Origin of the sequence: Tenggerimyces flavus (assembly GCF_016907715.1) — a bacterium.
Taxonomy (GTDB): Bacteria; Actinomycetota; Actinomycetes; order Propionibacteriales; family Actinopolymorphaceae; genus Tenggerimyces; species Tenggerimyces flavus.
In genome coordinates this window covers 1,301,110-1,358,780 of the sequence record NZ_JAFBCM010000001.1, presented here as the reverse complement: position 1 = coordinate 1,358,780, position 57,671 = coordinate 1,301,110, and the positions used below count along the sequence as shown (strand labels likewise).

At 69.6% G+C, this 57,671-nt stretch carries 49 protein-coding genes (2 of these 49 only partly in view); 19 read left to right on the top strand and 30 right to left on the bottom strand.

Annotated features, from left to right (window positions below; all coding sequences use genetic code 11):
• Positions 1-540 carry the final stretch of an ABC transporter ATP-binding protein gene (locus JOD67_RS06350; protein ID WP_205116182.1) on the top strand. Its footprint begins 1,194 nt before the window's first position, so 540 of the gene's 1,734 nt are visible here — the last part of the coding sequence; the start codon falls outside the window, past its left edge; its stop codon occupies positions 538-540.
• 164 nt (positions 541-704) lie between these two features.
• The gene (locus tag JOD67_RS06345; RefSeq protein WP_205122887.1) at positions 705-2,606 is read left to right on the top strand and encodes an ABC transporter ATP-binding protein; all 1,902 of its coding nucleotides are present in this window, start codon (positions 705-707) and stop codon (positions 2,604-2,606) included.
• 456 nt (positions 2,607-3,062) lie between these two features.
• On the opposite strand, the gene JOD67_RS41735 is transcribed toward JOD67_RS06345, so the two are convergent.
• Positions 3,063-3,617 (bottom strand): Lrp/AsnC family transcriptional regulator, encoded by a 555-nt coding sequence (locus tag JOD67_RS41735; protein WP_205116181.1) that lies wholly within the window; start codon positions 3,615-3,617, stop codon positions 3,063-3,065.
• 68 nt (positions 3,618-3,685) lie between these two features.
• Between JOD67_RS41735 and JOD67_RS06335 the strand changes: the two genes are divergently transcribed.
• Entirely contained in the window at positions 3,686-4,597 is a 912-nt protein-coding gene (locus JOD67_RS06335) for a threonine ammonia-lyase (protein ID WP_205116180.1), read from the top strand.
• On the opposite strand, the gene JOD67_RS06330 is transcribed toward JOD67_RS06335, so the two are convergent.
• The 5 genes from JOD67_RS06330 to JOD67_RS06310 form a co-directional block, all read right to left on the bottom strand.
• Positions 4,594-6,945: a Tex family protein gene (locus tag JOD67_RS06330; protein WP_205116178.1), complete on the bottom strand. Its 2,352-nt coding sequence runs from the start codon at positions 6,943-6,945 to the stop codon at positions 4,594-4,596. The two genes, JOD67_RS06335 and JOD67_RS06330, sit on opposite strands and share 4 nt — an antisense overlap.
• Positions 6,946-7,021: 76 nt before the next feature.
• The gene (locus JOD67_RS06325) at positions 7,022-7,570 is read right to left on the bottom strand and encodes an AAA family ATPase (RefSeq protein WP_205116177.1); all 549 of its coding nucleotides are present in this window, start codon (positions 7,568-7,570) and stop codon (positions 7,022-7,024) included.
• Positions 7,571-7,800: 230 nt separating this feature from the next.
• Positions 7,801-8,649: an endonuclease/exonuclease/phosphatase family protein gene (locus tag JOD67_RS06320; RefSeq protein WP_307782295.1), complete on the bottom strand. Its 849-nt coding sequence runs from the start codon at positions 8,647-8,649 to the stop codon at positions 7,801-7,803.
• A 114-nt stretch (positions 8,650-8,763) separates the two neighbouring features.
• A complete protein-coding gene (locus tag JOD67_RS06315) occupies positions 8,764-10,137 on the bottom strand; it encodes a hypothetical protein (RefSeq protein ID WP_205116176.1) in 1,374 nt (457 codons plus the stop codon).
• Between the two features lie 71 nt (positions 10,138-10,208).
• Complete coding sequence (locus tag JOD67_RS06310; protein ID WP_205116175.1) at positions 10,209-11,129, bottom strand: phosphotransferase family protein; 921 nt, start codon at positions 11,127-11,129, stop codon at positions 10,209-10,211.
• A 42-nt stretch (positions 11,130-11,171) separates the two neighbouring features.
• On the opposite strand from JOD67_RS06310, the gene JOD67_RS06305 reads away from it, so the two are divergent.
• Together JOD67_RS06305 and JOD67_RS06300 are read left to right on the top strand one after the other, a co-directional pair.
• Complete coding sequence (locus JOD67_RS06305; protein WP_205116174.1) at positions 11,172-12,122, top strand: 1-phosphofructokinase family hexose kinase; 951 nt, start codon at positions 11,172-11,174, stop codon at positions 12,120-12,122.
• A 9-nt stretch (positions 12,123-12,131) separates the two neighbouring features.
• Positions 12,132-13,595, top strand: a complete 1,464-nt coding sequence (locus JOD67_RS06300) for an FGGY-family carbohydrate kinase (protein WP_205116173.1) — start codon at positions 12,132-12,134, stop codon at positions 13,593-13,595.
• Here JOD67_RS06300 and JOD67_RS06295 read toward each other — a convergent pair.
• From JOD67_RS06295 to JOD67_RS06285, 3 genes are read right to left on the bottom strand one after another with little or no spacing between them, the layout of a single operon-like run.
• Positions 13,592-14,455: a carbohydrate ABC transporter permease gene (locus JOD67_RS06295; protein ID WP_205116172.1), complete on the bottom strand. Its 864-nt coding sequence runs from the start codon at positions 14,453-14,455 to the stop codon at positions 13,592-13,594. The genes JOD67_RS06300 and JOD67_RS06295 overlap by 4 nt on opposite strands.
• Entirely contained in the window at positions 14,455-15,387 is a 933-nt protein-coding gene (locus tag JOD67_RS06290; RefSeq protein WP_205116170.1) for a carbohydrate ABC transporter permease, read from the bottom strand. The genes JOD67_RS06295 and JOD67_RS06290 overlap by 1 nt, the downstream gene beginning before the upstream one ends.
• 10 nt (positions 15,388-15,397) lie before the next feature.
• Positions 15,398-16,723 (bottom strand): substrate-binding domain-containing protein, encoded by a 1,326-nt coding sequence (locus tag JOD67_RS06285; RefSeq protein WP_205116169.1) that lies wholly within the window; start codon positions 16,721-16,723, stop codon positions 15,398-15,400.
• A 176-nt stretch (positions 16,724-16,899) separates the two neighbouring features.
• Between JOD67_RS06285 and JOD67_RS06280 the strand changes: the two genes are divergently transcribed.
• Positions 16,900-18,996: a calcium-binding protein gene (locus JOD67_RS06280; RefSeq protein ID WP_205116167.1), complete on the top strand. Its 2,097-nt coding sequence runs from the start codon at positions 16,900-16,902 to the stop codon at positions 18,994-18,996.
• Positions 18,997-19,138: 142 nt separating this feature from the next.
• On the opposite strand, the gene JOD67_RS06275 is transcribed toward JOD67_RS06280, so the two are convergent.
• From JOD67_RS06275 to JOD67_RS06265, 3 genes are read right to left on the bottom strand one after another with little or no spacing between them, the layout of a single operon-like run.
• Positions 19,139-20,374 (bottom strand): hypothetical protein, encoded by a 1,236-nt coding sequence (locus tag JOD67_RS06275; protein ID WP_205116164.1) that lies wholly within the window; start codon positions 20,372-20,374, stop codon positions 19,139-19,141.
• Positions 20,375-20,412: 38 nt separating this feature from the next.
• Positions 20,413-21,030 carry a hypothetical protein gene (locus JOD67_RS06270; RefSeq protein WP_205116162.1) on the bottom strand — a complete coding sequence of 206 codons (618 nt, stop codon included), beginning with the start codon at positions 21,028-21,030 and terminating at the stop codon, positions 20,413-20,415.
• An 18-nt stretch (positions 21,031-21,048) separates the two neighbouring features.
• Positions 21,049-21,714, bottom strand: coding sequence for a FadR/GntR family transcriptional regulator (locus tag JOD67_RS06265; RefSeq protein WP_205116160.1), 666 nt, complete (start codon positions 21,712-21,714; stop codon positions 21,049-21,051).
• Between the two features lie 32 nt (positions 21,715-21,746).
• Between JOD67_RS06265 and JOD67_RS06260 the strand changes: the two genes are divergently transcribed.
• The gene (locus JOD67_RS06260) at positions 21,747-22,967 is read left to right on the top strand and encodes a CynX/NimT family MFS transporter (protein WP_307782294.1); all 1,221 of its coding nucleotides are present in this window, start codon (positions 21,747-21,749) and stop codon (positions 22,965-22,967) included.
• On the opposite strand, the gene JOD67_RS06255 is transcribed toward JOD67_RS06260, so the two are convergent.
• The 4 genes from JOD67_RS06255 to JOD67_RS06240 form a co-directional block, all read right to left on the bottom strand.
• Positions 22,954-24,018, bottom strand: a complete 1,065-nt coding sequence (locus JOD67_RS06255; RefSeq protein WP_239553742.1) for a WD40/YVTN/BNR-like repeat-containing protein — start codon at positions 24,016-24,018, stop codon at positions 22,954-22,956. The two genes, JOD67_RS06260 and JOD67_RS06255, sit on opposite strands and share 14 nt — an antisense overlap.
• 20 nt (positions 24,019-24,038) lie before the next feature.
• Entirely contained in the window at positions 24,039-24,911 is an 873-nt protein-coding gene (locus tag JOD67_RS06250; RefSeq protein WP_205116156.1) for an alpha/beta fold hydrolase, read from the bottom strand.
• 13 nt (positions 24,912-24,924) lie between these two features.
• Entirely contained in the window at positions 24,925-25,563 is a 639-nt protein-coding gene (locus JOD67_RS41730) for a TetR/AcrR family transcriptional regulator (RefSeq protein ID WP_205116155.1), read from the bottom strand.
• Between the two features lie 180 nt (positions 25,564-25,743).
• Positions 25,744-27,165, bottom strand: coding sequence for an ApeA N-terminal domain 1-containing protein (locus JOD67_RS06240; RefSeq protein WP_205116154.1), 1,422 nt, complete (start codon positions 27,163-27,165; stop codon positions 25,744-25,746).
• Positions 27,166-27,301: 136 nt separating this feature from the next.
• On the opposite strand from JOD67_RS06240, the gene JOD67_RS06235 reads away from it, so the two are divergent.
• Positions 27,302-28,267, top strand: coding sequence for a phosphotransferase family protein (locus JOD67_RS06235; RefSeq protein ID WP_205116153.1), 966 nt, complete (start codon positions 27,302-27,304; stop codon positions 28,265-28,267).
• Here the strand turns inward: JOD67_RS06235 and JOD67_RS06230 are convergent.
• Genes JOD67_RS06230 through JOD67_RS06220 form a run of 3 tightly spaced genes read right to left on the bottom strand, consistent with a single transcriptional unit; the run spans position 28,264 to position 31,299 of the window.
• Positions 28,264-29,640 (bottom strand): hypothetical protein, encoded by a 1,377-nt coding sequence (locus JOD67_RS06230; RefSeq protein WP_205116152.1) that lies wholly within the window; start codon positions 29,638-29,640, stop codon positions 28,264-28,266. The two genes, JOD67_RS06235 and JOD67_RS06230, sit on opposite strands and share 4 nt — an antisense overlap.
• A gap of 41 nt (positions 29,641-29,681) precedes the next feature.
• Positions 29,682-30,449 (bottom strand): WecB/TagA/CpsF family glycosyltransferase, encoded by a 768-nt coding sequence (locus tag JOD67_RS06225; protein ID WP_205116151.1) that lies wholly within the window; start codon positions 30,447-30,449, stop codon positions 29,682-29,684.
• Between the two features lie 46 nt (positions 30,450-30,495).
• Positions 30,496-31,299 carry a carbon-nitrogen hydrolase family protein gene (locus tag JOD67_RS06220; protein ID WP_205116150.1) on the bottom strand — a complete coding sequence of 268 codons (804 nt, stop codon included), beginning with the start codon at positions 31,297-31,299 and terminating at the stop codon, positions 30,496-30,498.
• A gap of 37 nt (positions 31,300-31,336) precedes the next feature.
• Between JOD67_RS06220 and JOD67_RS41725 the strand changes: the two genes are divergently transcribed.
• From JOD67_RS41725 to JOD67_RS06190, 6 genes are all read left to right on the top strand, one after another.
• Positions 31,337-32,218: an NTP transferase domain-containing protein gene (locus tag JOD67_RS41725; RefSeq protein ID WP_205116149.1), complete on the top strand. Its 882-nt coding sequence runs from the start codon at positions 31,337-31,339 to the stop codon at positions 32,216-32,218.
• A 13-nt stretch (positions 32,219-32,231) separates the two neighbouring features.
• Positions 32,232-33,329 (top strand): potassium channel family protein, encoded by a 1,098-nt coding sequence (locus tag JOD67_RS06210; RefSeq protein ID WP_239553740.1) that lies wholly within the window; start codon positions 32,232-32,234, stop codon positions 33,327-33,329.
• Positions 33,329-34,306 carry an NAD(P)H-quinone oxidoreductase gene (locus JOD67_RS06205; protein WP_205116147.1) on the top strand — a complete coding sequence of 326 codons (978 nt, stop codon included), beginning with the start codon at positions 33,329-33,331 and terminating at the stop codon, positions 34,304-34,306. The genes JOD67_RS06210 and JOD67_RS06205 overlap by 1 nt, the downstream gene beginning before the upstream one ends.
• A gap of 70 nt (positions 34,307-34,376) precedes the next feature.
• On the top strand, positions 34,377-35,081 hold the full coding sequence (locus tag JOD67_RS06200; protein ID WP_205116146.1) for a hypothetical protein: 705 nt from the start codon (positions 34,377-34,379) through the stop codon (positions 35,079-35,081).
• Positions 35,082-35,425: 344 nt separating this feature from the next.
• Positions 35,426-36,118, top strand: coding sequence for a hypothetical protein (locus JOD67_RS06195; RefSeq protein WP_205116145.1), 693 nt, complete (start codon positions 35,426-35,428; stop codon positions 36,116-36,118).
• A complete protein-coding gene (locus JOD67_RS06190) occupies positions 36,115-36,699 on the top strand; it encodes a hypothetical protein (RefSeq protein ID WP_205116144.1) in 585 nt (194 codons plus the stop codon). Before JOD67_RS06195 ends, JOD67_RS06190 begins: the two co-directional genes overlap by 4 nt.
• On the opposite strand, the gene JOD67_RS06185 is transcribed toward JOD67_RS06190, so the two are convergent.
• Both JOD67_RS06185 and JOD67_RS06180 read right to left on the bottom strand, forming a co-directional pair.
• Positions 36,696-37,316 carry a bacterial proteasome activator family protein gene (locus JOD67_RS06185; protein WP_205116143.1) on the bottom strand — a complete coding sequence of 207 codons (621 nt, stop codon included), beginning with the start codon at positions 37,314-37,316 and terminating at the stop codon, positions 36,696-36,698. The genes JOD67_RS06190 and JOD67_RS06185 overlap by 4 nt on opposite strands.
• Before the next feature lie 832 nt (positions 37,317-38,148).
• Positions 38,149-38,349, bottom strand: a complete 201-nt coding sequence (locus tag JOD67_RS06180) for a hypothetical protein (RefSeq protein ID WP_205116142.1) — start codon at positions 38,347-38,349, stop codon at positions 38,149-38,151.
• A gap of 292 nt (positions 38,350-38,641) precedes the next feature.
• Between JOD67_RS06180 and JOD67_RS06175 the strand changes: the two genes are divergently transcribed.
• A complete protein-coding gene (locus tag JOD67_RS06175) occupies positions 38,642-40,126 on the top strand; it encodes a hypothetical protein (protein ID WP_205116140.1) in 1,485 nt (494 codons plus the stop codon).
• Between the two features lie 213 nt (positions 40,127-40,339).
• Entirely contained in the window at positions 40,340-42,238 is a 1,899-nt protein-coding gene (locus JOD67_RS06170) for a PPC domain-containing protein (protein ID WP_205116138.1), read from the top strand.
• Positions 42,239-42,284: 46 nt separating this feature from the next.
• Here JOD67_RS06170 and JOD67_RS06165 read toward each other — a convergent pair whose 3' ends face one another.
• The 5 genes from JOD67_RS06165 to metG all read right to left on the bottom strand — a co-directional run bounded on the left by JOD67_RS06165 (position 42,285) and on the right by metG (position 47,934).
• Positions 42,285-44,042 carry an ABC transporter ATP-binding protein gene (locus JOD67_RS06165; protein ID WP_205116136.1) on the bottom strand — a complete coding sequence of 586 codons (1,758 nt, stop codon included), beginning with the start codon at positions 44,040-44,042 and terminating at the stop codon, positions 42,285-42,287.
• Positions 44,039-44,614 carry an ArsR/SmtB family transcription factor gene (locus tag JOD67_RS06160; protein ID WP_205116134.1) on the bottom strand — a complete coding sequence of 192 codons (576 nt, stop codon included), beginning with the start codon at positions 44,612-44,614 and terminating at the stop codon, positions 44,039-44,041. Before JOD67_RS06160 ends, JOD67_RS06165 begins: the two co-directional genes overlap by 4 nt.
• A gap of 36 nt (positions 44,615-44,650) precedes the next feature.
• The gene (locus tag JOD67_RS06155; protein WP_205116132.1) at positions 44,651-45,454 is read right to left on the bottom strand and encodes a Cof-type HAD-IIB family hydrolase; all 804 of its coding nucleotides are present in this window, start codon (positions 45,452-45,454) and stop codon (positions 44,651-44,653) included.
• 208 nt (positions 45,455-45,662) lie between these two features.
• Complete coding sequence (locus tag JOD67_RS06150; RefSeq protein ID WP_205116131.1) at positions 45,663-46,364, bottom strand: hypothetical protein; 702 nt, start codon at positions 46,362-46,364, stop codon at positions 45,663-45,665.
• 19 nt (positions 46,365-46,383) lie between these two features.
• Positions 46,384-47,934, bottom strand: a complete 1,551-nt coding sequence (gene metG / locus JOD67_RS06145; protein ID WP_205116130.1) for a methionine--tRNA ligase — start codon at positions 47,932-47,934, stop codon at positions 46,384-46,386.
• Between the two features lie 226 nt (positions 47,935-48,160).
• On the opposite strand from metG, the gene JOD67_RS06140 reads away from it, so the two are divergent.
• Positions 48,161-48,856 (top strand): VOC family protein, encoded by a 696-nt coding sequence (locus tag JOD67_RS06140; protein ID WP_239553739.1) that lies wholly within the window; start codon positions 48,161-48,163, stop codon positions 48,854-48,856.
• Here the strand turns inward: JOD67_RS06140 and JOD67_RS06135 are convergent.
• Entirely contained in the window at positions 48,853-49,668 is an 816-nt protein-coding gene (locus tag JOD67_RS06135) for an HAD family hydrolase (protein WP_307782293.1), read from the bottom strand. The genes JOD67_RS06140 and JOD67_RS06135 overlap by 4 nt on opposite strands.
• Entirely contained in the window at positions 49,665-50,942 is a 1,278-nt protein-coding gene (gene serS / locus JOD67_RS06130; RefSeq protein ID WP_205116129.1) for a serine--tRNA ligase, read from the bottom strand. Before serS ends, JOD67_RS06135 begins: the two co-directional genes overlap by 4 nt.
• A gap of 106 nt (positions 50,943-51,048) precedes the next feature.
• On the opposite strand from serS, the gene JOD67_RS06125 reads away from it, so the two are divergent.
• Positions 51,049-52,647: a bifunctional phosphatase PAP2/diacylglycerol kinase family protein gene (locus JOD67_RS06125; RefSeq protein ID WP_205116128.1), complete on the top strand. Its 1,599-nt coding sequence runs from the start codon at positions 51,049-51,051 to the stop codon at positions 52,645-52,647.
• Positions 52,648-52,782: 135 nt separating this feature from the next.
• On the opposite strand, the gene JOD67_RS06120 is transcribed toward JOD67_RS06125, so the two are convergent.
• Positions 52,783-55,755, bottom strand: a complete 2,973-nt coding sequence (locus JOD67_RS06120; protein ID WP_205116127.1) for a sacsin N-terminal ATP-binding-like domain-containing protein — start codon at positions 55,753-55,755, stop codon at positions 52,783-52,785.
• A 579-nt stretch (positions 55,756-56,334) separates the two neighbouring features.
• On the opposite strand from JOD67_RS06120, the gene JOD67_RS06115 reads away from it, so the two are divergent.
• On the top strand, positions 56,335-57,591 hold the full coding sequence (locus JOD67_RS06115) for an MFS transporter (protein ID WP_205116125.1): 1,257 nt from the start codon (positions 56,335-56,337) through the stop codon (positions 57,589-57,591).
• Here the strand turns inward: JOD67_RS06115 and JOD67_RS06110 are convergent.
• A protein-coding gene (locus tag JOD67_RS06110; RefSeq protein ID WP_205116123.1) for a DUF4446 family protein crosses the window boundary here: on the bottom strand, positions 57,569-57,671 show its 3' portion. Its footprint extends 320 nt past the window's final position; the window shows 103 of its 423 coding nt (coding positions 321-423); the start codon falls outside the window, past its right edge — the gene reads right to left on this strand; the stop codon is at positions 57,569-57,571. The genes JOD67_RS06115 and JOD67_RS06110 overlap by 23 nt on opposite strands.

Here is a 57,671-nt window from a genome sequence, read left to right as displayed (position 1 = left end):
GTCCGCGAGCTCGACCCGGACATGCTGAACCAGGCCGTGGGTCTGGTTCCGCAGCGCCCGTACCTGTTCTCCGGAACGGTGGCGTCCAACCTGCGTTACGGAAACGAGGACGCGACCGAGGAGGAACTCTGGAACGCGCTCGACATCGCGCAGGCGCGCGACTTCGTCGAGCGCATGGAGGGCCAGCTCGAGGCGCCGATCGCGCAGGGCGGCACGAACGTGTCCGGTGGCCAGCGGCAGCGCCTCGCGATCGCGCGGGCGCTGGTACGGCGACCGGAGATCTACCTGTTCGACGACTCGTTCTCCGCGCTGGACTACGCGACGGACGCGGCGCTTCGGGCAGCTCTCACCCGGGAGATCGCGGACGCGACGGTCGTGATCGTCGCGCAGCGCGTGAGCACGATCCGGCACGCCGACCGGATCGTCGTTCTGGATGAGGGACGGGTCGTGGCGACCGGGACACACCGCGAGTTGATGGAATCGGACGAGACGTACCGCGAGATCGTGCTGTCTCAGCTCACCGAGCAGGAGGCGGCGTGAGTACGCAGGAGGGGCAGACGCCCAACGGACAAAGCAAGAACGGCCACGCTCCCGACGGGAGCGGCGAGGCTCCCGCCACGACCGCGGCCGGCGAGCGGGCGACCCCGCAGCGCGGGCCCGGGCCGGCAGCCGGCGGAGGACCGCGCGGTGGCCCGGCGGCGTTCATGGGTGGCCCGTCGATGGAGAAGTCCCTTGATTTCAAGGGCTCCAGCCTGCGGTTGCTCAAGTCTCTCGCACCGGAGCGCATGCTGATCATCGTGACGCTGCTGCTCACCGCGGGCAGCGTCGCGCTGTCGGTGATCGGGCCGAAGGTGCTCGGGCACGCCACCGACCTGATCTTCAACGGCATTCTCGGCAAGCAGATTCCTCCTGGTGTGACGAAGGAAGAGGCGGTCGCGGGGCTTCGGGCGCGCGGCGAGGACACTCTCGCCGACCTGTTCAACTCGGTCGATCTCACGCCAGGTCAGGGCATCGACTTCGACCAGGTCGCCCGGATCCTGACGTTCGTCCTGGTGATCTACGTCGGCGCGTCGTTGCTGATGCTGTTCCAGGGTTGGCTGACGACGACGATCGTGCAGCGAGCGGTCTTCCGGATGCGCGAGGCGGCGGAGCACAAGCTGTCGCGGCTGCCGTTGAAGTACTTCGACCAGCAGCCGAAGGGCGAGGTGCTGAGCCGGGTCACCAACGACATGGACAACCTGGCGCAGACGTTGCAGCAGACGTTGAGCCAGATGGTGACGTCGCTGCTCACGATCGTCGGCGTACTGACCATGATGTTCCTGATCTCGCCGTTGCTGGCGTTGATTGCTCTGGTCACCGTTCCGCTGTCGGTCGTGATCGTGGCGATCATCGGCAAGCGGGCGCAGCCCCAGTTCGTCAAGCAGTGGGCGACGACCGGGCAGCTGAACGCGCACATCGAGGAGATGTACACCGGACACCAGCTGGTGAAGGTGTTCGGCCAGCAGGAGCACGCGGAGAAGACGTTCGCGGAGCACAACGACACGTTGTTCAACGCTTCGTACCGGGCGCAGTTCATCTCCGGGTGCATCCAACCGGCGATGTTCTTCATCGGCAACATCAACTACGTGCTCGTGGCGGTCGTCGGTGCGCTGCGGGTGGCGTCGGGTGCGCTGACGTTGGGTGACGTACAGGCGTTCATCCAGTACTCGCGGCAGTTCAGCCAGCCGCTGACGCAGGTGGCGTCGATGGCCAACCTGCTGCAGTCGGGTGTCGCTTCGGCGGAGCGGATCTTCGCGCTGCTGGACGCCGAGGAGCAGTCGCCGGAGCCTTCGAAGCCGGAGCGGCCGTCGGTCGTTCGCGGACGGGTGGAGTTCCAGAACGTCTCGTTCCGCTACCTCGAGGACAAGCCACTGATCGAGAACCTCTCGCTGGTGGTCGAGCCCGGGCAAACGGTGGCGATCGTCGGTCCGACCGGGGCGGGCAAGACGACGCTGGTCAACCTGCTGATGCGGTTCTACGAGATCGACTCCGGTCGCATCACGCTGGACGGCGTCGACGTGTCGAAGATGACGCGGGAAGAGCTGCGCGACCAGACCGGCATGGTGTTGCAGGACACCTGGCTGTTCGGTGGGTCGATCGCGGACAACATCGCGTACGGCGCCGAGACCGACGTCTCGATGGAACGGATCACCGAGGCCGCGCAGGCCACGCACGTGGACCACTTCGTGCGGACGCTGCCGGACGGGTACGACACCAAGATCGACGAGGAGGGATCGAACGTCAGCGCGGGCGAGAAGCAGCTGATCACGATCGCACGCGCGTTCCTCGCCGAGCCGGCGATCCTCATCCTGGACGAGGCGACGAGCTCGGTCGACACCCGTACCGAGCTGCTGATCCAGCGGGCGATGAACTCGCTGCGAACCGGGCGGACCTCGTTCGTGATCGCGCACCGCCTGTCGACGATCCGCGACGCCGACCTGATCCTGGTGATGGAGAGCGGCCGGATCGTGGAGCAGGGCACGCACGACGCCCTGTTGGCCTCCGACGGCGCGTACGCACGGCTGTACGCGGCCCAATTCGCCCAGGCGGTCGCCGAGGTCGACTGACGCGGCGCTGCTGACCGGACTTGATGAAGGGTCCCTTCATTCGAACCTATTGAATGAAGGGACCCTTCATTCAAACGGCGGGGACGGAAGGCCCGGCTTCATCGAAACCACAAGAAGCAGAGGGCCCACAAGCAACGCAAGCACGGCAACAAACCCACGCAACAAGGAACCTCCCCCGGGACACCTGTTCCGGGGGCCGGGGGCGGCGCGTGAAAAACAGGTGGCCGGTCCGGGGCGAGTCAAGGGCCGCTCCGCGGTCGCGAAGCGACGTCGTTTGCCAAATCTGCGCGAAGCGCCGCCCAAACGACGCCCTTGACGCGCCCCGGACCGGCCACCACCATCGACCGCCGCCACAGACCCCGAGAGCACCAACCCCCGGACAGATCTCATAGGAACACCAAGACAGCACCAACCCAGAAGAGCTTCGACACAAGAGATCCGAGCCCCCGCCCGTGATCATGAAGGCAAACCCGTCGTATACGACCAGTTCGGCTTCATGATCACGTTCATGATCACTGGCGTTGACGGCGCCTGGCGGATGAGCCCCCTTCGATCACCTTTGGCGAGGTCTGGCTGGGTGGTGAACTTCGCGGTCTCGAAGACGATCAGCGTCTCGTACCTGCGGATGTTGTCGTCGTCCTTGAACAGCTCGTCGCCGATTTCCTTGCAGGCGTTGACGGAAGGGGCCGCGAGCATGACGACGTAGTCCCAGCGGCCGGAGACGGCGTAGCACTGCTGGACCTCGCCACGCTTCGTGACGCGTGCCTTGAACGCGCGGTGGTGCTCGCGCGACTCGGCCACCAGCGTGACGAGCACGATCGAGCGGACGATCTCGCGGGACTGGTCGGGCTCGAGGATGCTCACGGTCCGGAGGAGCCCACGCTGCTTGTACTTGGCGATCCGGCGCTGGACCGCGCTCGGCGTGAGCCCGACCTCGTCGCCGAGGTCGCGCAGGGTCCGGTCCGCCTGCTCCTGGAGCAGGTCGAGGAGGAGTACGTCGATCTCGTCCACGCAAGATTGTTGCGCCGGTGCGCAAAATCGTCAATCGCGATGACTGGCTCCCCGACTAGCGTCGAGCCATGAACCTGGACCTGGACGTCACCCAGATCGCGGCCGCGCGAGAGGTCATCGACCCCGTGTTCCTCGACACGCCGCAGTACGAGGACCCGATGCTCAACGCTGCCATCGGGCGGCGCGTCGTGCTGAAGGTCGAGACGTGCAACCCGATCCGCAGCTTCAAGGGCCGCGGCGTGAGCGTCGCGCTCAGCGAGCACACCGACATCGACACCGTGGTGTGCGCGTCGTCCGGGAACTTCGGCCAGGCCGTCGCGTACGTGGGACAGGCCCGCGGGTTGACCGTGCGGGTCTTCGCGCCGAGCTCGATCAATCCGGTCAAGCGGGCTCGGATGGAGGCGTTCGGGGCGACGATCACGTTGGCTGCGGACTACGGGGAGGCGCGGGAGGAGGTTCGGGCCGCCGCGTCCGCACCCGGAACGCTCCTCCTGGAGGACGGCGTGCCACCGGCGATCGCCGTGGGCGCTGGCACGATGGCGGCCGAGCTCGACTCGGTCGGCCCGTTGGATGCCGTCGTGGTGCCGATCGGGGACGGGAGCCTGATCTCGGGCATCGGCTGCTGGGTCCGAGCGCACCGACCGGGCACGCGGGTCGTCGGCGTCAACCCCGAGGCAGCGCCGGCGATGTACGAGAGTTTCCGCGCGGGTCAGCCGGTCCGAGTCGACGCATCGGACACGTTCGCCGAGGGCATCAGCGTTCCCGTTCCGCACGCCGCGTCGCTGGAACGGGTACGCGCGCTGGTCGACGACATCGTGCTGGTGAAGACGGAAGAGATCGCCGCCGCCATGGAGCTCGCCGCCCAGCACGTGGGCATCCGGCTCGAACCCGCCGGCGCCGCGAGTCTGGCCGCGATCGCCCACGGCCGCGTCACCGGCGACCGGATCGCGACCATCCTGACCGGAGCGAATCCCCGTTAGCGCAGGCCGGCGCGGCGGAGGGCTTCGGCCATGGCGCCGGTGGGCTCGGGTTCCTTGCGCTGTGGACGTTGCGGACGCTGGCCCTTGTTGCCGCCGCGATCGGGCTTTCCGCCGCCGGAGCGTTCGCGCGGCTTGGGCTCCGTACGGTCGCCACCCACCTCGTCGTCCAGCCGCAAGGTGAGCCCGATCCGCTGGCGCTTCTCGTCCACCTCGAGCACCTTCACGCGCACGATGTCGCCCGGCTTCACCACGTCGCGCGGGTCCTTGACGAACGTCTTCGACATCGCCGAGATGTGCACGAGCCCGTCCTGGTGGACACCGACATCCACAAACGCGCCAAACGCGGCGACGTTCGTCACCACGCCCTCGAGCACCATGCCCTGCCGCAGGTCGGCGACCTTCTCCACGCCCTCGGCGAACGTCGCGGTCTGGAACGCCGGACGCGGGTCCCGGCCTGGTTTCTCCAACTCAGCAAGGATGTCCGTGACGGTCGGCAGACCGAACGTGTCGTCGACGAACTCGCGCGGGTTGATCGCCCGCAGCGTGGCGGTGTTGCCGATCAGCGTCCCCAGCGAGCTGCCGCCCGTTGCCGAGACCATGCGGCGGACGACCGGGTACGCCTCGGGGTGCACTGACGACTGGTCCAACGGGTCGTCGCCGCCGCGGATCCGCAGGAAGCCGGCGCACTGCTCGAACGCCTTCGGGCCCAACCGCGGAACGCTCTTCAGCGCCGTCCGCGACGTGAACGGACCCGACGCGTCCCGGTGCGCGACGATCGAAGCCGCCAGTCCCTCGCCGATGCCCGACACCCGGGTGAGCAGCGGCGCCGACGCCGTGTTGACGTCCACGCCGACCGCGTTCACGGCGTCCTCGACGACCGCGTCGAGCGACCGGGACAGCTCGACCTGGGAGATGTCGTGCTGGTACTGGCCGACGCCGATCGACTTCGGGTCGATTTTCACCAACTCAGCAAGGGGATCCTGCAGTCGCCGCGCGATCGAGACCGCGCCGCGCAGCGAGACGTCCATGCCGGGCAGCTCGGCGGACGCGTACGCCGAGGCGGAGTAGACCGACGCGCCGGCCTCCGACACGACGATCTTCGTCAGCGACGGCACCAGCTTGATCAGGTCGAGGGCGAGCTTGTCCGTCTCGCGCGACGCCGTACCGTTGCCGATCGACACCAGCTCGACGGAGTGCTTCTTCGCCAGTTGTGCCAACGTGGCAAGGGAGTCCTGCCACTTGTTGTGCGGCTGGTGCGGATAGATGGTGGACGTGTCCACGACCTTGCCGGTGCCGTCGACGACCGCGACCTTCACGCCGGTGCGGAAGCCGGGGTCGAGGCCCATCGTCGCCCGCGCGCCGGCCGGTGCGGCGAGCAGCAGGTCGCGCAGGTTGGCGGCGAACACACGTACCGCCTCCTCCTCCGCGGCCTCGCGCAGTCGCATCCGTACGTCGACGGTGAGGTGTACGAACATCCGCGTCCGCCAGGCCCAGCGCACCGTCTCCAGCAGCCACGAGTCGGCCGCGCGGCGGCGGTCGGCGACGCCGAAGTGCTCCGCGATCATCGCCTCGTACTCGGTCGGCCCGACCTGCATGGCCTCGTCGGCCGCGTCAGGGCGGAACGCGAGCTCGAGCACCTCTTCCTTCTCGCCGCGGAACAGCGCGAGGATCCGGTGCGACGGCAGCGTCGTGAAGCCCTCGGACCAGTCGAAGTAGTCGGAGAACTTCGCGCCGTCGGACTCCTTGCCGGTACGTACGCGAGAGACCAGCACGCCGTGCGTCCAGAGCCGCTCACGCAGCGCGCCGATCAGGTCGGCCGATTCGCCGAACTGCTCGACGAGGATCGAGCGCGCACCGTCCAGGGCTGCCGCGGCGTCGGCCACGCCGCGCTCCGCGTCGACGAACGCCGCGGCCTCCACCTGCGGGGCGCGGGTCGGATCTTGGAGCAGCAGGTCGGCGAGCGGCTGCAGCCCGGCCTCGCGGGCGATCTGCGCCTTGGTGCGGCGTTTCGGCTTGTACGGAAGGTAAATGTCCTCCAGCCGCGCCTTCGAGTCGGCCGCGTCGATCGAGGCCTCGAGCTCGTCGGTCAGCTTGCCCTGTTCGCGGATCGAGTCGAGGATCGCGGCGCGGCGTTCCTCGAGCTCGCGCAGGTAGCGCAGCCGTTCCTCCAACGTCCGCAGCTGCGCGTCGTCGAGCGTGCCGGTGACTTCCTTGCGGTAGCGCGCGATGAACGGGACGGTCGCTCCGCCGTCGAGCAGGTCGATGGCCGAGGTCACCTGCCCCTCGCGTACACCGAGCTCGTCCGCAATGCGCTTGTTGATGGTCTCCGCGGTACTCACCGGAGGCATTGTGTCAGTACCCCTGGCGCAAGGCCCAACCCCTCAGCGAGTGTTGCCGCTAGACCTCGTCTGCGGCAGAGCAGCCTCACGGTCGACCTTGCGCGTCCGCGATCGCCTCGGACATCCGGGCAAGAATCTCGTCGACGGTCTGGTCGGGGGTTTGGTCCGATGTGTCCAACCAGAGCCCGATCCTCGGCGTTTCGGCGCGCAGGTAGTCGTCGAGCTCCTTCACGGTCCAGTCGACGTACCCGCTCTTCGGCCGCTCGTCCTCGCGTCGCGCGACGACCTCGGGCCGCGGGGTGAGCACGACGACGGCGACGGGTCGGCTTGTGGTGAGGTCGACGAACTCCTGGACGCTCGCGCCGAGGACGACGTCCTGGACGACCGCGGTGAACCCGGCGCGTACGTACTCGTCGGCCACCTGCGCCGCGATGCGGTAGCGGAGGCTCAGCTCCTCGTCCATCGCGTCGCCGCCCTCCGGCACGATGTCCACGCCACCGTTGACGATCATGCGCCGGAACGCGTCCCCGCGGACGTGGGCGGAACGTGGCAGCCGCTCGGCCAACAGCTGGGCGACGGTCGACTTGCCGGACGCCATGATCCCGGTGACGAGAACGACCTTCGGCTGCTCCATGCCTCGCAGCCTAGTGTCGTTCTTTCGTCCGGCGGTGGGTTCGACCGGTCCGGCCCGCCCTGGGGCTAATGATCATGTATACATGATCATTAGCCCCATTACGTGGGGTGGGCGCCAGGTAGAGCGGCCACTGGCCGCGTAAGGCGACCACGACGCCTCCCCCACGGAGTGCCATCCCGCTCGGATCACTCGCGACATCGCCATCCCGGGGCGAGAGAGCCGGGCTCGCGTCAGCGGCGGTTGGCGTTGACGGTGAGGTCGGCGGTGAGGGGGAGGTGGTCGGAGGCGTCCGTCGAGGGGACTGCCGCGCGGCGGAAGCGGACGTCGGCGGTGCCGAGGATGTAGTCGATGCGGCTGGTGGGGTTCACGACCGGGATCGTGTAGCCGGGGCCCTCGCCGACCTTGTCCCAGCTGTCGACCAGCACGTTCTTGATCGTGGTGATCTCCGGCGTTCCCGAGACCGCGTTCAGGTCGCCGACCAGGATCGTCGGCTCGGGCACCTCGCCGAGCAGCTCGACGATCTTGGTCGCCTGCTCCTGCCGCTCGAGGTTGTTGTTGTGCTGCAGGTGCGTGGTCGCGAACCGGATCGACTGGCCGCGCACGTTGATCACGGTCTCGAGCAGGCCGCGCTGCTCACCGGCGGGGAACTTCGGCAGCAGGGTGTTCCTGGACCAGGTGATCGGGTAGCGCGACAGCACCGCGGTGCCGTACTGGCGGTTCGGCTCGCCCGGATTGACCGGCGGCAGGTCGAGGTTGGGGGCGTACACGACGTGCATGTTCAGCCGCTCCGCCAGCCAGGCCGGCTGGTCGACGTTGCCCGAGCGCGAGCTCCAGTGCTTGTCGACCTCCTGCAGCCCGATGATGTCGGAGTTGAACGAGTCGAGCACGCGGGCGACGTGCTCGAGGTCCAGCACGTCGTCGGGGCCGGCGCCGTGGTGGATGTTGTACGTCGCGATGCGCAGCGGCCGCGGGTTGCCGTCGGCGGCGTTCGCCGGGGCACCGAGCGGAGCCGTCACCATGACGGCGAGCAGGACGAGGAACACGCCGACCCAGCGCGTCGGCCGAAGAGATCGCAGCACGGCATAGCTCCTTCAGGTCGTGGCGAGGTCCCCGTACGGTCGGGCCTCACCCTAACTGGCCCAGCTGCTTGCACACCCGACCGAAATCGGCGACCAGGTGAACACGCTGTGAAGCTACCGCGCACATGCGTTGGGCCGGGCGACAGGCGCGAGCTGGCCGTTGATCGCTCCCTTCTGCTCGGTGAGGCGGAACAGCCGCTGCTGGTCGGCCGACTCCTCGGTGTCGTAGGTCCAGAACAGCCAGCCGTCGAACCCACGCCGGCAGGTGTCCACCTGCAGGTCCCGCATGCCGTACGCCGCCCGCACGACGTCGTTGCCGAACGCCTCGCGGAACGCTCCGTACTCCCCCACGATCACCGGCCCGGTGACCTGTGCCCACTCCGACGACCGCAGGTTGTCGTCGAGGGAGAACTGGGCCGGGACCGGATAGAGGTGCAGGTCGAGGAACGGCAGATTCGCCCACTGGGCAAGGGACGACAGGCGGAACGGGTAGCGGTAGTCGACGTTCTCCCGACACGGCACCCCGCCGCCGGGCTCGCGCGAGCAGAACTGCTGGAACCCGTTCGGCCCCGCCTTGCCCACGGCCTGGTAGGTGAACATGCCGATGGTGACCATCAGCCTTGGCTCCGCGCTCTTCCGCACGGTGGCGGCGATCCGGCGCGCGAACTCCACCGCGCTCGCGTCGGCGGCCTGCTGCCGGTCCGCGTCCACGGCCAGGTCGTACGTGACCCCGTTCGCGGGTGTCACCGTGCCGGACTTGGCGGAGAACGGGCGGGCGTCGCCGGTGTAGAAGGCCTCGTTCTGCGCCTGCAGGGCGAGGAACGCGCTCATCAGCCGCGGCCCGACGCGTCGCCGCAGGTCGGCGACGAAGTTGGTGAAGAACTCCTGCTTGGCGCGGATCTCACCCTCGACCATCCACAGCGCGTTCTCACCGGAGATGTTGAGCTTGATCGCGTCGTAGTGGCCGCGGACGCCCCAGTAGTGCGCATTCTGCGGGTAGTAGTCGAGGATCGGCAGCACGTAGATCCGGTGCGTGGCCGCCTTGCGGACGAAGTCGGCGACGTTGTCGAGGTACGCCGGCGTGCCCCTCGAGGTGTCGTCCGGGCCTAGCCCAAGCCCGTGCGGCTCGCCGAGCAGGCGGTGCTGCTCGTTGCCGGGGTCGAGGAAGACGCGCACCACGTTGTACCCGTCGCGCCGCATCGCGCGGAGGGCCCGGTCAGCGCGGGCGGCGTCGTACCGGCCGGGCTCGAACGTGGAGTGCCACCACGCCTCGTCGTCACGCAGCTTCGCGAGCCGGACGTAGTTGGTGCCGCGCGGAACGAACCTCTGCTGGGTGGAGGTGTCGATCAGCTCGCGATCCGGCCCGGTGCCCGACGTGCCGATCCACGGCAAGGGCGTTGGATCGGCGGCCGCCGCCGGCTGGGCCAGCGCACCGCCCAGTCCAGCGCACACCAGCGCCGCGCTGGCCAGCATCGCCCGAAATCGCATCGTCTCACCCCGTTGGCAGGAATCGTCCGTACTGCCATGAATCCTAGGGGTGCGAAAGGGGCGGAAGGCCGTTATCCACAGAGGCGATCGAACAACCGTTCGGCCCAGGCGAGATGAGCCGGTCGCCAGCCGATGTCCTCGCCCCAGGCGGCTTCGACGACGCAGATGTGGAAGCGGTAGAACGTCAGCATCCGCTCCGCCGACGCGGGCGAGAGGCCGATGCGGGCGAGGTAGCGCGCGTGCAGCCGCGGGTGCACCAGCCCCGGCCGCTCGTCCTCGGCCGGTCCACCGCCGACGAAGCGCACGAGGTCGTACAGCGGGTCGCCGACCAGCGCCGCACCCCAGTCCACGACGGCCGTGACCGCACCGGTCGAAGGGTCGACGAACGTCTCGCCGTCGCCGAGGTCGGCGTGCAGCAGGACGCCCGGCGCGCGGTCGAGATCGGGAGCGAACGCCGTACACATTCCAAGCGCGTCGAACGGCACTTCACCCAACTGGGCAAGGGCTTTCTCGATCGTCTCTCGCTGCCACCGCGACCACGACGGCAGCGTCCCGCCGCTGGCGTCGGCGTGCAGCGGGCCGAAGCCGGGCAGCGCCACGCGGTGCAGCCGCGCGTAGAGGTCGACGAGGTCGTCCAACGTACGGTCGATCGTCGCCGACTCGAGCCCCAGCTCGTTGAGCCGCACTCCGGAAGCGGCGCGGGTGAGCAGCCAGCGGCCGCCGGGGAGGTCGGCGTCGGTGCCGATCCCAAGCACCTCCGGCGCCGGAACACCCGCCGCCCGAGCGCGGGCAATGACTGCCGCCTCGCGGTGCACATCCTGCTCGGCCCCGGCCTTGACATACGCGTCGAGGCCATTCGCGAACTCCAACCGCACCACGACCGTCGGGCCGAACGTCAAGGGTGCATGCACAGCGACCGGATCGGCTCCGATGAACGCTTCCGCAGCCTGGGCGGCACGATGGTGCGATGGCGTCAGCTCCACAAGCTCCACACGGCCCACGCTAGGGACAAGCGCAAACTGTTAACGTGAAGCGTGATCGTCACCGTCACGCCGAACCCGAGTGTCGACCGCACCCTCGTCGTCGACGAGTTCCGCGAGGGCGGCGTGAACCGCGCGCTCGACAGCCACGTCGAGCCGAGCGGCAAGGGCGTGAACGTCACCCGCGCGCTCATCACCAACGGCATCGCCTCCACGGCTGTCCTCCCCCTCGGCGGCAGCGAGGGCGACCAGCTCGCGAGCCTGCTGAAGGCAGAGCGCGTCCCGTTCGTTCCCGTGCCGATCGCGAGCCCCGTGCGCGTCAACATCTCCCTCGTCCGTACGTCCGGTAGCGCCACGAAGATCAACGAGCGTGGGCCGTTGCTCTCCCGCGAGGAGGTCGCCGACCTCATGCTCACGGTCGTCGGACTGGTCGACGACGCGTCCTGGGTCGTCGCGTCGGGAAGCCTCCCGCAGGGCGTCGAGCCTGGCTTCTACGCCGAGCTCGCCGAACGCGTGCACGAGGCCGGCGCGAAGTACGCGCTCGACACCAGCGGCCTCGCGCTGCGGCTCGGCGCGGCGACCGGGCCGGACCTGCTCAAGCCGAACGTGGACGAGCTCGCCGACGTCGTCGACAAGCCGATCCGTACCTTCGGCGACGCGGTCGCGGCAGCAAGCGAGCTCCGCCAGGACAACACCAGCGTGCTCGTCAGCCTCGGCCCAGACGGCGCCCTGCTCGTGACCGCCGAGAGCGCGCTGCACGCCGAGGCTCCGGTGGGCCGGCCGCGCAACACGATCGGCGCCGGCGACAACCTCCTCGCCGGGTACCTCGCCGCGGCGGAACGGTCCAGCACGGCGGCGCTGCGCGAGGCCGTGGCGTACGGCTCGGCGGCGGTCCGCGCGCCCGGCAGCCTCGCGCAGGCCGTCACCGATGCCGACCGCAGAGCAGTCCGCGTCTCGACGGCCGTCGACCACCAGCGCGCCCTGCAGCATCCGTCGGCGTCGTAGGGTCGCTCGATGGCTGAGCTGCTGCTGGGAGTCGATGCTGGGCAGACCGTGACGAAGGCCGTGCTGTTCGATCTTGCCGGGCGTCAAGTCGGGATTGGCACGGCACAGGTCGCCACCCGGAGTCCGCGGTCGCGGTGGGTCGAGCGCGACATGGACGAGGTGTGGGCGGCGCTCGGTGCGGCCGTTCAGGCTTGCCTGGTGGGGTTTTCCGCTGCCGACGTCCTCGCGGTGGGGATCGCGGGGCACGGGGACGGGCTGTACCCGGTGGATGCTTCGTTGCGTGCGTTCCGGCCGGCGATCACGGCGATGGACACGCGGGCGCACGCGCTGCTGGCGGAGTGGCGGGCCGACGGGACGTGGGATCGCGCGTTGACGTTGACGGGAACGGTGCCGTTCGCGGGCTCCCCGGCGCCGTTGTTGGCGTGGCTGCAGCGGGAAGAGCCTGCGGTACTGGAACGGGCGCGGTGGCTGCTGTTCTGCAAGGACTGGTTGCGGTTGCGGCTCACCGGGTCGGTGGCGACGGACGTGACCGACGCGAGCGCCTCGTTCACCGATGTGCGGGCGCAGGCGTACTCCTTCGAGGCGTTGAAGATGTTCGGCCTTACGGGGTTGGAGGATCGCCTTCCGACATTGGCGGCGAGCTCCGACGTCGCGGGGGTTGTGACGGACGAGGCTGCCGCCGCGACCGGGCTTCGCGCGGGGACGCCGGTGGTGGTCGGGGCCCACGACGTGGACGCGGCGGCGGTCGGGTTGGGCGCCGCGGCGCCGGGGCAGCTGTCGGTGATCGCGGGAACGTTCAGCATCAACCAGGTCGTGAGCTCGTCGGTCAGCGTGGACGCGCGGTGGCAGGCGCGGAGCTTCGTGCGGCCCGGCCAGTGGCTGAACATGGGCACGTCGCCGGCGTCGGCGACGAACGTCGAGTGGTTCCTCTCGCTACTCGGTCTCACGGGGCCGTCGGCGTACGCGACCGCGGCAGCCGAGGTCGCGTCGGCGCTGGGCGGGCGGTCGGAGGTCGTGTACCTGCCGTTCCTGTACGGGTCGCCGCACGGCGACGCGGCGTCGGGAACGTTCCTCGGCGCGCGCGGCTGGCACGGCCGGGCTCAGCTGCTGCGCGGGTTGTTCGAGGGCGTGGTGTTCAACCACCGGTACCACGTGGAGGCGCTGCGGGAGGGCTTCGACGTCGGCCCGGCCGTCCGCCTCGGCGGCGGCGTGGCGCGGTCGGACGTGTGGTCGCAGCTCTTCGCGGACGCGTTGCGCGCGCCGGTCGAGGTGACCGACACCGACGAGGCCGGCGCCCGCGGGGCCGCGCTGCTCGCGGGCGTGGGTGTCGGCGCGCTCGACGACTGGAACCTGGCCCGGGTGTCTCGCCGCTACGACCCGTCACCCGAGCGCGGCGAGGTGTTGGACGAGGCGTACGCCACGTACCGGGCCGCGATCGAAGCGCTCGGCCCGGTGTGGGACCGCCTCGGTTAGTTGCCGCCCAGGCCGGCGGTGGTGACGCCGCGGATGATTTGGCGTTGGAAGAACAGGAAGACGATGATCAGCGGCAGGGCGGCGATGACGGCCGCTGCCATGATCTGGGCGTACCGGAGGCCGTACGAGGTCTGCACGTTCGCCAAGCCCACCGGCAACGTCATCAGGTTCGGGTCGGACGTCACGAGGAACGGCCAGAAGAAGTTGTTCCACGCGCCGATGAACACGAAGATCGCCACCGCCGCGAGGATCGGGCGCGACAGGGGCAGCACGATCTGCCAGAAGATGCGCCACCTGTTCGCGCCATCGACCAGCGCCGCGTCCTCGAGCTCGCGCGGCAGCGCTTCGAAGAACTTCTTCAGGATGTACACCATCACCGGCGCCGCCACCTGGGGCAGGATGATGCCCCAGTACGTGTCGACCATCTTCAGCGCCAGCATCTCCTGGAACAGCGGCACGACGAGCACGTTCCCCGGCACCATGATCCCGGCGATCGTCAACGCGTACAGCAAAGAACGCCCGCGGAACGGCAGCCGCGCGAACGCGTACGCCGCCCAGGCCGACGTCAGGATCGTCAGCAACGTGACCGCGACCGACACGATCGTCGAGTTCACGAACCACTTGATGATCTCGCCCGCCGACAGCACCGAGACGTACGCCTCGCCGGTCACGCGGCTCGGCAGCCACTCCGGCGGATAGATCAGCGTCTCCGACTCCGGCTTGAGCGACGTGTCGAGCGCCCACAGCATCGGCAGCAGCCAGGCGACCGCGATGATCGCCGCGGCGAGCCACAGACAGACCCGGCCGATCGCCGGCGTGAACAGCTGGACCTGCCGCCGATCCGCGACGTTGGTAGCCATCAGCGGGCCTCATCCTTCTTCGAGAACAGCCGCACCTGGATGATCGCGAACACCAGGATCAGCAGGAAGAACACGTAGGAGATCGCCGAGGAGTAGCCGAGCCGGAAGTTCGTGAAGCCGACGTCGTACACGTACTCGAGCACCGGCCGCGTGGAGAAGTTCGGCCCGCCGCCGGTGAGCAGGTAGATCTGGTCGAACACTTTCAGGCTCGCGATCAGCTGCAGCACGATGATCAGCGAGGTCGTACGTCCGAGCAGCGGCAACGTGATGCGGGTGAACTGCTGCCACGCGTTCGCCCCGTCGATCGCCGACGCCTCGTACAGCTCCGGCGGAATCCCTTGCAGGGCTGCGAGATAGAGGAGGTAGTTGAACCCGACCGTCCACCAGGTCGTGAGGATGATGACCGAGATCATCGCCGTCCGTGGCTCGCCGAGCCAGTCGACCGGGTCGAGGCCGATGGCCTCGAACATCCCGTTGAGGAAGCCGGACTCGGTCCGGAACATCCAGGTCCACACGGTCGAGACGACTGTGACGGGGATCAGCGTCGGCATGAAGTACGCGAGCCGGAACAGCCAGCGGGCGGGCATCTTTCGGCTCGTCAGCAGCGCCATCACCAGCGCGAGAACGACGAGAGGCGGCGTACTCCACAACGTGAACTTCGCCGTGTTCCACAGGCTCGACCAGACCGCGGCGTCGGAGAAGAGCTCGGCGTAGTTGGCCCAGCCGATGAACTCTGCCGCGCCGCCGGTCAGGCTCTGGTCGAAGAAGCTGATCCCGAGCCCGAGGAAGACCGGGACGACGAGAAACGCTATGTACAGAACGAGAAACGGCAATACGAACCACAAGCCCGTCGGCACGCGGAACGCGCGCTCGCTCGTCGGGCTGCGGTCGGCGCGGCGGGACCCGGGCCGCGAGGCGGTTTGCGTCGACATGTCGTTCACCTCAGACCGGGCTCGGGGTGTTGAGAAGCTTGTTCATCGCCGCCTCGAACTGGTTGATGCCCTGGTCGGGCGAGATCGTCCGGTTGAACACCGCGTCGAGCGCCTGGCCGATCTGGTTCTGGAAGTCCGAGCCAGCGCCGGTGAACCAGGCCACGGGGTCGAGCTGCGCGACTTCGGCGGCCTGCCGGTAGTTGGCCTGCGGCTTGAGGTTCAGGTAGTCCTGCCCGGTCGCGACGGGCTGGTACGCCGGAACGTGCCCGCCGCCGGCCCAGATCAGGCCGTTCTTCAACAGACTGGCGATGAACCCGTACGACAGGCGGTCCTGCTCCTGGTCGCGGCTGTTCTGGTGCGGGAGAACGATCGAGTGCGAGTCCGCCCAACCGAGTGCCTCACCGCCGAACAAGGCCGGCACCTGGACCATGGTGAAGTCGGGCTTGCCGGTCTCCTCCTGGGCGGTGAGCATCGTCGGGAGTTCCCAGTTCCCGTTGAGGATCATGCCCATCTTGCCCTCGACGAACGTGCCGATCGAGGCGCCCATGTCGGCCGACGCCGACCCGCGCTTCTTGTCGAGGATCCCGAGCCAGAACTCGATGGCCTGGGTGAACTTGTCGCGGTCGAAGATCACGCGCTCGCCGACCGGGAGCTCGATTTCGCCGCCCAGCTGGCGATAGAACGTCCAGAAGTAGCGCCACCAGGTGGCGGGGTCGCTGCCCGTACCGAGTCCGACCTCGCCGGTCGCCTTGTTGAGCTCGTCCAGAACGGCGTAGAAATCCTCGGGGCTGGCCACGTCGACGAGCTGGTCCTGGTCGTCGAGGAAGCCGATCTGCTTGCCGAGTGGGCGGTTGACGTACAGGACGAGCGCGTGGGTGTCGAGCGGCAGCGCGTACGTCTGGCCGTCGAGCGTCGCTCGCTCCCACAGACCTTGCGGAAAGTCCTCGGGCCGAACGTCGAACTCGGCCAGCAGGTCGAGGTCGAACGGGTCGAGCAGCCGGCCGGGCGCGAACCCGGCGAGCCGGCTCAGGTGCAGCACGCTGACATTCGGCGCGCGGCCACCGGCACTCGCCATCGCGAGCTTGGTGTAGTACGGAGCGCCCCAGGCGAGCGTAACCGCCTCGAGGTCGACGTCCGGATTCTCCTTGCGGTACGCGTCCTGCATCTCGACCATGCGGACGCCGTCACCGCCACCGAAGAGGTTCCAGTAGCGGACGCGGTTGCTCCCGGCGAACACCGAACCACCGCAGCCCGCAAGCAGCAGCGCCGCCGAAGTAGCGATCCCACCCGCGAGGAGTCGGCGCCGGCTGAGGGCTCCCCCAGCGGAGACGCTCATCCAGACCTCCAACGTTGAAATTTGGTTGGTACCCTGCTGCCCCTGGCCGGGTGCGTCAAGGCAAGTGGACGGGACCGGTCATCGATTTCTCGGCGCTACGACTAGGTAGCGGCTGGGCAGAGATGGGTAGCGGTCGCCCATGCCCGGGGCGGAGCGCCGCGGCTACAAGTGGAAGCATGCCCAAACGCAACCTCTGGCGAGCCGTGCCCACGGTGGCCGCGCTCGCCTTTTCGATAGCCGCGCTAGGCGCCGCCCCCGCGGCGGCGGCCGGAACGCCCGTTCAGACCCTGATCGCCGACCGCACCCTCTACATCGGCGCGACCAACGCCCACGACCTGATGCTGCTTCGTCAGACCACCACCCCCAGTCGGGTCACGCTCGACATGGGCGCGGACGGCGTCCTGGAGGGGAACTTCCCCACCAGCCTGTTCGACGACATCGACATCAGCCTGGAGGGCGGCACCGACCGGCTCCTGCTGACCGACGTGCAGGTGGACGTGCACGCCCGCGGCGGTGCCGGGAACGACGACCTGAACGGCGGCCGTGGAGCCGACGTCCTGGAAGGCGGAACGGGACGCGACAAGCTCGCGGCCGCGGGCGACGGCAAGCGCGACACGCTGCTGGGCGGACCCGGCGAGGACAACCTGTACGTCGTTCCGCTGCGCGGGGAGACGGTCTCCGTCGACGGCGGCACCGAGGTCGACAAGCTGATCGTCGACGGCCACGACCCCGCGGAGGACATCAAGGTCCTCGCCGGCACGAGCCCGGACCGCGCGACCCTCACGCACAACGGCCGTATCGCCGCGACGGACATCGCCGGGGTGGAACGCGTTCGCCTGCACGGTGGAGGCGGCGACGACACGCTGGCCGCCCCGAAGGACGCGACCTCGATCGTCTTCGACTTCGATGGCGGCCCAGGCAACGACCTGATCTCCGGCAGCCCCAACAACGACCTCCTCACCGGCGGACCTGGCCAGGACCGGCTGCGCGGTGGGTCGGGGAACGACGAGTTCTCCGCGTTCACCGGCGACCTCGAGGTGAGTGGCGGCCTCGGCGACGACACGTTCCAGGCGACCTATCTCACCGGTGTCGGGGAGACGGGAACGAGCATCCTCGTCGACGGCGGCCCGGGCACGGACCGGTACTCCTTCGCCGGAGGGTCGCAGCGCGACGGAGTCTCGCTCAAGAACGGCACGTCGCCGGGAACGGTCGCCGTCACCGACCATGACGCGCCGTTCAGCCACCACCTCGCGGGAGTCGAGTCCGGCACGTTCGAGCTGGGCGGCGGCAACGACGACCTGGTGGCCACGCCCGACCTGGCACTGCCGCTCACGGTCGACGGCGGGTCTGGCTCGGACAACCTCGCGACGGGAGCGGGCAACGACACCATCTCCGGCAACCGCGGCACCGACCAGATCTGGGCCCGCGGCGGCGACGACTCCGTCAGCTGGGCAGTGGGCTTCGAGACCGACAACGCGGACGGAGGCGCCGGCAACGACATGTTGACGGTGACCGGCTCCGACGTGGTCGACACCTACACCGTGGCCACGCCGGGCAACCTGCCGGAGTCGGTGCGTCGCGCCGAGGACGGGGCCAGGATCACGATCCCCGACTTCGAACGCGTCCGCCTGTCGCTGCTGGAGGGCAACGACCAGGTGACGACGAGCGTCGACCAGGAGGGCGGCTCCTCGATCCCGCTCGAGGTGGACGGAGGGCCGGGCGACGACCTGCTGGGCGGCGGGCGCGGCGCCGACGTGCTCGACGGCGGCGACGGCGCAGACGAGCTCTACGGTCAGCGTGGCAACGACAACCTGCGTGGCGGGGCCGGCGACGACTTCGTCTACTGGGACGTCGACGACGACGCGGACGTGGTGGACGGCGGCACTGGCGACGACCAGCTGGCGGCGCAGACCTCGTACCTGCCCGACGATGTCACGCTCGGTCTCGTCCGAGGTGGGCAGATCTCCTTGCGGGATGCGGGATCTGGCACGCAGGCGAGCCTCAGCGGGCTCGAGCTGGTCAGCGTCAAGCTCCTCGACGGCAACGACAAGTTCGTTGCCAGCAACGGGATCCGCGGCGCGTTCGACCTCCGGGTGGACGGCGGCCCCGGGCGGGACGACCTGGTCGGCGGCGACGGCGACGACCTGCTGTCTGGTGGACCTGGCTTCGACGAGCTCGACGGTCGGGGCGGCGCGGACACGTACCAGTGCGCCGGCATCGGCGACTGGTTCGTCGAAGGGCCTGGCGACATCGTCTCCGACGACTGCCGCTAGCCCTCGGGGTTGGTCGCCTTACACGGCCAGTGGCCCCTCTACCTGGTGTCTACCCGGCGTAAAGGGGCCGCTGATCATGTTTACATGATCATTGGCCCCAGGGCGGGCCGGACCGGTCGAACCCACCGCGGACGAAACGACGCTAGCTCTTCCGGAGGATGTCGTCGATCGCCTTCCGGAGCGTGGGTTCGACCTCGGGCCGCCAGCGGCCCGAGCGGAGGATCCACAGGTAGGAGTTGTCGGGCTCGTACCCGCCCTGCGCGAGCTCCTCGGCGGTGACGATGTAGCCGATCATCCCGTTCGTGTACGGGAGGGGGATGGCGCCGAGTGCCTTGACCTGGTGGCCGTACGACACCGTCACCTCGGCGTCGAATCCCAACAGGACAAGGCCGTCCGCGAGCGTGAGCAGCGTGAGACGGATCGGCAGCTGGGAAACCACGCGGGTGGGGTCGGCGAGCAACCGCCGGCTCCAGTCGCCCCAGATGCCCTCGTCGTCCTTGTGTGCTTGAAGATCCGCGATCGTGGGAGCGTCGAGCGGCAGGTCGGTGAGCGTCGTCCGTACGGAGACCTCGCCCTCGCCGACGTCCACCAGGTCGCCGAGGGCCTGCCGCGCACCGAACGCGAGCTGCCGGCCGAGGTCGGCGATCTCCTCGTCACCGCCGCGCCGGAACTCGCCGTCGAACGCGGGGTCCTGGTCGCCGCAGCAGCCCTGCAGGAAGCCGATCACGGCGTCCCCGACCTCGGGCTGGAGCAGCGAGCGCATCGCACCGGGAAAGTCGGGGCCGACCTTGTTCTCGTTGGAGACCACGGGATGGCACGTGTAGTGGACGAGCACGGCCTTCGCTTCGCCGTCCTCCTTGACGAAACGCAGGACGTTGACCTCGGTGTCCCTCGGCCCGTCCGGGTTCGGTCCGCCGACGCCGCCGTCCGGGTGCAGCAGCCGTCTGTTCATGCCGAAGTGGCATTCGCCCTTGCCCCGTTGGATCTTCACCGGCTCGCGATTGGCCAGGGCCGTGCCGACGGTGTCGACCACGACGTCGGCGAGGTACGCGAGGTAGTCGGTGTCGAAGTCGCCGACGAGCGGCGAGAACGTCGCACCCGGCTGCGGTCCGCAGTGCGTGTGCGACGCGTGCAGGACGAGGTTCTGTCTCGGCACGTCGTATCGCTGCTCGATCCGCGCGATCACGGTCTCGTACAGGTCGGGTCCCCACCAGAGCAGGTCGGCGCAGACGAGGACCACCGAGTCGAACGCGAGGACCTGCGCCTCGAGCGGCGCGCGGACCGACATGAACGGGCCGCTCCGGCCGGCGAAACCGGACAACTCGACCGGCTTCAGGGGCGTGATGTCGACCGTGGCCGTTCCCAGGCGCGTTGCCATGAACCCTCCCCGTAACTGGTCCGGACGAGTATTCCGGATCAGCCGGCCGTCGCCAACAGCACGACGCCCACGAGACCTGTATAGGTGTGCGCCCAGAACGGCGGGCTGAACGGGCCGGCGGACCGGGTCAGCGCGAAGCCGACGAGGAAGATCACGCCCCAGCCGACGCCGAGCCAGCCCACCCAGGTCGGCGCGAGGTCGCCGGCGAGCACGGCGGCACCGAGCAGGGCGTACGCACCGTACGACGCCGCCATCTGGATGACGAAGAGCGACTCCGCCCAGGCGTCGAACGGCGGGAACGTCTCCGGGATCTGGCCGGTCGTCGCGGTCCGCTCCGCCGCCCACGGCACGATCGTGAGCCGGAACGCGAGCGACACGACCCACGCGGCCGAGCCGATCGCGTAGACCGTGGCAGCCATCGCCGCGAAGGCGCCAGCCCCGGGAAGCGTCGCGATGCCCGCGACTCCAGCGGGCGTGACGAACGCGGCAACGAGCATCCAGATGTGGATCCAGGCCCGACGCCACTTGTCGGTGTGCATGAGCGGCAGCGACGTCTCGTCCGGATGTTCGTACGAGAGCCGCCAGCGCACGGCACCGATCATGAAGATCACCAGACCGGCGATCAGCGTCACGCCGACCACATCGCGGGAGTCCATGTTCACATGGTGATGGTTTCAGCCGTTCTGAGTCAGCAACTCCGACAGGTAGCAGCCGGCTTCCTTCATCGCGGCGTCCACATCGCCCGCCTCGATCGCGGCGACGATCGGCGTGTGGTCGACGTGCCGGCCGGAGTCCGCTGCCACGGTGGCCACGCCCGTACGTACGGCGTCGCCGAGCTCGGCGTAGATGTCGATCAGCACCGCGTTGTGCGACGCCTCGACCGCGACCCGGTGGAAGTCGGCGTCGGCCTGGGCGAAGGCCGCCACGTCGCCCGACTCCCAAGTCGCCTCGCAGCGCGACAGCGCGGCCCGCAGAGCGGCGATGTCGGCCTCCGTACGCCTGGCCGCGGCGAGCCGTGCGGCCTCGGTCTCGAGCGCACGCCGCACCTCGAACACGTCGCGGGTCGTCGCGTCCGCGACCCGGCGCCGGACGACGCCGGACAGCTCGGTCTGCGCCTGGACGTAGGTTCCCGAGCCCTGCCGGCTCTCCAGCACACCGGCGTGCACGAGCGCGCGGATCGCCTCGCGCACGGTGTTGCGGCCGACGCCCAGCGAACTGGCCAGCTCCGGCTCGGTCGGGATCCGTGCGCCGACCGGCCAGGCACCCTCCTCGACCTGCGCGCGCAGCTGATCGATGACCTGGTCGACCAGGCTCGTCCGAGTAGTGGTCTCTAGTGGCACGAATTCATCCTATGACCATACGATTGGCCGACGTGTCAGCCCTTCCACGCGTCGTGTCTCCCGTGAGCTCCGCCCGCGCCACCTGGCCGGGTTGGCTGCTGATGGCAGCTCTGATCGCTTTCGCGTTCAACCTACGCCCCGCCGTCGCGAGCATCGCGCCCATCCTCACCGAGCTCCGCACCGACCTGAACCTGTCCGCCGCGCTCGCCGGGCTGCTCACCACGCTGCCCGTGCTCTGCTTCGCCGGCGTCGGCGCGGTCGCCGCCGGCCTGTCGCGACGCTTCGGGCTGCACGCCGTGCTCGTCGTCGCGGCGTTCGCGGTCTTCGCCGGCCAGGCGATCCGGGTGGTGTTCGACGCGACGCCGGTGTTCTTCGTCGCCACCGTTCTGGCGCTCGCGGGCATCGCCGCGGGGAACGTGCTGCTGCCGGCGTTCGTCAAGGCGCATTACCCGAACCGGGTCGGCGTCGGCACCGCCGCGTACACGACGTCGATGTCCGTCGGCACCGTTCTCCCGGCCGCACTGACCGTCCCGATCGCCGAGGCGGTCAGCGACTGGCACGTCGGCGTCGGCGTCTGGGCTCTGGCGGCACTCGCCGCGGGGCTGCTCACCTTGCCGCTCCTCAAGGGAGCCCAACGCCCAACCACGCAAGGCGAAACGCGGCGTACGAGCGTCGTGAGGTCACCGCTCGCCTGGTCGCTCGCGCTGTTCATGGGCCTGCAGGCGTTGCAGGCGTACGCGATGTTCGGCTGGCTCCCGCAGATCTTCCGCGACGCCGGACTCGACGCCGCGCACGCCGGCCTGCTGTTCTCGGTGATCCCTCTCGTCGGCATCCCGTTGTCGCTCGTACTGCCCGGCATCGCGGTGAAGCTCGGCAACCAGACGCCGATGGTGATCGGTTTCGTCTCGATGTACGTCCTCGGCTATCTCGGTCTCTGGCTCGCGCCCGACCGGATCTCGCTGCTGTGGGTCACGCTGATCGGCATCGGCATGGGCGCGTTCCCACTGGCGCTCACGATGATCGGCCTGCGGTCGCGGTCGAGCGACATCACGGCCAGCCTGTCCAGCTTCGTGCAGAGCATCGGCTATCTCGTCGCAGCCGCCGGTCCGCTCGCGATCGGCGCGCTGTACGGCGCGACCGGCGGCTGGACGGTGCCGATCTGGGTGCTGCTCGTACTGCTGGTACCTCAGCTGATCCTCGGTCTGCTGGCGTCGCGGGAACGCTACGTGGACGACCAGCTCACTTCAGGCTGAGCTTGCCGATCCTGCCTTTCTCGCCGGACGCCCAGCAGGTGGCGTACTTCGTGCACTGGACGGCGTCGAACGAGCCGGTGTCGAACTCGCGCCAGCTGCGGCCGCGGTCGGTCGAGATGTCGCTGCCCGTCGGGCCGACCGCGAGCGCGACCGGCGACCAGGAGACCCAGGTGGAGCCGGAACGGTAGCCGCCGGGGTTGTCCTTCGCGAGCTTCCAGGTCTTGCCGCCGTCCTTGGTGACCGCGGCGATCCGGTCGGTGGCGGTCGCGGCGTTGTAGTCGCCGCCGACCGCGATGCCCTCGCGCGAGTTCTTGAACGCCAGCGAGTAGATCCCCGCCGACGGACCGGCCACGAACGGCGTCGCGGTGACCTTCCACGAACGGCCGCCGTCGGAGCTGCGGAACACCCGGGTCTGCGCGCCGCCGCCGGTCGCGAACCAGGCGTGCCCGCCACGGCCGGCAACGAGGCAGGTGCCGCTCGCGGCGAACGCGAACTCGCCCTCGAGCGCCGCGGGCATGCGCTTGGGGTCGTTCACCTTCCAGCTGCGGCCGCCGTCCTTCGTGCTGGCGATGCGGAACTTGCCGTCGACCGGGTCGCTCAGCGCCAGCCCGTGCTTGGAGTCGGAGAACGCGAGGCAGTCGTAGAAGGCGGCCTGGACGTCGTTCCGGAACGACTCCTTCCAGGTCTTGCCGCCGTCGCTCGTCCGGTAGATGCGCGAGTCCGGGCCGTTGCCGATGGACAGGATCACCGCGCGCTTGGCGTCGAACGCCTCGATGTCGCGGAACTCGAGCTCTTCGGTGCCGTGGCCCTTGGGCGACACGTTCTGCCAGGTCTTGCCGCCGTCGACCGTACGCAGCACTGTCCCGGCGGAGCCGCTCGCCCAGGCGACGCGGTGGTCGACCGGATCCAGGCCGCGGAGCTGGGCGGTGGTGCCGGAGCTCTGGAGCTGCCAGCTGAGCTTGTGCTTGTGCTCGCCAGCCGAGGCGGGTTGCACGGTGAGCAGAACGAGGCTCGCGGCGATGGCTACGAGCGCGAAGGGCCGCATGGTCATGGCGCCGAAACGTACCGTCCCTAGGGACGCTTGAGAAGCTGTCCGACGATCTCCAGGATGGCCTCGGGCGCCTGTTCCGCCATGAAGTGGCCAAAGGGGACGGAGCGATGGTCGAGGTCGTCGCACCAGGCGCTCCAGAGCGCGGCGGCGTCGAAGCCGAGCTGAGCGCCCCAGTCCTGCTGGACCGCGGTGACCGGCATCGTCAGCTTCCGGCCCTTCTCGCGGTCCTCGCGGTCGTGCTCGACGTCGATGCCGGCGGATGCTCGGTAGTCGGCGACGATCGAGTCGGCGGCCGTGGCCGAGGCCTGGAGGTAGTGCGCCCGTACGTCGGCGGGGATCGTGTCGGCGTCGGCGCCCCAGCCGTCGAGGAAGCTCGCGAAGAAGGCGTTCGCCGTCGCCTTGATCATCCGTTCCGGGAGGTCGGCGGGCTGGGCCATCAGGTACAGGTGCCAGGCGACGGCCGCGTTCACGCCGTGTAGGACGTCCCACATGTCGAGGGTCGGGAGGACGTCGAGCGTTCCGATGTGGGTGACCTTGTCGGGGTGGTCGAGGCCGAGGCGAATCGCCACGAGAGCACCGCGGTCGTGGCCGACGACGGCGAACCTGTCGAAGCCCATCGCCTCGACGGCGTTGACGATGTCGGCGGCCATGGTGCGCTTGGAGTACGTTTCTTCGTTGCTGGCTTGGGGTTTGTCGCTCTCTCCGTACCCACGCAGGTCGGGGCACAGCACCGTACGGGTCTCGGCGAGGGCCGGGGCGACCTTGCGCCACATCACGTGCGTCTGCGGGAAGCCGTGCAGGAGGACGATCGGGTCGCCTTCGCCGGCTGTCGCGACGTTCAGGTCGATGCCGGCTCCGGGCAGCGTGCGGTAGTCGAATCCTTCTATACGCAAGGGTTTTCTCCTTCTAGAGCACCGCGCTGGCGAAGCGCGCGGGTCCGGGCGGTCGCTCGTCGGACTCGTGGCGTAGCGCCGGCAGCAGGATCGTGTCGATGAGGTGGGTCAGGTACGTGTCGTCCATCGGAGCGCCGACCAGGGCGCGGACGATGAGGACGGAGCCGGCGACCTCGTCGAACGCGTACGTCGTGGCTGTTGCCGGGAGCTCGCCTCGTTCGACGGCACGCCGCAGCACCGCGTCGGGCAGGCGGGCTCCGGTCTGCCCGGCGCCCTGCTCGATCAGGTCGCCCAGCTGCGGGTCCCGCGCGGAGCCCTGGAGGAGCGCGAGGATCAGGCTGCCGTGCGTGCTCGCGAGCGTGGCGACGAGGCGCTGGCAGAGGACCAGAAGATCGCCGCGGAGCGTGCCGGTGTCCACGGGCGCCAGCTCGCCGCCCTGGTGCGCGGAGACCGCGGCCACGACGAGGTCGCGCTTGCCGTTCCAGCGCCGGTAGATCGTGGCCTTGGACGCGCCGGCCCGGCGGGCCACCGCCTCGATCGTCACCTGCTCGTACCCGACCTCGGCGACCTCGGCGAGAACGGCGTCGAGGATCGCGCTCTCCCGCGCCCCGTCGCGTGGTCGGCCGCGCGGAGACGGATTAGGAAACGACACGTTTCGTTTCTATCACGGAAACTGCGTTGCCTGCCAGCAGCGAGGCGAGGAGGGTGTGCGACGTGGACATCGAGTGGGCCGAGGACCTCGGCACAGGCCCTTCGAGATGGGCGTACGCCTGCGACTTTGAGCCTCGCCCTCATCGGGCACCGCAGCGTCACACCTGAATGCCCGCCCAACCTAGTCTGCGAGTTCTACTCCGTTTGCCTCTGCGACCCAGACATTGGCGAGGGATACGACACCCAGCCACGTACGCCAATCCGCAATTGCCGAATTGACGTCAGATTCCGAGAACCCTAGATTTCCTAGGATCACAGCATGGTAGACGACATCAATCACGTTAGTCGCCCAGTACATGTGACTGGAGGTTAGCGACCTGTCACCGCCGTGCGTCATGACGTTCCTTTGATCGACTACGCGCCGCGAGAACTTCCTAAAGTTGTCTACGGTCGCGCCTACCATGTCCCCTGATAGCTCGATCATCGCATCCAGTCGATTCTTCTGAGTCAAATCGTTCGCATACTGGAGGCGCATCATCGCCAACCGTCTAGCCTCTCCCGATAGGGAGCCCTTAACCTTAAACAAGAGGTCATTGAAGGCATCGTCGCTCAGGATCTGGCCACCATATCGGACACGGTGAAATAGTTCCATTCCGCGAACAGCGCGGGAGAATGCCTCCTCCACATAGATCTGAGGAATCAGCTTGGCCCCGAAGTACTCGAGCATGGCGCTGCTCGCCGAGGAGTGCAGACGGAACCAGCTGGGCACAATCTCCTGAAAACGCCTAACGAACACTTCGAAGGGAACCAGTGGTAGACCAAACGGGGAAGACTCGGGCACTTCGCCAAGTGGTGCGCGCCATCTGCTATTCAGAACCCTGGCAAGAGCTGGGCGATCCGAATCGCATTCAACATCAATCTCGGTAATCTGATCGCCGCGGCCCATGAGCGTCGTCATGAGGAACAGCGCAGGCGTGATGAAGCTCTTCCAGACCGCTTCAAAGGTCGTGTGGTTGTCTGGCGTGTACATCAACGCTGGTTCGAGCGCGACCTCCGCGGCAACCGCGCTGTCGCTTGATGACTGGAACCAGGACAGCATCACGTTGCCGCCGTCGACCGGCGCCGAAAGGCTAGGTGGCTGGGAGATCGTTATCGAGATCGAGCCTGTGTCATCGTAGTAGTCGCGGCGTGGTCTCGTGGCTCTCGCCGCCCACCATGGAAGTCCAGCAGTAGACAGCCTTACCGATCGGATCGGTTCGCGGTCTCCCTTGTCGAGATGTGCGCCGAGAAAGATCGTGTGGCAGTTCCATTCCTCCCTGGCCACGTCATCCTTTCCGCCAAAGCCGGATGACCTCTGCGAGAGCATCGCTGCCGACGCCGTCACCGGACCGAACTCATCCGAGCTACCGTGAATTACCTCGTCGCCGCCAAAGACAGGTCCTTCCCGCAGGCCGCCGGCTAGGCGAAGGCGCCCCTCGCCTTCCGCTGAGAACTCCAGGACACCACCCACGCGCCAGTCAGGTGCGGACGGTAGCCACCAACGTCCGTATATCGACGGGACTGGTTCGCGCTTCCACCGTGACCCCACAGTCGCCTTTGGCATCGTGCGATTGTCTCAGTTCGGGAACAGGCAGGTGTCTCTATCCCGAAGCCTTGGGAAGATCCATGACGGCGACTCCGAAGCGGACTAGAGCGTAAATGCGTTGCCTGCCAGCAGCGAGGCGAGGAGGGTGTGCGACGTGGACATCGAGTGGGCCGAGGATCTCGGCACGTTCAACTCGCGGACGGCTCGGGTGTGGGCAGCAGGAGAACCACGTTCTTCCTTCCTGAAGCAGCCCACCTCCGAGCTCTGGAGCATCGAGGCCGCTCGCGGCGAAGCGGGGTTCTACCGGCTCGTCGCCAGCCTGCCCGACCACCCGCCGGTGGTGCCGCGCGCGATCGAGATCGGCGACGGAGCCGAACCCTTTCTGGTGCTCGAGGACCTGTCGGCGACCCACCGCGCACCGCTGAGCCGCGACGACACCCTCGCGGGCGAAGGCGTGCCGAGCGAGGCGGACCAGCTCGCGGTGGTCGACACCCTCGCCAGGCTGAAGGCGTTCTGGTGGGACCACCCGCTGCAGGGTTCGCTCCTGCCCGCGTACTGGTCGGCGGAGTCGGAGGGTTTCCTTCCGTACGCCAAGCGGCGCCGGGCCTCGTGGATGAAGGTGCGGAACGACCTTCCCAGCAAGGCGAACGAGACGTACGAGCACCTCCTCGACGGCCTGCCGACGTACTGGGAGCGCTGGCTCGGACCGCGCGTGGCGGACGGACGAGGGCTCACGCTGCTGCACGGCGACGCGTACTTCTCGAACTTCCTCGTCCCCCGCACCACCGGCCACGCCTACCTGATCGACTGGCAAAGCTGCTGCGTCGACGTCGGCGCGGGCGACCTGGTCAACCTGATGGCGACGTTCTGGACGCGGGAGCAGCGTCGCGGACGGGAGCGGGAGCTGCTCCGGGAGTTCCATCGCCGGCTCGTCGGCTACGGCGTTGCCGGGTACGCGTTCGACGATCTGCTGCTCGACTACCGGTTCGGGCTCGTCTACTGGGCGCTGATGCCGGTCCAGGACGCGCACGACGGGGCGGCGCGGAGTTACTGGCTGCCCAAGCTGACCTGCCTGCTGGACGCGTTCGACGAGTGGGACTGCGCGGACCTGCTGATCTAGAGGGCAGCGAGGCGGGCGGGCTCGTCCTGGTTGCGCCAGATCTGGCGGCGGCCGCGTTGGCTCGGCGAGCGCATCCGCATGCCGACGACGAGCGCGGTGAGAACGGTGAGCAGGAAGCCAGCCACGCAGCCGCCCAGCGCGCCGAGGAGGACCGGCCCGACCACCACGCTGCCGTCGGTGCCGATCACGGCCGCGACCATCGAGGTGCCGATCGCGGCGGGCGCGCTGACCCACCAGCCGGCCGGAGTCCAGACGCGGACCATCGCGCCGACACCCAGGAGCGCGAACGGGAGCGCGATCAGCAAGACGCCGCCCCACACGCCGTCCAGCGTCCGGCTCAGCATCGACGGGGTCTCGCTGGCGGTGATCACACCGGTCGCCGCGGCGGCGACGACCACGGCCGCGACGAACAGTCCGATGAAGACGAACTCGCCGCCCGTGGTCTCGCGCTCGGTCAGCCTGGTCCGGATGCCGATGGCGAGGACCAGCGCGACCGTGATGGCGGCGACGATCGTGGCCGAGCGCGTCGTACGTCCGACGTCGGCGGTCCCGAGGATGCCGGCGACGGCGCCCGCGCCGGCGAGCGAGCAGAGGATCGCGATGCCGTACTCGAATACCAGGCTGGTGAGCTTGCGTACGGGCCGCGTCAGCAGCATCGCGGCGATGCCACCGACCGTGGCCGCGTAGACGATCAGCACCGACGGCAGCCAGGACGGCCCGAAGTCGCGGCCGGCGACCGCGAGGCCAGCGACCACACCGAGCACGCCGGCGATCCGCCAGTCGCCGCCGATGCCGCGGCGTACGGCGACCGCGGTGAGGATCGCGACCACGACGGCCGCGACCGCCAGACTGGCCAGTCCGAACAGGCCTTCACGTGCGGTGAGGCCGGCGACGCCACCCGCCGCGAGCAGCACGCCGAGGCCGATCCCGATGCCGATCACGACTCCACCGGCCCGGTGGGGCGCGGGCTCGTCATCGGACTCGTCGTTCTCGTCCTCCGCCTCGAACGTCGGCGCCGGCACCTCGTCCTCGTCGGCGTCCTCGAGGTCGTCGGCTTCGGTGTCCTCGTCGGAGACATCGTCAGCGTCGTCGAACTCGGCGGCCTCGTCGTCCTCAGCCGCGGGCGCGTCCGGCTCGTCCTCGTCGTCGGTCTCGACCGGACCGGCGTGCGACCACGGTGACCTGGGCCGCTCCGGCTCGGGCGGCGTGGCGGAGATCGGCCGGGCGTACGGGTTCGGCAGCGGTTCGCGGGGTTCCCTGGTCTCCCAGGGCGGTCGCGGCTCGCTCGCCGAGGACGACGCCTCCCAGCGGTTGTTGGACAGGTCGGCGCCCCGTTCCCAGGGTTGCCCCGGTAACGAGGAAGGCGGCGGCACGCGTCCTGCTCGGTGCCGGCCTTCCTCGTGCTCGGGTGACATCACGACCTGCCGGACTCGCGGCGGCGTTGCAACATGGCGCGCGCGACCAGCACGCAGAAGCGCGTGTTGGTGACCGCATAGCGAACGAACAGCCGGCGCGGCTCCTGCAGCAGCCGGAACAGCCACTCCAGCCCGAGCCGCTGCATCGTCGCCGGCGCGCGGCGCAGGTCGCCCGCGAGAACGTCGAAGCTCCCGCCCACGCCGATGCACGCCGGCACCTCGGCCTTGTTGGCCCAGCGCGCGATGAACTGCTCCTTCATCGGCGTCGGCATGCCCACGAACAGCACGTCGGCGCCGCTGGAGCGCACGTGCTCGATGACCTCGGCCTCGTCCTCGGGCGAGAAGTAGCCGTTGCGGTAGCCGGCGATCTTGACGCCGTCAGCCGTCAGCTTGGTGGCAAGCCGGCCGACAACCTCGTTCTTGCCGCCGAGCAGGTAGACGCCCCAGCCGTTGTCGCGGGCCTTCTCGAGGACGCGTTCCATCAGGTCGATGCCGGCCACCCGGCCGGGCAGCGGCTCGCCGAGCAGCTTTGCCGCCCAGACGAACGGCTGGCCGTCGGAGCCGATCAGGTCGCTCTTCTCGAGCAGCTCGCGATAGGAGGGGTCGTCGGTCGCGCGGATCACGTTCGCCGCGTTGACGCACAGGTGAACGCCCGGGACCCGGGTGCGGACCCGTTGCTCGACCCAGTCGAGGGTGCCCCGCATGTCCACGGCGTCCACAGGTACGCCGAGGACACGCACCCTGCGCTGCTCGCTCACCAGCGCCATGCCGCTTCACTCCCGTGTCCGGTACGCATGTATTGCGACGAGTATGTCACGGAGCGTCCCCACCCTCGATGCCGAACCTGCGATGAGCCAGGGTCGGGTTGATAAGACGGACGGACTGAACGCGCTCGGCACTGACGTCCGCACTCGTCCAACCCGGTTCCGCCGCCAGCGCACTCACTGCTGTCCCCGTTGGGTCGACGACCATACTGCGGCCGCAGTATGCCCGCCCACACTGGGCCGACGCGAGGACGTAGGACGTGTTCTCGATCGCACGGGCGCGCACGAGCGTCGTCCAGTGGTCCTCCTTGAGCGGCCCCGCCAGCCACGCCGCGGCGATCGCGAGCACGTCGGCTCCGTCGCCGGCGAGCTTGCGGGTGAGCTCGGGAAAGCGCAGGTCGTAGCAGGTCAGCAGGCCGACCCGGTGCTCGCCGACGGCGAGCGTCACCAGCTCACCCGAGCCGGGCGCGAGCCGGGCGGACTCCTGGTAGCCGAACGCGTCGTACAGGTGGATCTTGCGGTACGCGCCGGCCAGCTCGCCGTCGGGACCGAGCGCGACGAGGGTGTTGTAGACGAGGTCGGGGTCGTCCGGAACGGCCTCGAACATGCCGCCGACAACCGTGCTGCCGAGCTCCTTCGCCAGGCGGGAGAGTGTGTCGACGAACGGGCCGTCCAGGCGCTCCGCGACCGGCGCGAGCGGCAGGTCTTGGCGGCCGAAGTCGTGCATCGCGGCCTCGGGGAGCACCACCAGGTCGGGGTGCACGGACGCCGAGTCACGGGCCAGGCGCTGGATCGTCTCGAGGTTTTCGGACTTGTCCAGGCCCGCCGCGAACTGGACCACGACGGCACGCACGCAGACAGTGTGCCCGGCCTAGGGGCAGGCTGATCCCGTGGGTATCTCTTATGACCTCGTCGTGCTCGCCGGCGGCGGTTCGCGACGTATGGGTGGTACGGACAAGGTGCTGCTCGAGGTGGCGGGCGAGTCGATGCTCGACCGCGTTCTCGCGGCGGGTGCTGGCGCCCGCGTCCGCGTGGTCGTCGGCCCGCGCCGTCCCGTTTCGCATGAGGGCGTCCCTGTATCGAATAGATCGACAGAGGGCGTCCCTGATTCGAAACGAGTTGGGGCGGTGAGGTGGGCGCGCGAGGAACCGCCCGGCTCCGGCCCGCTGGCCGGGGTGGCGGCGGGCGTCGCCGCGCTGGGCCTGTCGGGCGCCGAGGTGGTGGTCGTTCTCGCCGGTGACATGCCGCTCCTCGACCCCGAGACCGTGAACGCGTTGGTCGCCGCCGCGCCAGCCGTGCTCGCCGACCAGGCGGGCCAGCCGCAGCCGCTCGCGGCCGCGTACCCACGCGCCGCGCTCCTCGCCGCGCTCACCGAGCTGGGTGACCCGACCGGAAGGCCGGTCCGGCTGCTGCTCGACCTGCTCCGGCCCACGCTCGTTCCGGCGCCGATCCAGGCCCAGGATGCCGACACCCCGGAGGACCTCGCGCGGATCCGGCGCGCGGCCGGTCATCATCGAGGCATGCTGCTGGATGACTGGACCGCACAACTCTGCGCCGATCTCGGCATCGAAGGACTCGACGTCGACGTCCACGGCCTCCTCGACCTCGCCCGCGACGCCGCCCACTCGGTGGACCGGCCGGCCGCCCCGCTGACGACGTTCCTGGTCGGGTACGCGGCGGCACTGCGCGGCGGCGGAGCCGACCAGGTCGCCGAGTGTTCGCGCATCGCGTCGGAGGCGGCCAGCCACTGGTCACCCTCGGCTGCTGACTAGATTCAGCCACGCCATGTCGTCACATCATCCGATCGCCGCCGCCCGCCGGACGGTCCGCGAGCTCATCCCGATCCGGCTCCCGCAGGGCGACGCCGCGCCGTTGCGGCAGATCCTCGTACGGATGGCGGTCGCGCTCTCGCTGCTCGGCTTTGCGGTGCTGGTCGTCTACCTCGACCGGGACGGCTACCGGGACGCGGCGAGCGAAGAGCCGCTCAGCCTGCTGGACTGCTTCTACTACGCGACGGTCAGCCTCACGACCACCGGCTACGGCGACATCACGCCGGCCACCCCGCCGGCGCGGTTGGTGAACGTCCTGCTGATCACGCCGCTGCGGATCATGTTCCTGATCGTCCTGGTCGGTACGACCATCGAGGTCCTCGCGACGCGAAGCCGCGAGCAGTGGATGATCGCGCGTTGGAGGAGACGGTTGCAGAACCACACAGTCGTGATCGGCTTCGGCACCAAGGGCCGGAGCGCGGTCGACACGCTGATCAACGGCGGCGTCGACAAGCGGCGCATCGTCGTCGTCGACCCGCATACCGAGGCGATCCAGGAAGCGAACGCGCTCGGCCTCGGCGGCGTCGTCGGGGACGGGACGCGGACGGACGTGCTGCGGCGCGCGGAGATCGAGGGCGCCGAACGGATCATCGTCACCACGTACCGCGACGACACCGCGGTGCTCGTGACGCTGACCGCGCGGCAGCTGAACCAGGACGCCACGATCGTGGTCGCGGTCCGCGAGGGCGAGAACATCCGCCTGCTCCGGCAGAGCGGTGCCGACGTCGTCGTTCCGTCGTCGGACGCGGTCGGCCGGATTCTCGGCCTGTCGACGGTGAGCCCGGCGCTCGGCGTCGTGCTGGAGGACCTGCTGACGTACGGCGAGGGCCTCGAGGTCGCCGAACGGGCCGTGCTGCCGCGCGAGGAGGGCAAGTCGCCGCGCGAGCTGGACGACGTCGCGGTGGCGGTCGTACGCGAGGGCGAGGTGCACTCGTACTTCGATCCGACCGTCGCGCAGCTGATCCGCGGGGACAAGGTCGTCGTCGTTCGGCCGGCGGAGGAGAAGCCGTGGGCGCCCCGACCGGGCGCCGATTCCGACGAGGACGACGACTGATGCGCGCGGTCGTCGCCCGTTCGCCGGGCGGACGCGAGGTGCTCGCGCTGGCTGACGTACCGGACCTGGTCGCCGGCGAGGGCGAGGTGCTGATCGACGTCGTCGCCGCGGGCGTGAACCGGGCGGACATCTCCCAGCGCGAGGGTCGCTATCCGCCGCCGCCGGGGGCTTCGGAGCTGATCGGGCTGGAGTGCTCGGGGCGGATCGCCGCGCTCGGTGCGGGTGTGGACGGCTTCGGGGTCGGCGACGAGGTCTGCGCGCTGCTGCCGAGCGGTGGGTACGCCTCGCAGGTCACCGTCGCGGCTGGGCTGGTGCTGCCCAAGCCCGACGGGGTCTCGCTCGTCGACGCGGCTGGGCTGCCGGAGACCGTGTGCACGGTGTGGTCGAACGTGTTCATGCTCGCGGGTCTGCAGCAGGGCGAGACGCTGCTGGTGCATGGCGGGGCGAGTGGCATCGGGACGACTGCGATCCAGCTGGCCCGGGCGCTCGGAGCACGCGTGGCGGCGACGGTGGGGTCGGACTGGAAGGCCGAGCGGTGTCGCGAGCTGGGCGCGGATCCGGCGATCAACTACCAGGCCTCTGACTTCGTCGCGGAGCTGCTTTCGGCGACTTCGGGGCACGGCGCGGACGTGATCCTCGACGTGGTGGGTGCGGCGTACCTGTCCCGCAACCTCGAGGCGGTCGCGACGAACGGGCGGCTGGTCGTGATCGGGCTGCAGAAGGGCGCGACGGCCGAGCTGAACCTCGGTGCGCTGATGGCGAAGCGGGCTGCCGTCCTCGCGACGGGGCTGCGGATGCGGCCGCTGGCGGAGAAGGCCGCGATCGTGGCGAGCGTGCGCGAGAACGTGTGGCCGCTGGTCGCCGAGGGCCATCTGAAGCCGATCGTGGACCGCGTTCTGCCGCTGGCGGAGGCGGCCGAGGCGCACCGGGTGATCGAGGCGAGCGAGCACGTGGGGAAGGTGCTGCTCTCCGTCTGAGGGGCGCTTCGCGCCTGCCCTGTGGACGGCAGGAGGCGAGCCTCAGGAAAGGCACGTACCATCTCCGAACGTGTTCTTGTGGCGCTGGATCATCAGCTCGAGACTGCATCAGTTCGTGCGAAACCACCCGAAATCCGCGGGGGTCGTCGCGGCAGTTGTCACGCCCCTGATCGTGCTGACCGCGCTGCTCGGCGGGTTCAACACCTCGACCGAGGTGGGGCCGGCGGAGACCAAGGTGGGGGCGAAGGTCGAGCTGGGGCCGCTGGACGTGACCGTGCACAGCGCCAACTACACCAACAAGTCGCCGGCGATCAGCTACAAGGGCCACCCGTACTACCTGATGGTCCGGGCGACCGTGGTGGTGAAGAACGACGAGCCGATGGACGCGTCGGAGCTGAAGAACGCGATCACCGTTCCCGCGCTCAAGGCGTCGGAGGAGTCGGAGAACACCGACGCGGGTGAGCTGCTCGTCGACATGGTCGAGAACGACGTCATCCCGGTCCTCACCGACGACCGGGCCAACAACATGTACGTCGGGACGGATCTGGAGTACCTGTCCGACCTCAATCCGGGGGTTCCGGCCGAGGTGACGTTCGCGTGGGACATCGACCGCAAGATCGAGCCGATGAAGAACGTGAAGATCGAGATCAACGACTACGAGTTCGCGCCGCTGACCACGTTGAAGCGGGAGAACAAGTGGCTGCGCGGTTCTGGCGTGGCGGCGATGGAGCTGCCGGTCACGCTGAAGATGGAGCCCGAGGACGACACGCTGTGAGCCAGCAGCCGCCCCCGCCTCCGTCCCGCCCGCCCGGTCCGCCCGGTCAGGGGCCCGGGTTCCCGCCGAACGGGCCTGCGGGGCCGCCGAACCGGCCGCCGATGGGGCCGACGCCCAACCGTCCGGCCCAGCCGACGCCTCGGTACCAACCGCAACCGCCGCAGCCGTACCGGCCGGCGCCTCCGCAGGGACCACCTCAGGGACCGCGGCCGCAGGGTCAGCCACAGGGTCAGCCACAGCGACCGCCACTGGGACCGCCGCAGGCTCCGCCCGGGCCGCACCAGCAGCGCCCGAACCAGCCGCCGCCTCGGCCTCCCGTGCAACCGGTCCAGCCTGTGCAGCCGATGCGGCCGCCCGTTCGGCAGCAGCCCGTTCAGCAGCAGCCCGTTCAGCAACCGCCGCCGGTGGAGCCGCCCGCGCCCGAACGGCCGCGGCGCAAGCCCGAGCCGAAGACCGGCATCGCCGGCCGCGTGGTCGGTCTCGTCGTCGTTCTCGCGCTCGGTGCGGCGACCGTCGTGCTGTCCCGGCTCGAGGTCATGCCGTCGGACCGGATGCCGGCGTTCGCGACCGAGGGCAAACGCGGCGAGGTCGTCACCACGAACACGTTCAAGGTCCGGGTCGACAAGCCGCTCGTGGCGAAGAAGCTCGAGTTCAAGGAGCTGTCGTTCAGCGATCCCGACGTCCGTACGACCAGCCGCGTCTGGCTGGTGGTGCCGGCGGCGGTGCAGGCGCAGAAGGCCCCGGAGCGGTTCGAGGGCGCGACGCTGGTGTCGAAGGCGGGGAAGAGGTACGGGACCAGCAACCGGATCCCCGGCAGCTTCATGCCGGGCGGGGAGGGTACGTCGCCGGGCATCGCGTTCACCGGGATCTGGGCGTTCGAGGTGCCGCCGGAGGAGATCCCCGGCGCGCAGCTGTGGCTGAGCGTCTCGCCGGCGTCGCCTGAGCTCGCGTCGCAGGCGCGGATCGATCTCGGTCTCGGTGCGGACGTCGTCGAGAAGGCTGTGGCCACGTACGACCTGAGCAAGGAGTCGTCGTGATCCAGTGGCTGCGCCGGAACGTCTGGCGGTTCGCGGCACTGCTGCTCCTGCTGCCCGCGTACGTCGTCATCGAGACCTGGGACGACCTGCCGCTCCGGGCGGCGGCGATCGGCACGGTCAAGCAGGTGCCGGCGAAGGACACCATCCACGCGAACGGGGTGACCTGGCGGCTCAACCGCATCGAGGATCCGCGGGCGGCGGTGGACGCGAACGGCAAGAAGAAGCCGCCGCGCAAGGACGGCATCCACTACGCGGCGGTCTACGTGTCGTTCAAGCTCGACGCCGGCGTCACGATGAACACGCCCAAGTGCGAGGTGCGGCTCCGGGACCCGGCGACCAACCGCTACTGGGATCCGAACGGCCCGTCCTTCGGCGGCAGCGGTGACGACCTCGGCCTGACCGCGCCGCCGGAGTGCCTGTCCGCGTCCGGCAAAGAGAAGCCGCAGGCCGGCAAGTGGTACACGATCGTGCCGACGTTCCTGCTCCCCGCGGACGCGAAGAACCTGCTGGCCGAGGTGTCGCTCGGGAAGAAGAGCGACAAGCCCGGTAAAGCCGAGGTCTGGGCTCGGTTCGTTCCCTAGAGGTACATGCCTCCGCCGGGGCCTTCCGGCTCCTGCTGGTCGACCTGCTGCTGCAGGTGCGGCGGCAGCGCGACGCCGGGCGGCAGCGCGCGGCGCATCTGCTCGAGCTGCGCGCGGGCGGCCATCTGCTGGGCGAACAGGGCGGTCTGGATGCCTTGGAAGAGGCCTTCGAGCCAGCCGACGAGCTGGGCCTGGGCGACGCGGAGCTCTCCCTCGCTCGGGACCGTCGTGTCGTCGAACGGGAGCGTGAGGCGCTTCAGCTCGTCCACCAACTCGGGCGCGAGGCCTTGCTCGAGCTCGGCGATCGAGGACTTGTGGATCTCGCGCAGCCGCTGTCTCGAGGGCTCGTCCAGCGGGCTGGCCTTCACCTCCTCGAGCAGCTGGCGGATCATGCTGCCGATCCGCATGACCTTCGCGGGCTGCTCGACCAGGTCGGTGACCGAAGGCTCGTGCTCGTCCCCGTCGTCCTCGTGCTGGGCCTTGGTCTGCGGCGGCCCTTCGACAGCCATCCCGTCCGGCCCCACAATCACCACCCGCGGCGTCTCAGCGCGCTCTTTGCGCTCGTCACGCTCGTCGGTGTCCTGCCCCGCCTCCGGGCTGTGCTGCGACTCGGTCATGCCCCCATCCTTCCCCCTCGGCAGTTGGAGGGCGAACGAGGGCCGCGAGCCCGCTGCAGGCCGTCACCGTCGGCTGTGCGGTGACCGTCGACAGTGACCACCCCGGCTGGTCTGTGCGGGCCGACTGCGCCGACGGGAGGTTTGGATGAAGGGCACCTTCATCCAAAGGCGACCCCATCCCTAGGCACGCCTTGCCGCGGTGATCATGAACGTGATCATGAAGCTGAACTGGTCGTATACGACGGGTTGGGCTTCATGATCACGTTCATGATCACGGGCGGGGCTCGGTTCTCTCTTGGCGAAGCTCTTCTGGGTACGGTGCTGTCTTGGTGCGGTCCTCGATGAGATCTCTCCGGGGGTTGGTGCTCTCGGGGACTGTGGCGGCGGTCGAGTGTGGTGGCCGGTCCGGGGCGCGTCAAGGGCGTCGCGGCGGCTTCGCAGACGGGGCGACGTCGCTTCGCGACCGCTTTGCGGCCCTTGACTCGCCCCGGCCCGGCCACCTGTTTTTCACGCGCCGCCCCCGCCCCCGGAACAGGTGTCCCGGGGGAGGTTCCTTCTTGCTGGGGTTTGTTGCCGTGCTCGCGTTGGCTTGTGGGGCCCCGGGTCTCTTGTGGCTCAGATGGAGCCGGGGGTTCCGTCGTCATCCCCGTCACCCACGTTTCGCGTCGTGACTTTGGGTGTTGGGCGCAGGGTTTGGTTGGGTCGGGGGCACCCCGGTCCCATAGGTCCGGACAAGGGTGCCCCCGACCCAAGCGCGTGATGGGCGCGAGGCGGCAACCTCGGTCCGGGCATGGGGACACCCCGGCCCAAGCAGGGCGCGGGGTGGGGGAGGTCAGCTGGTGGCGCGTTGGGTTTGGTCGGCGTGGCGGGCGCGGCGGGGGCGGATCAGGGCCGGTTCGGCGGCGGTGTTGGCTGCGCTCGACTTGCCCGTCGTACGGGTGGCTTGCAGGCGCTCCGCGCGGCGGCGGGCTACTTCGGCGCGGATGCGTAGGCGGGCTAGTCGGCGGACTCGCTGGGCGTACTCCACGTTCACTACGACCACCTGCCTCGACCAGACCCCGCGGACCTACCTGAGCGCAAACACCGCAAGCACTCGACCGTTAGACGAACTGGCAAGCCGTTCGGTTGCACAGAAATCAAATCGACGCCATTTCGTTGTCCAACGGGCCCCAGGCAAAGCTCCCTGTAGCTCGCTCTCTGCCCACTGACACCACGATCTACACCTCGCACGCCGTAGTTCGGCACACGCAGTCCGTAGCCGGCCGCCCAGACTGAAGGACGAGCCGCCCCAGCATGCAGACCAGCTTGCGATACTGACCGCCGGCATGGAAACCGTTCGCATCTACCTCGAGCCACTGCGCCGCGCGCTGCACTTCGCGGTGCGGTACTGGCCTGCCCTCCTGGTCTGGGGGCTGATCGGCGGCGCCGGCTCGCGCCTCACGATGATGCTCGCGGCACGGGCCAACCGCTGGGAGGCTATCCCCGACGGCCTCGCGAGCGTCCTGGCGTTCGGCTGCGTCGCGCTCTCCATGCTCGTCCAGATCGCCGCGACCATCGCGATGTTCTTCGCGCTCCGAGAGGCGATGCCCGGCCTCAGGCACCTGCGGATCATGCAGCGCGAGGCCGACCGGGTGGTCGCCGCCGTGGTCTCCGCGCCCGAGCCGGCCCGGGGCCGGCACGCAAGGCGGCGCGGCATCGGTGGGATGTTCGGGTTCCGTACGGACACCGACCAGAGCCTCGCCCCCATGCCGGTCGCCACTCCCGACCAGGCCGTCCCGCCACCGCAGCCGGAGATCAACCTCGACAACGACGAGGAGCCCGACGGTCGGGACGAGCCGACGTTCATCGACTTCGTGATCGTCGCCGCCGTGCCGTTCCTCGCGTTCTACGCGACCTGGGGCGTGATCGACCAGTACCTCAGCGACCTCATCTACGAGGCCATGCAGACCTGGTCCCGCGTCCCCGACCAGGGCCCCGAGGTGATGTACGCGGCCGCGATCGCCGCCGTGACCGCCTATCTGCTCAAGCGCATCCTCTGGTGGCTGGTCGACAAGGAGGTGCCGGGCAAGCGGGTGATCCGGCTGCTCGCGATCTTCTTCGAGGTCTCCTACCTCTTCTACGCCGTCGTCGGCCTGAGCCGGCTCCTCGCGAACGTGCCCGAGTGGCTGCACACCAGGGTCTTCTGGGTCGAGCTCCAGCAGCTGAAGGAGACCATCCGCGGGGTCTTCGCGCCGTTCGACTGGGTCGTCACCGGCATCGAGCACGCGATGGTCTACCTGCCCGACGCGAAGGACGCGTTCCTCTACCCGCTGATCTGGCTCGCGATCACCTGTGTCATCTACGGCCACGTCCTGGACCGCGAACGCGACATCGTCGCCAACTCCACCGTGCTGAGCCAGTTCCAGCACCGCTTCAACCGGCTGCCCGGCGAGGTGAAGTTCCTCGTCGACCATTACACCAGCGGCCGGCGCGGCAAGTGGGTGCCGTTGGTGAACGCGCTCCGCCTCGTCTGGCAGGCGGGACCGCTGCTCTTCGTCCTGCTCGCGGTCTCGATGCGCGCGATGGAGGCGGGCGTCGAGTGGGGCTTCGTCGGCCTCACGCACCTGATCGGCGACCGCGGCGGCGCGTTCTGGGTGGTGTTCCGGCACCTCATCGAGGACCTGCCGACCCTCGTCATCCTCATCCTCCGTGTGTGCCTGCTGGCCGCGTTCTTCGACACGATCCTGCAGCGGATCCGGCGCCGGAACGAGCCGACCACCGACGAGCCCGAGCAGAACGAGCCGCAGCGCGCTCCCGCTCCGGTCAGCTGACCGCAACCGGACGAGAGCCGCGACAACGGACGCTCTCGGTGATCTTCTGTGTGCCGGGGGTGGTGGGAGACCACCTCTTGGTCGGGGGGCCGGGACAACCATTCCGGCGGATCGGTCCGCCGTACCCAGACGAGCGCCGCCGGAATTCGTCCTGTTCGCGGCAAGGACGCCGCGGACCCGACCGGGGGGAGCCCCGCAGTGCGCAGGAGATCCATGTCTTTCGCCGTGGCGATCGGTGCCGTGGCCCTCATCACTCCAGCGTTCGCGTCGGCAGCGCCTGACGATGGCACCGACGTGGCCGACCGCGGCTATCAGAGAGCCGCGAAAGCCGCTCCAGGCAAGGCACCGAGCGGACCGAACCCGTACCTCGCGCTGGTCAAGGACCGGGACAAGCTGGACTTCGCTGGCTGGGACCGCGCCCTGGCGTACAAGTCGAAGACCCGGGCCCAGCAGAAGGCCAAGGTGCGGGCGAACGCAGGTGCGGCCGCGCAACAGCCGATCCTGCACGACGAGGAGGAGCCCGCCGGCATCTACGGCGGGAACGACAGCCAGGCCGACGCCGAGGTCGTGAACAAGTTCGGCACCGCCAAGGGCAAGAACCCCAAGGCCCGCATCCTCGGCCAGCTCTCGCACCAGGTCGTTCCGATCTCGGCGCTCAGCCCGAACACCGAGGACGACGGCTCGATCCCGCTGGCTCGCGACACCGGCATCGAGGGTTCGCGCGGTGCGATCCGTACGACCGGCACGATCGGCGACGGCCCGCACGGCAGCGCCGGCTCGGGTTCGGGCGACTTCGACTTCTACAAGATCGAGGTCCAGGCAGGTAAGCAGATCGTCGCGGACGTCGACGGCCGCGGCCTGGCCGACTCGATCGTGGAGATCTGGGACGCCGAGGGCAACTTCCTCGCCGGGAACGACGACGAGAACGCCTCGACGTTCGACAGCCTGCTGCGCTTCACGGCTCCGAAGACCGGCGTCTACTACGTCGAGGTCGCGGGCTTCCTCTCGATCCCCGAGGACCCGTTCGACTCCGGCAGCGGCCCCGGTGCCGACGAGGAAGGCGCGTACCAGCTGACGATCACCTCGCGTACCGCGGACGTCGACTACTACTCGGTGCCGCTGCGCCCGGGTGACGTCCTCGGTGTCACGGTGAAGAACGGCGCGAGCCACATCGACCTGTTCGACCCGTCGGGCAAGCAGGTCATGGGCTCCAGCCAGGACGCGTCGTCGATCATGCCGGCGAACACGTCGCTGCCGGGTGGCGGCAACGCGCTCGCCGACCATGTCGCCGCGGTGGCGGGCATGCACTCGATCGCGATCACCGAGGGCGAAGGCCTGTACGACGTGACGGTCGAGGCCTACCGACCGCCGCTGGAGAAGGAGGCGAAGCCGCAGACGCTGTTCCTCGACTTCGACGGCCAGCGGCTGAACACCAACGTCGTGGGCGGTCCGGGCGTCCGTACGCTCAGCCCGTTCCGCGCGTTCCTCGGACGGTGGGGCCTCACCCGCGCCGACGAGCCGGCGGTCGTCAAGCAGATCGTGAAGACCGTCAAGGAGAACCTCGGCAGCGACTCGCTGGCGAAGAACGGCAAGGCGAAGATCGTCGTGCGCAACTCCGCCGACAACCCGGACACGTTCGGCAACGTGAACGTGAGCCGCGTCGTCGTCGGTGGCACGATCGCCGAGTCGGGCATCAACACGATCGGCATCGCGCAGTCCATCGACCCGGGCAACTTCGGGCACGAGGAGACCGCGCTGGTGCTGCTCGACGCGATCAGCGACCCGGCGGGTCCGGAGTACTCGCTGAACACGTACCTGACGCCGGCGAGCAACCGGATCACGTTCGTGGGTACGGCGATCGGCAACATCGTGTCGCACGAGGCCGGGCACTACCTCGGCAGCTGGCACACGGACTCGACGAACGCCGTCAAGAACGTCATGGACGAGGGCGGCGACTTCGCCGGCATGTACGGCGTGGGTCCGGACAACATCGGCGGCACGGCCGACGACCCGGACGCCGATCTGTCGAGTGACGTGTTCTCGCTGTTCGAGGGCTTCACCGGCACCGAGGACAGCCTGAACCGCATCGCGTTCGGCCTGACCAGCAAGTAGATCGGAGTGGAACGGCCCGCCCCTCGGGGCGGGCCGTTTCGTCTGCTCAGGCGACGTCGACGTACGCGCTGGACTGCAGGCGGTACATCCGCGCGTACCGACCGTCCGCGGCCATCAGCTCCTCGTGCGAACCCTGCTCGACCACCCTGCCCTCGTGCATGACGAGGATGCGGTCGGCGGAACGTACGGTCGAGAAGCGGTGCGAGATGATCACGACGGTCCGGCCGTGCCTGAGCTCGCGGAGCGTCTCGAACAGGGCCGCTTCGGCTTCGGCGTCCAACGAGGCGGTCGGCTCGTCGAGAATGAGGAACGTGGCTTGGCGAAACAGCACCCGGGCGATCGCGACGCGCTGCCACTGGCCGCCGGACAGGTCCGCGCCGCCATCGACCTCGACGCCGAGCGGGGTGTCGAAGCCCTGCGGCAGCTTGTCGAGGAACGTTGCGGCTCCGGCCTCCGTCGCGGCCGCCTGGATCGCGCTCGTGTCGGTGATGCGGTCGGGGGCGCCGAGGCCGATGTTCTCCGCGGCGGAGAACCAGTACCGCCCGAAGTCCTGGAACACGACACCGACCTGGTCGAGGCCGCCGTCGCCGGCGAGCTGTGCGACGGGCGTGCCGTCCCAGGTGACCGTGCCCTCGGTCGGTTCGTACAGGCCGGAGAGCAGTTTCACCAACGTGGTCTTGCCAGATCCGTTCTGCCCGACGATCGCGACGACCTCGCCCTCGTCGATGCTGGCGGTCAGCTGCCGTAGCGCCGGCTGCTTGGCGCCCGGATAGGTGAACGTGACATCGTCAACCCGCAGTTGACGGAACGGACGAGTGTCAACTGCCGGTTGCGGACGCAAACCGCCGACCCAGTCGCGGAGCTCGACGAAGTCGTTGAAGTACTTGCCGTGCTCGAGAACGTGGGCGAGCTGCGTGGCGGCAAGCTGCGAACGGTTCGCGAGCAGCAGAACGGCGACGGCAGCCGTCGCCGCGGCGCCGACCGTAAGGTCGCCCCGCTGCACGAACCACAGCACGACCAACAGCACGCCGCCGAGCACCAGCATGCCCACGCCGCTGCCGATCGCCGACCGGCGGATGTGCTTGCCGACGACCTCGCGGACACCGGCGAGGCGCTCGTCGTACAGGTCGGTCCACCGCCGCGTGAGAAAGCCGCCGAGCCCGTACGCGCGGACCTCCGGAGCGAGCCGCCGATTCTTGGCGACGTCGCCGATGTGGTGGCGGGCCCGGTCGCCCGGAGTGTTGCCGAACGAGAACGAGTACATCTCATCACTCGCGATCCGCCCCGCCAGCCAGAGCGGCACGCTCGCGAGCAGCGTGACGGGCACGAGCGCGGGGTGGATGACGAACAGTCCCGCGGCGAGTCCGGCCACGCTGACGAGCGCGCCGATGATCTGGGGTACGGCCATCGCGACGATCATCGGGCTCGCCTGGACCGCGCGCTCGGCACGTTCGAGCCGGTCGTGGAAGCGCGGGTCGTCGAACTCTCGCAGCGGAGCCTGGATGGTGAGCCGCAGCAGGATCTCGTTGCAGTACCGGATCGTGCGTTCGATCAGCAGCTTGTGCATGCCCGCACCGGTCGCGGTGGCGAACGAGACCAGCGCCGCGGTGACGAGCGCAGCGACGACGAGGCCGACGGTCCGCTCGGACGGGTCGCCGCCGACCAGCTCGCCGAGCAGCGCGTTGCCGAAGAAGACGAGCGCGACGATGCCGAGGCCGGAGATCGCGAAGAGGGCGACCACGACGGCGAACGCCGTCCCACCCGCGGCCCAGACGAGCCTCACGGCGAGCGCGAACGACCTCATGACTCCCCCTTCGGCCGGCCGAGCGGGAATCCCCAGGCGTAGATCGCGACCCGTTCGGCATCCGGCGGCGTCTCGCGGCTCTCGTGGATGCCAATGACGAGGTCGAAGATCTTCTGGCCGACCTCCTTGAGCTCGGCCGCGGTCAGCGCCGTGTTGATCTCCGAGGTGAACCCGACCTTGCTCCACTCGCCCGGATAGGAGTGGTGGCGTTCCTCCCATTCCGCGACCTTGCGGAACGTCGCCTCCCGCTTGACGGCATGGAACGCGCTCGCGGCGGTACGGGTCTCCGGGTCCGCGTCGGCGTCGTCGATGAAGATCGAGCCAGAGGGACGCTGCCACGGCCGGTTGCGCCCGGTGCCGCCGCCGGCCTCCTCGACGAAGCCGTACTTCGCGAGCGTGCGGAGGTGGAACGAGCAGTTCGCCGGGCTCTCGCCCACGATCTCGCTGATCTCCGTGGCGGTGAGCGGCGGCCGTTCGTCCAGCAGGTCGAGGATGCGGATCCGGAGCGGGTGCGCGAGGGCACGGATCGCCCGCGCGTCGAGTGCCTTACGCGCCTCGTCATCGAAAGCCATGTTGCGAAAGTAGTCTTTCGAAAGAACCATTGTCAATCAGGCGAAGAGTTGCTCCAGCGTCTGCGCGACGCCGTCCTCGTTGTTGCTCGGACACGTTCGGGAGACGGCCGCGCGAACCTCGGGGTGCGCGTTCGCGACGGCGTACGCGGTGCCGGCCCAGGCCAGCAGCGGCAGGTCGTTCGGCATGTCGCCGAACGCGACGACCTCCTCCTGCGCGATCCCCCGCTCGGAACACCACAGCGCGAGCGTCGACGCCTTGGACACGCCGCGGGCGGAGACCTCGAGCAGGCCGCTGCGGCTGGAGTGGGTGAGCTCGGCCAGCTCGCCGGCAACGTCGCGCGCCTTGGCGAGCAGCGTGTCCGGGTCGTAGTCGACGTGCCGGACGAGCAGCTTGTACGCGGGCTTCTCCCACATCCGGTCGACGGTGGCGACGTAGGTGTCGACGCGCTTGTCGTCGATGGGAAAGTGCAGGACGTACGCGGCCTCGTGCGCGAACTGGTCACCATGCTCGACGCCGAAGCTCACGCCGGGGATCGCGGCCCGGATCGCCTCGATGACGGCGATGCCGGCCTCGCGGGCGAGCGGATGGCGTTCGAGGATCTCCTCGGTGTGCAGGTCGTAGACGATCGCGCCGTTGGAACAGATCGCGATGCCCTTGTGGCAGGACTGTTCGGCGACGGCGTGCATCCAGCGGGTCGGGCGGCCGGTCGCGAAGATCACCGTCGAGCCGGCCTCCTCCACCCTCGCCAGCGCGCGGCGGGTCCGGTCGGAGACCGTCCCGTCCGTGCGGAGCAACGTTCCATCGAGGTCACTGACAACGAGCTTGGGCCGGTCGGTCACCCCTCCATCCTGCCAACCGCCACCTGCCGCACCGAAACAAGGATCCCCTCCCGCGCGACCTGCCTCGAACGTCAGTCCGCCGGCCGCGAATCGCGGCCGGCGGAAGGTCCAAAGGATCCCCTCCGGACGCCACACCAGACCAGGAGCGCGGTGAACACCCGGTACCGGCCCGGCGATGACAACAGTCGACCCGCGGGTTTCCCCTAAATCAGCCGGACTTCTCCAGCCGCTCGGCGGCCTTCTCGGTCAGGTCGCCGGCGATCTCCTTGGCATCGGAGCTGTCGTCCGCCCACACGTACACGGCGCTCAGCAGGTCGCCGCGTACCTGGTAGGTCGCGAGGTAGTTGTAGTCGCCGTCCTTGCGCTCGTCGACGCCCTTCCAGGCGAACGACTCCGCGAGCGCGCCGTCCGGCGCCGCGGTGACCGCGACCTTGTCCATCTCGCCCTGGTCGTGCTTCCAGCCGTCGCAGTCGCCGATGGCCTTCTCGATCTCGGCGAGCGCGGCCTTGGCCTGCCCGGGCTCGTAGGCGACCACCTCGGTGCTCACGACGAGCTCGGCGACCTCGGCGTCCTTCCAGAAGAAGTCCTGATGCCGCGCCACGCGGAAGCCGTTGCTCTTCCACTCCTTGGCGCAGATGTCGTTGGTCGGCACATCGAGGCTGTCGTCCTGGTCCTGCACCTCGACCTTGTGGCCGATGTCCTTGGCACGGAGTACCGACTTGTCCACGGCACTCTTCAGCAGCTCGGGTTCGAGTCGCGGCTTGGCGGCGGGCGCTTCCTTCGTCGGCTTGGCCTTGACCTCCTGCGCGGCGGCCGCCGGCTTCGGGTCGTCGCCGGAGCCGCAGCCGGCGAGCGCGGTCAGCGCGGCGGCAGCGAACGCGAGGGCGAGAATCCTGCGGTCTCTTGGCACGGGGACGCACCTTACCGACCTATTTCTCCAACGCCTCCGCTGCCTCCGCTCCTTCGTGCCGTTCCAGCCGCGGGAAGATCGGCTCGGCCTTCGGCAGCTGACCGCTCGGATCGACCGGCGTGAACTGCCTGGCGAGGCGTTCGGCCAGGTCAGGTACGAACGGCCGCAGCTCGCTCGCCAGCACCCGGCAGACCTCCGCGAGACCGCTCAGAACGGCGTCCAGCTCGGCGCTCGCGCGTCCGCTTTCGGCCACCTCAGCCTTCTCCGTCTTGGCAAGCTGCCAGGGCGCGGTCTCCTCGATGAACCGGTTCGCCGTCGCGATCAGCGTGGTGAGCGCGTTCGCCGCCTGCCGCAGGTCGAACGACTCGAGCGCCGCGTCGATCCGTTCGGGCACCTCGTTCGCCGCCTCGGCGAGAGCCTCGCTCGGGGCCGCTGACGGCACGACGCCGTGACGGAACCGGTGGATCATCGTGACCACGCGTTGCGACAGGTTGCCCACCCCACCTGCCAAGTCGCGGTTGACAGCGCCGACCAGCCGCTCCTCGGTGAAGTCGGTGTCGCCGACCTTCGGTACCTGCGCGACCAGCCACCAACGCAGGGAATCCGTACCGTACGTCGCCGCGATCGCGTCGGGTGCGACGGCGTTGCCGAGCGACTTGCCGATCTTGCGTCCGTTGACCGTGAGGTAGTCATGCACGAAAACCCTTGTGGGCAAGGCCAAACCGGCGGACAGCAGCATCGCCGGCCAGTACACCGCGTGGAATCGCACGATGCCCTTCCCGATCACGTGCCTGCGTTCGCCGTCGCCACGCCACCACGTGCCGAAGCTCGAGGCACCGGTCCCGTACCCGGGCGCGGTGATGTAGTTGCCGAGCGCATCCCACCAGACGTACATCACCTGCGTCGGGTCGCCGGGTACGGGAATTCCCCAGCCGTGCGCGCGTTGGACGGAACGCGAGATGGAGAAGTCCTCCAGGCCGCCGCGGATGAACGCGCGGACCTCGTTCGCCCTGACTGCAGGCTCGATCACGATCCGCCCTTCGTCGTAGAGCGCGGCGAGCTGGTCCTCGTACCTCGAGAGGCGGAAGAACCAGTTCTCCTCCCGGACGACCTGCGGCTCGGTCTCGTGCTCGGGACATCGCCCCTCGACGAGCTCGTCGGGCTGATAGAACTGCTCGCAGCCCACGCAGTAGAGGCCCTCGTACTCCTTGCGGTAGATGTCGCCCGCCTCGACGCAGGCCTGCCAGAGCCGTTCGGCCCCCGGGCGATGTCGGGGGTCTCGGCTGGTGCGGAGGAAGTCGTCGTAGCTGAGGTCGAGCGTGCCTCGCAGGTTCTCGAACGCGTCGGCGTGCTCGTCGACGAAGTCCCGTACGGGCACGCCGGCGGCCTCGGCGGCCTGCACGTTCTTCAGCGAGTTGTCGTCCGTCCCGGTCTGGAAGCGCACGCTGTCGCCGCGCAGCCGGCGATGGCGCGCGAGCACGTCCGCCTGCACGAGCTCGAGCGCGAAGCCGAGGTGTGGGTCGGCGTTGACGTACGGGATCGACGTGGTGACGTAGAAGTGGTTGCTCATCGTTTCTCCTTCGGTGGTTCGCGAAAGGAGTCCCGACAAACAAGAAGGCCCCTCTCGCGAGGGGCCTTGGCACGAACCAGTTGCACCCCTACGCGGGGCGCATCATGACCTCATGCCGGAAGCTGTTCATGCTGTCGAGCATAGCTCAGGCCCGTTCGGACCAGCGACCGACTTCCTGCGCGGACCCGGACGCCGATCGTCCGGAACCCTGTCTATGGTCGCGTTCATGGACATGCTGATGGACGACAAGATCGCCGCGTTCAAGCTGACGGACTGGCGGAAGCTCGGGCAGGGACTCCATGCCCGGTACGTGGTGAGCGACTTCGGCGCGGGCGTCCGGTTCGTCACCGCGGTGGCCGCCGCGGGGGACGAGCTGGGCCACCACCCGCAGGTGCAGCTGGGTGACGGGTACGTCGATCTCAAGCTGATCAGCGCCGACGCGATCTACCGCGACGGCGAGGGCGTCGAGCACGTCGTCGAATGGGTGACGCAGCGAGACATCGACCTCGCGGGCCGGATCACCGACGTGGCGGCCGAGCTCGGGGTCGTGGCGGATCCGGGGTCGATCACCACGATCGAGCTGGCGCTCGACACGGCCAACGCCGCGGCGATCGCGCCGATGTGGGCGGCGCTGCTGACCGGGAGCACCTCGTCGGTGGGGTACGGCACGATCGGCGGCGGCGTACGGGACGTCCTGGGGCGGGTGCCGAACCTGTGGTTCCAGGACACCGACGCGCACGAGACGCCCCGGCAGCGGTTCCACCTCGACGTGTGGGTGGCGCCGGAGGTGCGCGAGCAGCGGATCGCCGCCGCGGTCGCGGCGGGTGGGGTCATCGTGGACGACAGCGAGGCGCCCTCGTTCGTCGTACTCGCCGACTCCGACGGCAACAAGGCCTGCGTCTGCACGGCCGAGGCGCGTTAACCGAGGTCGAACCAGCGGCTGAGCTCGAGGGCGACGCCGTCCTCGTCGATGGTCTCGGTGACGTCGTCCGCGGAGTCCTGGACCTCGGCGGTCGCGTTGCCCATCGCGACGCCGCGGCCCGCCCAGGAGAGCATCTCGACGTCGTTGTTGCCGTCGCCGATCGCGAGCACGTCCTCGTACGAGACGCCCAGCAGGTCGGCGACCTTCGCGAGCCCGTGCGCCTTGGACACGCCCTTCGGCGCGAGGTCGAGCCAGGCCGTGTAGCCGATGTAGTACGCCACGTCCTGCAGGCCGACGCGGTCGATCACGTCGAGGAACTCCTCGGCCTCGCTGGACGGCTGCCGCAGGATCACGCGCGTGACGGGCTTGGCCATCAGTGTCTCGATCGGCTCGACGCGGTAGTCGCCGGACAGCTCGTTCGGCGGGAACGGCGCCGTCACGCGGTAGCCGATGCCGATCTCCTCGACCGCCACGAGCACGCCCGGCAGCCGCTGGAGGAGCAGCTGCAGGACGGGCTCGGGGTCGAACGTCACCACGTCGATGAACTCGACCTGCTGGTCAGGCTCGGCGTCGGAATGCAGGCGTACGGTGACCGCGCCGTTGGAGCAGACGAGGTACGGGTCGGGGAGCGCCAGCCGTTCGGCGAGCGGCCGTGTGCCGACCAGCCCGCGGCCGGTCGACAACACGATGTGCACACCCTCGTCGGCGACCTTGCGTACGGCGGCCTCGACTCGTGGCGAGATGTCGTACGACTCGTCGTACAGCGTCCCGTCGATGTCCAGCGCGAGAAGCCGTGGCCGCCAGTCGTTCACCCGACGGGGTCCAGCCGCTCGCGGCCGCCGAGGAACGGTTGCAACGCCTTGGGCACAGCGACCGATCCGTCCGCCTGTTGGTGGTTCTCCAGCACCATCACGATCGCGCGGGCCATCGCGACCAGCGTGCCGTTCAGCGTCGCGACGTGCCGCGGCCCGTCGTCCGTGCGGTACCGGATACCCAGGCGGCGGGCTTGGAAGTCGGTGCAGTTGGACGTCGAGGTGATCTCGCGGTAGCGCTGCTGACTCGGCTGCCACGCCTCGAGGTCGTACTTGCGCGCGGCACTCACGCCGAGGTCTCCGGCGGCCGTGTCGATCACGCGGTACGGAAGCTCCAGCTTGTCCCAGAACTCCTTCTCCCACGCCAGCAGCTTCTGGTGCTCCTCGGGCGCGTCCTCCGGCTTGCAGAGCACGAACATCTCGACCTTGTCGAACCAGTGCACGCGATAGATGCCGCGGGTGTCCTTGCCATGCGAGCCCGCCTCGCGGCGGAAGGACGGGCTGAACCCGGCGTACCGGCGCGGCAGCTGGTCGGCGTCGAGGATCTCGTCACCGTGGAACGCGGCGAGCGGCACCTCGGAGGTGCCGACGAGGTAGAGGTCGTCGTTGGCGAGCCGGTAGACGTCGTCGGCGGAGCCCTGGCCGAGATAGCCGGTGCCCTCCATCGCGGGCGGTTTCACCAACGAGGGCGGGATGATCGGGGTGAAGCCGTACGACGTCGCGTACTCCATCGCCAGGTTGAGCAGCGCCAGCTCGAGCAGCGCGCCGTTGCCGGTGAGGAAGTAGAAGCGGCTGCCCGAGACCTTCGCGCCGCGCTCGAGGTCGATCGCGCCGAGGATCTTGCCGAGCTCGACGTGGTCGCGCGGCTCGAAGCCCTCGGCCTGGAAGTCGCGCGGGGTGCCGACGTGCTCGAGTACGACGTAGTCGTCCTCGCCGCCCTCGGGGACGCCGGGCTCGACGAGGTTGTCGAGCTGCTTGACGAGTTCGTCGTACGCGCTGTCGGCGGCGGTCTGCGCGGCCTCGGCCTCCTTGACCTGGCTCGCGAGCTCCTTCGTACGGACGAGCAGCGCCTGCTTCTCCTCACCCTGGGCGCGCGAGATCTGCTTGCCGAGCGCCTTCTGCTCCGATCGCGCCTGCTCGAACGTGGAGATCGAAGACCGGCGTGCCTCGTCGGCGGCGAGGACCTGGTCGACGAGCCCGACCGAGGATCCACGGCGCCGCTGGCTTTCCCGTACGCGGTCTGGGTCTTCACGGAGCAGTTTGGGATCGATCACGCCCCGAGGGTATCCGGCCGTGCGCGAAGCTGACACCGAGTATCGACTTCCTCACACAGGCGGGGTGTTGCGGCGCCGCATCGCCGATAACAGGTAAACATGCCTCGTGGACGAGTACAACGGTGCGCGCGACGCGGACCGGACCGGCAGGGCTGCGGTCAGCCTGCTGGTGGCAGGGGTCAGCGGCTTCGGGCTGCTGCTCGTCCTCGTGACCGCCGAATGGGGTCCCCTGCGTTCGCTGGACCTGGCCGTGTCCCGCGGGATGTCCGCGTACCTCAACGCGAATCAGTCCCTGGTCGACGTCCTGATCGTGATCGAGTGGATCACCCATCCGTACGTCCTGCGGGCGATCGCGTTGATCGTTGCCCTGTTGCTGTTCCGGCAGGGACTGCGGCGGTTGGCCTTGTGGCTCGCCGGAACGGTCGTCCTCGGCTTCCTGATCGAGCTGTTCTTCAAGGCGCTGATCGCTCGCGGCCGGCCGGAGATCCCCGATCCGTTCATGCTCCGGGACAGCTTTTCGTTCCCGTCCGGGCACGCTTTGGCGTCGGCGTTGATCGTCGGGGCGTTGCTGCTGGTGGTGTGGCGGCGCGGACTCCGGCAACGCGACCAGGTGCTCGCGTGGGCGGGGACGGTTTTCCTCGTGCTGCTGGTGGGTTTCGACCGGGTGGCGCTGTCGGCGCACTACGTGTCGGACGTGGTGGCGGGCTGGTCGCTGGCTTTCGCCTTGCTGGGCGGGACGATGCTGGCGTACGGCGTGAACCGCACGACCGGGCGGCCGCCGCCGGCTGTGGGCTCCGGTGGACGCCGGCGACGGGTCGCGGTGGTGGTCAATCCTTCGAAGCTGGAGGACTTCGCGTACTTCCGTTCGCTCTTGAACCGGATCGCGGTCGAGCACGGGTGGCGGCAGCCTTTGTGGTTCGAGACGACGGTGTCCGATGCGGGGCACGCGATGGCGCGTGCTGCTCTTGCTGCTCGTTCCGACCTGGTGATCGCCGCGGGTGGGGACGGGACCGTGCGGGTGGTGTGCTCGGAGCTGGCCTCGTCCGGGGTGCCGGTCGCTGTCGTGCCGGTGGGAACGGGCAACCTGCTGGCGCGCAACCTCGGGCTGCCGTTGGACCTGGGGGCGGCGATCGAGGTGGCGTTGAACGGGGCGAACCGGTCGATGGATCTGGTACGGGTATGGGGCGACTCGCTACCGGACGACCGGTTCGCGGTGATGGCGGGGCTCGGGCTGGACGCGCTGATCGTCGGGGAGGCGCCGGACCGGCTGAAGGCGCGCGTGGGCTGGGCGGCGTACGTCGTGTCGGCCGCGCGGCACCTGTCCGGCCCGGCGCTGCGGGTGGCGATCTCGGTGGACTCCGCGCCGGAGGAACGCCTGTGGGCGCGGACCGTTCTGGTGGGGAACGTGGGGACACTGCACGGCGGCCTGTCGATCCTGCCGGACGCGCTGCCGGACGACGGGATGCTGGACGTGCTGGTCGTGGCGCCGCGGCGGCTGACCGACTGGCCCTCGCTGGCCTGGCGGGTGGTGCGCCGGTCGGCCGCGCAGGACGACCGGCTGCGCACGTGGCGGGGTAAGCAGGTGTCGGTCCGAGCGGTGGACTCGTGCCCACGGCAACTCGACGGCGACGTCGTGGCCTCGGGGCAGGAGATCAACGCCGAGATCGAGCCCGGCGTCCTGCTCGTGCGCGTGCCGCGTTCCTAGGTCTCGCTGGCCGGCTTTTCGTCCACAGGCTCGTCGATCGCTTGGTTGTCCACAGACCCCGTTCGGCCGGTCGCTTCTCCCTTGCCCATCACGCAAGCTGGCGTCACAACGGAACCTTGACAACTCAACAGAGAGCTAATCGCGTGGGTCGAAGGCGGCGTCGAGGAGGAGCTCGGCGGCGCGGTCGGGTTCGACCAACGCGGTCGCGATGAGGTGGCGGGCAGGCCAGTCGTCCGCCGCCCAGGCGAGCGCGCGGGCGAGGCCCTCCGGCGTGGCCGCGTGTGGGCGGTCGTCGGGGGTCACCCACCAGTCGACCTCGACGTCGTCGACGAGCAGCTCCTCGTGCTCCCACCAGGTGTCGGGGACGCCTGGGGCGAGCGCGCGCACGAGGTCGGGCACCGGTGTGGGTACGCCGTCGTCGGCGAGCTTGCCCGCGGCGACCTCAGAGGCGAGCGGCACGTCGAGCAGGTCGCCCAACACGTCGGCCGCCCGGCCGAGGGCGACGATGTGGCCGCCGAGGTCCGTGCGTTGCAGCCACATCGGCGCGTCGACGACGACCGCGTCGGCGCTGTCGACGACCACCGTGTTGCCGTCGGCGTCGAGCACGCGCACGGTGGGCGGCGCGCCGTCGGGTACGGCGGTGAGCTCGCCGAGCTGGGCCCACAGCCGGAGGACGGTCGCGGCCTCGACCGGGCGGTCCGGGTCGGCGAGCCGGTCGAGCACGCGCGCGGCGTCGTCTGCGTCGAGGTCGGCGACGGTCCGGACCAGGCCGAGCGCTCGCCGTACCTCGGGGTCGAGGTCGGCGAGCCAGTCCGGGGCGGGCTCGAGCAGCTCGACGAGGACCGAGTCGGCCTCCGGGTCGGCGTGCCCGGCGACCGTGACGTTCTGGCGCAGCCACCAGGCGGTGTACGACAGCACGTCTGTCACCTCGCCGGAGGCGCCGACGACACGGACCGGCTGGACGAGGGCTCGGCGGAGGGTCGGGTTGGCGCCGAACAACGCCAGGGCGCGCGGCCAGGCGTCGTCGGAGACGAAGTCGAGGTCGCGAACGGCACTCACCTCGCCGGCCATCGCGCCTAGCTCGGCGACGGCGGCGACCCAGTCCTCGATGTCCGCGAGATCGGCGAGGTCGTCGGGCAGGACGTCGAGCGGGACGTCGTCCGCGGTCACCAAGCCGAGCGTGCGGGCGACGCCTGCTGCCTCCATGGCGGCCGGGCCGAAGCGCTCGACCAGGTCCGCGGCGACGGTGGCGACCTCGTCGGGGTCGAGGATCGCCTCGGCCTCGGAGCCGGGGACGACCAGCGCGTTCGCCGGGGTGAGGTCGCCGGCGGCGTCGCGCAGGGCGAGGTAGCCGAGCCAGGTCAGGTCGCCGGGCTGCAGGAAGTCCGTACGGACGGCCGCGTCGACGATGCTGAGCACGGCGTGCGCGACCGCCTCGGGGTCGTCGGCGTCGGGCGAGTCCCCCACGGCCGCGCGCAGGGCGCCGTCCTCGAGGAGGGCGCGGGGGCTCGCGACGATCGCGCCCAGGCGTTCGAGCGTCTCGTGCGCGGCGTCGGGGTGGACGACGCGGAGGCCGTACGGGCCGAGCGTGGACAGTGCCTCGGCCGGCAGGTCGGCGCCGGGCAGGAGGAGGCCGCGGGCGCCGCGGACGACTCGGCCGTCGGCGAGCGGAACGGGCAACGCACCAAGGGATTCCCGTGTCAAGGGATCGTTGACACTGTCCGCCATGGCGGCGTAGGTCTCCTGCCACCAGCTCGGCGGCCGCGACTCGGCGATGGCGGCGAGCTGGTCGACGACCTCGTCGAGCGGGAGGCGACGTACGCCGAGGGCGTCGAGGGCCGGCTTGTCCGTCCTGGTTGCGCGAACGAGTCCGCCGATGACGTGGGCGAGCATGCCGACGAGCGCGCGGTCTGCTCCGTCGACGACGACGGCGTCGCGCGGTTGCAGCGGGGCGTCGTCCTCGGCGGCCCTGAGGATCGGCGTCGTCGGGAGCTGGGCGAGGATCGCTTCGCGGAGCCGCCCGTCGAGGGCGCCGGCGGGGAGGCCGGTCGGTACGAGCCGGAGGACGTCGTCGCCCGCCTTGGCCCGGATGCGGAGCAGCTCGGCGTACGCGGTCGCGGCCTCCTCGACGAGGCGGTCGGTGAGCGGCCCGTCCGCGACGTGCCTGCGGGTGGGATCCAGCGGGAACGTGGCGAGCAGCAGCGCGGGGAGCGAGAGCGGCTCGTCCGTGGGGGTCGGCGCGTGGACCGTGCGCGGGACGTTCGTCGTCGCGTCGTGCGGGAGTGCCCAGAGGACGGACCAGTACGGGCGGGACCGTTCCTCGGTGGGGCGGTTGGCGAGGAGGCGTTCGCGTTCGTGGGTGGTGAACTCGTCGGCGGTGCTCTGGACGTGCCAGCGGTCGAGCGCGCCCTCGAGCTCGCGGACCTCGCCGTCGATGTCGATCTCGACGGCCTCGAGCTGGGGCAGCGCGAGCAGGAGCGTGTCGTCGACCTCGGCGAGCAGCCTCCGTACGAGGTCGGCCGCGCCCTCGTCGCGCAGCGGGAGGAGGACGGCGGTCTCGAAGCCGTCCGGTGGTTCGCCGTCGGCCTCGAACGGCAGGCGGAGGATCGGGACATGTCCGTCGCGGCGCCGGAGCTCCTCGGCGAGCTGGGGAACGTCCGCGACCAGGGCGGCGGTGTCCTCGCGGGAGAAGCGGACGCTGCCGTTCCTCGACAGGATGATCGGGTCGTCGGTAACGGCGAGGACGGCGGCGAAGCCGACGCCGAAGCGGCCGACGGCGGTGGTGGCGTCGTCGCGCTTGGCCGAGGCGCGGAGCGTGGCCAGCGACTCGACGCCGGCGGGGGTGAGCGGTGCGCCGGTGTTCGCGGCGACGAGGACCGCGCCCTCCTCGCTCTGGTCGCGCAGCGTGAGCCGCAGCCGGCCGGGCAGCTCGGCCCGGGCGGCCGCGTCGGCGGCGTTCTGGGCGAGCTCGACGATCAGCCGGTCACGGTAGCCACCGAGCGCCAGGTCTTCCTCGGCGTTCGCGTCCTCCCGGAACCGGGCGGGCGAGGCCGTCCAGGAGGTGAGTACGCGATCTCGGATCGCCGCCGTTGCGAACACATCGGTCACGTGGGCTGAGTATGCCGCCCTACCGATCTGCAAGGGGTCGGTCAGCCGCGCGCCGCGCACGGCAAGTGATCACTCCTCGGCCGACAAATGGGTGGCCGGACCGGAGGTGTTCCAGCAAGCTGGCCAGCGATGGGATGGCTACGACGTACGGGCTGGCGGATTGCCCGGGCAGTTCTGGTCCCTGTGGGCCGCGGAGCTGGTGAACCGTGCCGGTGGGTTCGTCGTCGTCTTGCTCGCGTTCTACCTCACCCAGGAACGCGGGCTGTCCGCCACGCTGTCGGGGCTGATCATCGGCCTAGGGTCGTGTCTGGCAAATAGCGCCGGGCTGGGCGTGGTGCAGGAGGAATTCATATTGGTTATATGGGTGACGAGGTGCACCGCGTCCAGGCGGCCTCTGCTGACTTCTGGGGGGTGTCGCGCGCCAGGCGATCTTTGCCAGACACGGCCTGACCGGGCTGGGCGGCGGGATCGGCGTCCTGCTCGGCGGCAGCCGGTCACCTGGTCGCCCGGCGACCGTGCGAACGCCGGATCGCTCAACTCGCTGCCGCGGAAGCGGCCATTCGCCATTAGGGTGCGGAAGTGACCACTGAGGCCGGGTTGGACGTCGCCAAACTGCAGCGCCGAACGATCGTCACCCTGGTCATCGCCCAGGCGTTCGGCGGCGCCGGAGTGTCGGTGGGCATCTCGGTTGCGACACTGCTGGCCGAACGGATCCTCGGCTCCTCCGACCTCGCCGGCGTCCCCCAGACCGCGCAGGTGCTGGGCTCGGCGGTGGTCGCCTTCCTGCTCGCGCGCATCATGACCACCCGCGGCCGGCGGCCGGGGCTCGCGCTCGGGTTCGCGCTCGGCGCGGTGGGCGCGGTCGTGTGCGTGCTGTCCGGGTTCCTGTCGTCGTTCGTCCTGCTGCTGCTCGGCGCGACGCTGTTCGGGTCGGCGACCGCCGCGAACAACCAGTCGCGGTACGCCGCGACCGACCTCGCGGCCCCGAACAAACGGGCCACCGCGCTGTCGCTGGTCGTCTGGGCGTCGACGGTCGGTGCCGTCCTCGGGCCGAACCTGCTCGGGCCGGCGGACCGCCTCACGATGAGCATGGGCGCGCCGGAGTTCGTCGGCCCCTTCGTACTCGGGGCCATCGGGGCGACGCTGGCGGCGATCGTGTTCCTCGTACGGCTGCGTCCGGACCCGCTCCTGGTGGCGCGGCAGGTGGCGTCGGTCGATCCGCGGATCCGCCCGAACTCATCGATCCGGCACGTCTATCGCGTCGTCGCGTCCCGGCCGCGGGCAACCGTGGCGGTGCTGGCGATCGCGCTCGCCCACACCGTGATGGTGTCGGTCATGGTGATGACGCCGCTGCACCTCCACCACGGCGGCGCGGGGCTCGAGGTGATCGGGTTCGTGATCAGCGTGCACATCGTGGGGATGTTCGCGTTCGCGCCGCTGATGGGCATCGCCGCGGACCGGCTGGGACGCCTGCCACTGATCGGCCTCGGCTCGGCAATCCTGCTGGCGTCGGTGGTGCTCTCGGGTCTGGCGCCGGCAGGCCCGTCGGTCGGCCTCACGGTCGGCCTGTTCCTGCTGGGCCTGGGCTGGTCGTGCTGCATGGTCGCCTCCTCCGCGCTGCTGACCGACTCGGTGCCGTTGGAGGATCGGCCAACCGTGCAAGGAGCTTCGGACCTCGCGGTGGGCTGCGCCGCGGCCTTCGGCGCGGCGGGCGCCGGCCTGATCGTCGGAACCTGGGGCTACGCGACCTTGAACGTGGCGGCCGGATTCCTCGCCGCCGCCACCGGCCTGCTGCTGCTCTTCGCGCGGCGCTCTAGCGATCCATCGCGTAGTTGAGCGCTTCCTTCTCCTCCGGAGAGAGCGGAACGTCACTCGCCCCACCCCGCACGTTCTTCGCGTAGGCCCGCCCCGACTCC

Bases quoted from the DNA above. Each gene is read 5' to 3' on its own strand.
- metG (WP_205116130.1), bottom strand. From the start codon at position 47,934: ATGAGCAACCACTTCTACGTCACCACGTCGATCCCGTACGTCAACGCC.
- JOD67_RS06295 (WP_205116172.1), bottom strand. From the start codon at position 14,455: ATGGCTACCAACGTCGCGGATCGGCGGCAGGTCCAGCTGTTCACGCCG.
- JOD67_RS06270 (WP_205116162.1), bottom strand. From the start codon at position 21,030: ATGGACTCCCGCGATGTGGTCGGCGTGACGCTGATCGCCGGTCTGGTG.
- JOD67_RS06330 (WP_205116178.1), bottom strand. From the start codon at position 6,945: ATGCCTCCGGTGAGTACCGCGGAGACCATCAACAAGCGCATTGCGGAC.
- JOD67_RS06275 (WP_205116164.1), bottom strand. From the start codon at position 20,374: ATGGCAACGCGCCTGGGAACGGCCACGGTCGACATCACGCCCCTGAAG.
- JOD67_RS06255 (WP_239553742.1), bottom strand. From the start codon at position 24,018: ATGACCATGCGGCCCTTCGCGCTCGTAGCCATCGCCGCGAGCCTCGTT.
- JOD67_RS06210 (WP_239553740.1), top strand. From the start codon at position 32,232: ATGTCGTCACATCATCCGATCGCCGCCGCCCGCCGGACGGTCCGCGAG.
- JOD67_RS06325 (WP_205116177.1), bottom strand. From the start codon at position 7,570: ATGGAGCAGCCGAAGGTCGTTCTCGTCACCGGGATCATGGCGTCCGGC.
- JOD67_RS06205 (WP_205116147.1), top strand. From the start codon at position 33,329: ATGCGCGCGGTCGTCGCCCGTTCGCCGGGCGGACGCGAGGTGCTCGCG.
- JOD67_RS06140 (WP_239553739.1), top strand. From the start codon at position 48,161: ATGGACATGCTGATGGACGACAAGATCGCCGCGTTCAAGCTGACGGAC.
- JOD67_RS06160 (WP_205116134.1), bottom strand. From the start codon at position 44,614: ATGGCTTTCGATGACGAGGCGCGTAAGGCACTCGACGCGCGGGCGATC.
- JOD67_RS06300 (WP_205116173.1), top strand. From the start codon at position 12,132: ATGGCTGAGCTGCTGCTGGGAGTCGATGCTGGGCAGACCGTGACGAAG.
- JOD67_RS06285 (WP_205116169.1), bottom strand. From the start codon at position 16,723: ATGAGCGTCTCCGCTGGGGGAGCCCTCAGCCGGCGCCGACTCCTCGCG.
- JOD67_RS06335 (WP_205116180.1), top strand. From the start codon at position 3,686: ATGAACCTGGACCTGGACGTCACCCAGATCGCGGCCGCGCGAGAGGTC.
- JOD67_RS06195 (WP_205116145.1), top strand. From the start codon at position 35,426: ATGCGGCCGCCCGTTCGGCAGCAGCCCGTTCAGCAGCAGCCCGTTCAG.
- JOD67_RS06315 (WP_205116176.1), bottom strand. From the start codon at position 10,137: ATGCGATTTCGGGCGATGCTGGCCAGCGCGGCGCTGGTGTGCGCTGGA.
- JOD67_RS06345 (WP_205122887.1), top strand. From the start codon at position 705: ATGGGTGGCCCGTCGATGGAGAAGTCCCTTGATTTCAAGGGCTCCAGC.
- JOD67_RS06185 (WP_205116143.1), bottom strand. From the start codon at position 37,316: ATGACCGAGTCGCAGCACAGCCCGGAGGCGGGGCAGGACACCGACGAG.
- JOD67_RS06170 (WP_205116138.1), top strand. From the start codon at position 40,340: ATGTCTTTCGCCGTGGCGATCGGTGCCGTGGCCCTCATCACTCCAGCG.
- JOD67_RS06175 (WP_205116140.1), top strand. From the start codon at position 38,642: ATGGAAACCGTTCGCATCTACCTCGAGCCACTGCGCCGCGCGCTGCAC.
- JOD67_RS06280 (WP_205116167.1), top strand. From the start codon at position 16,900: ATGCCCAAACGCAACCTCTGGCGAGCCGTGCCCACGGTGGCCGCGCTC.
- JOD67_RS06290 (WP_205116170.1), bottom strand. From the start codon at position 15,387: ATGTCGACGCAAACCGCCTCGCGGCCCGGGTCCCGCCGCGCCGACCGC.
- JOD67_RS06165 (WP_205116136.1), bottom strand. From the start codon at position 44,042: ATGAGGTCGTTCGCGCTCGCCGTGAGGCTCGTCTGGGCCGCGGGTGGG.
- JOD67_RS06240 (WP_205116154.1), bottom strand. From the start codon at position 27,165: ATGCCAAAGGCGACTGTGGGGTCACGGTGGAAGCGCGAACCAGTCCCG.
- JOD67_RS06225 (WP_205116151.1), bottom strand. From the start codon at position 30,449: ATGGCGCTGGTGAGCGAGCAGCGCAGGGTGCGTGTCCTCGGCGTACCT.